This window comes from Pseudomonas rustica, assembly GCF_018336155.1.
GTDB lineage: Bacteria > Pseudomonadota > Gammaproteobacteria > Pseudomonadales > Pseudomonadaceae > Aquipseudomonas > Aquipseudomonas rustica.
The window spans coordinates 168601-224415 of sequence record NZ_JAGYHF010000007.1 but is presented as its reverse complement, the minus strand read 5'-3'; the positions used below and the strand labels follow the sequence as shown (position 1 = coordinate 224415).

General features: G+C 60.3%; 52 protein-coding genes, 1 tRNA gene, 3 pseudogenes and 1 riboswitch (2 of these 57 cut by a window edge). Of the genes and pseudogenes, 27 read left to right on the top strand and 29 right to left on the bottom strand.

Annotation, left to right across the window (positions count from 1 at the left end; genetic code table 11):
* The 5 genes from KFS80_RS15595 to KFS80_RS15575 all read left to right on the top strand — a co-directional run.
* Positions 1-1284, top strand: partial view of a citrate-proton symporter gene (locus KFS80_RS15595; RefSeq protein WP_053117911.1) — the 3' portion only. It extends 27 nt beyond the left edge of the window; 1284 of the gene's 1311 nt are visible here — the last part of the coding sequence; the start codon falls outside the window, past its left edge; its stop codon occupies positions 1282-1284.
* Positions 1281-2738 carry an amidase gene (locus KFS80_RS15590; protein WP_212545253.1) on the top strand — a complete coding sequence of 486 codons (1458 nt, stop codon included), beginning with the start codon at positions 1281-1283 and terminating at the stop codon, positions 2736-2738. The genes KFS80_RS15595 and KFS80_RS15590 overlap by 4 nt, the downstream gene beginning before the upstream one ends.
* Positions 2739-2797: 59 nt before the next feature.
* Complete coding sequence (locus tag KFS80_RS15585) at positions 2798-3568, top strand: IclR family transcriptional regulator (RefSeq protein ID WP_159815364.1); 771 nt, start codon at positions 2798-2800, stop codon at positions 3566-3568.
* A 156-nt stretch (positions 3569-3724) separates the two neighbouring features.
* On the top strand, positions 3725-4315 hold the full coding sequence (locus tag KFS80_RS15580) for a YceI family protein (RefSeq protein ID WP_212545252.1): 591 nt from the start codon (positions 3725-3727) through the stop codon (positions 4313-4315).
* 1 nt (position 4316) lies between these two features.
* On the top strand, positions 4317-5474 hold the full coding sequence (locus KFS80_RS15575; RefSeq protein ID WP_212545251.1) for a phospholipase D-like domain-containing protein: 1158 nt from the start codon (positions 4317-4319) through the stop codon (positions 5472-5474).
* Positions 5475-5653: 179 nt separating this feature from the next.
* Here the strand turns inward: KFS80_RS15575 and bglX are convergent, their stop codons facing one another.
* Positions 5654-7945 (bottom strand): beta-glucosidase BglX, encoded by a 2292-nt coding sequence (gene bglX / locus KFS80_RS15570; protein WP_159815361.1) that lies wholly within the window; start codon positions 7943-7945, stop codon positions 5654-5656.
* A 262-nt stretch (positions 7946-8207) separates the two neighbouring features.
* Here bglX and KFS80_RS15565 point away from each other — a divergent pair, with 262 nt between their 5' ends.
* The 4 genes from KFS80_RS15565 (at position 8208) to KFS80_RS15550 (ending at position 11725) form a co-directional block, all read left to right on the top strand.
* Entirely contained in the window at positions 8208-8816 is a 609-nt protein-coding gene (locus tag KFS80_RS15565) for a LemA family protein (protein WP_212545250.1), read from the top strand.
* A 116-nt stretch (positions 8817-8932) separates the two neighbouring features.
* Positions 8933-9688: a TPM domain-containing protein gene (locus KFS80_RS27100; protein ID WP_212545249.1), complete on the top strand. Its 756-nt coding sequence runs from the start codon at positions 8933-8935 to the stop codon at positions 9686-9688.
* Positions 9689-9721: 33 nt separating this feature from the next.
* Entirely contained in the window at positions 9722-10339 is a 618-nt protein-coding gene (locus KFS80_RS15555) for a TPM domain-containing protein (protein WP_212545248.1), read from the top strand.
* A 168-nt stretch (positions 10340-10507) separates the two neighbouring features.
* Positions 10508-11725, top strand: coding sequence for a class I SAM-dependent methyltransferase (locus tag KFS80_RS15550; RefSeq protein ID WP_212545247.1), 1218 nt, complete (start codon positions 10508-10510; stop codon positions 11723-11725).
* Positions 11726-11952: 227 nt separating this feature from the next.
* On the opposite strand, the gene KFS80_RS15545 is transcribed toward KFS80_RS15550, so the two are convergent.
* Positions 11953-12843 (bottom strand): DMT family transporter, encoded by an 891-nt coding sequence (locus KFS80_RS15545; RefSeq protein ID WP_212545246.1) that lies wholly within the window; start codon positions 12841-12843, stop codon positions 11953-11955.
* A gap of 269 nt (positions 12844-13112) precedes the next feature.
* On the opposite strand from KFS80_RS15545, the gene KFS80_RS15540 reads away from it, so the two are divergent.
* Both KFS80_RS15540 and KFS80_RS15535 read left to right on the top strand, forming a co-directional pair.
* Positions 13113-13694, top strand: a complete 582-nt coding sequence (locus KFS80_RS15540; protein ID WP_159815792.1) for a DJ-1/PfpI family protein — start codon at positions 13113-13115, stop codon at positions 13692-13694.
* 13 nt (positions 13695-13707) lie between these two features.
* Complete coding sequence (locus KFS80_RS15535) at positions 13708-14013, top strand: ribbon-helix-helix domain-containing protein (protein ID WP_212545245.1); 306 nt, start codon at positions 13708-13710, stop codon at positions 14011-14013.
* A gap of 115 nt (positions 14014-14128) precedes the next feature.
* Here KFS80_RS15535 and KFS80_RS15530 read toward each other — a convergent pair whose 3' ends face one another.
* From KFS80_RS15530 to KFS80_RS15520, 3 genes are all read right to left on the bottom strand, one after another.
* On the bottom strand, positions 14129-16687 hold the full coding sequence (locus KFS80_RS15530) for a TonB-dependent receptor (protein WP_212545244.1): 2559 nt from the start codon (positions 16685-16687) through the stop codon (positions 14129-14131).
* A 123-nt stretch (positions 16688-16810) separates the two neighbouring features.
* Complete coding sequence (locus tag KFS80_RS15525) at positions 16811-17770, bottom strand: FecR family protein (RefSeq protein WP_212545243.1); 960 nt, start codon at positions 17768-17770, stop codon at positions 16811-16813.
* A complete protein-coding gene (locus KFS80_RS15520; protein WP_159815796.1) occupies positions 17767-18303 on the bottom strand; it encodes an RNA polymerase sigma factor in 537 nt (178 codons plus the stop codon). The genes KFS80_RS15525 and KFS80_RS15520 overlap by 4 nt, the downstream gene beginning before the upstream one ends.
* A gap of 157 nt (positions 18304-18460) precedes the next feature.
* On the opposite strand from KFS80_RS15520, the gene KFS80_RS15515 reads away from it, so the two are divergent.
* Entirely contained in the window at positions 18461-18805 is a 345-nt protein-coding gene (locus KFS80_RS15515; protein WP_159815797.1) for a YegP family protein, read from the top strand.
* A 305-nt stretch (positions 18806-19110) separates the two neighbouring features.
* Here the strand turns inward: KFS80_RS15515 and KFS80_RS15510 are convergent, their stop codons facing one another.
* Positions 19111-19992 carry a dihydrodipicolinate synthase family protein gene (locus KFS80_RS15510; RefSeq protein ID WP_212545242.1) on the bottom strand — a complete coding sequence of 294 codons (882 nt, stop codon included), beginning with the start codon at positions 19990-19992 and terminating at the stop codon, positions 19111-19113.
* 23 nt (positions 19993-20015) lie between these two features.
* On the bottom strand, positions 20016-20798 hold the full coding sequence (locus KFS80_RS15505; RefSeq protein WP_116254492.1) for an aldolase: 783 nt from the start codon (positions 20796-20798) through the stop codon (positions 20016-20018).
* Positions 20799-20904: 106 nt separating this feature from the next.
* On the opposite strand from KFS80_RS15505, the gene KFS80_RS15500 reads away from it, so the two are divergent.
* Positions 20905-21447 carry a helix-turn-helix domain-containing protein gene (locus KFS80_RS15500; protein ID WP_008076856.1) on the top strand — a complete coding sequence of 181 codons (543 nt, stop codon included), beginning with the start codon at positions 20905-20907 and terminating at the stop codon, positions 21445-21447.
* 111 nt (positions 21448-21558) lie between these two features.
* On the opposite strand, the gene KFS80_RS15495 is transcribed toward KFS80_RS15500, so the two are convergent.
* Positions 21559-22578, bottom strand: coding sequence for a DUF4917 family protein (locus KFS80_RS15495; protein ID WP_212545241.1), 1020 nt, complete (start codon positions 22576-22578; stop codon positions 21559-21561).
* A gap of 156 nt (positions 22579-22734) precedes the next feature.
* Between KFS80_RS15495 and yiaY the strand changes: the two genes are divergently transcribed.
* Entirely contained in the window at positions 22735-23883 is a 1149-nt protein-coding gene (gene yiaY / locus KFS80_RS15490; protein ID WP_212545240.1) for an L-threonine dehydrogenase, read from the top strand.
* On the opposite strand, the gene KFS80_RS15485 is transcribed toward yiaY, so the two are convergent.
* Positions 23880-25046, bottom strand: coding sequence for an MFS transporter (locus tag KFS80_RS15485; RefSeq protein ID WP_212545239.1), 1167 nt, complete (start codon positions 25044-25046; stop codon positions 23880-23882). The genes yiaY and KFS80_RS15485 overlap by 4 nt on opposite strands.
* 15 nt (positions 25047-25061) lie before the next feature.
* Positions 25062-26306, bottom strand: coding sequence for an aminotransferase class I/II-fold pyridoxal phosphate-dependent enzyme (locus KFS80_RS15480; protein ID WP_212545347.1), 1245 nt, complete (start codon positions 26304-26306; stop codon positions 25062-25064).
* A gap of 223 nt (positions 26307-26529) precedes the next feature.
* Between KFS80_RS15480 and KFS80_RS15475 the strand changes: the two genes are divergently transcribed.
* The 4 genes from KFS80_RS15475 to KFS80_RS15460 all read left to right on the top strand — a co-directional run bounded on the left by KFS80_RS15475 (position 26530) and on the right by KFS80_RS15460 (position 31265).
* Positions 26530-27432, top strand: a complete 903-nt coding sequence (locus KFS80_RS15475) for a LysR family transcriptional regulator (protein WP_053117982.1) — start codon at positions 26530-26532, stop codon at positions 27430-27432.
* A gap of 228 nt (positions 27433-27660) precedes the next feature.
* Entirely contained in the window at positions 27661-28854 is a 1194-nt protein-coding gene (locus KFS80_RS15470) for a CaiB/BaiF CoA transferase family protein (RefSeq protein ID WP_212545238.1), read from the top strand.
* Complete coding sequence (locus KFS80_RS15465; RefSeq protein ID WP_212545237.1) at positions 28851-29777, top strand: hydroxymethylglutaryl-CoA lyase; 927 nt, start codon at positions 28851-28853, stop codon at positions 29775-29777. The genes KFS80_RS15470 and KFS80_RS15465 overlap by 4 nt, the downstream gene beginning before the upstream one ends.
* Before the next feature lie 156 nt (positions 29778-29933).
* Positions 29934-31265: an MFS transporter gene (locus KFS80_RS15460; RefSeq protein ID WP_212545236.1), complete on the top strand. Its 1332-nt coding sequence runs from the start codon at positions 29934-29936 to the stop codon at positions 31263-31265.
* Between the two features lie 88 nt (positions 31266-31353).
* Here the strand turns inward: KFS80_RS15460 and KFS80_RS15455 are convergent, their stop codons facing one another.
* Positions 31354-31839: a DMT family transporter gene (locus tag KFS80_RS15455; protein ID WP_212545235.1), complete on the bottom strand. Its 486-nt coding sequence runs from the start codon at positions 31837-31839 to the stop codon at positions 31354-31356.
* Positions 31840-31916: 77 nt separating this feature from the next.
* Here KFS80_RS15455 and KFS80_RS15450 point away from each other — a divergent pair, with 77 nt between their 5' ends.
* From KFS80_RS15450 to KFS80_RS15430, 5 genes are all read left to right on the top strand, one after another.
* The gene (locus KFS80_RS15450) at positions 31917-32828 is read left to right on the top strand and encodes a LysR substrate-binding domain-containing protein (RefSeq protein WP_212545234.1); all 912 of its coding nucleotides are present in this window, start codon (positions 31917-31919) and stop codon (positions 32826-32828) included.
* A 74-nt stretch (positions 32829-32902) separates the two neighbouring features.
* Positions 32903-33319, top strand: coding sequence for a fosfomycin resistance glutathione transferase (gene fos / locus KFS80_RS15445; protein ID WP_053117993.1), 417 nt, complete (start codon positions 32903-32905; stop codon positions 33317-33319).
* A 60-nt stretch (positions 33320-33379) separates the two neighbouring features.
* Positions 33380-34018: a LysE family translocator gene (locus tag KFS80_RS15440; protein ID WP_212545233.1), complete on the top strand. Its 639-nt coding sequence runs from the start codon at positions 33380-33382 to the stop codon at positions 34016-34018.
* Positions 34019-34186: 168 nt separating this feature from the next.
* Positions 34187-34345 (top strand): KGG domain-containing protein, encoded by a 159-nt coding sequence (locus KFS80_RS15435; RefSeq protein WP_082341401.1) that lies wholly within the window; start codon positions 34187-34189, stop codon positions 34343-34345.
* 74 nt (positions 34346-34419) lie between these two features.
* A complete protein-coding gene (locus KFS80_RS15430) occupies positions 34420-34923 on the top strand; it encodes a DUF4142 domain-containing protein (protein ID WP_053117998.1) in 504 nt (167 codons plus the stop codon).
* A 180-nt stretch (positions 34924-35103) separates the two neighbouring features.
* On the opposite strand, the gene KFS80_RS15425 is transcribed toward KFS80_RS15430, so the two are convergent.
* Positions 35104-35514: a low affinity iron permease family protein gene (locus KFS80_RS15425; protein WP_212545232.1), complete on the bottom strand. Its 411-nt coding sequence runs from the start codon at positions 35512-35514 to the stop codon at positions 35104-35106.
* 183 nt (positions 35515-35697) lie between these two features.
* On the opposite strand from KFS80_RS15425, the gene tam reads away from it, so the two are divergent.
* On the top strand, positions 35698-36468 hold the full coding sequence (tam, locus tag KFS80_RS15420; RefSeq protein ID WP_212545231.1) for a trans-aconitate 2-methyltransferase: 771 nt from the start codon (positions 35698-35700) through the stop codon (positions 36466-36468).
* A 222-nt stretch (positions 36469-36690) separates the two neighbouring features.
* Here the strand turns inward: tam and KFS80_RS15415 are convergent, their stop codons facing one another.
* The 16 genes and pseudogenes from KFS80_RS15415 to KFS80_RS15340 form a co-directional block, all read right to left on the bottom strand.
* The gene (locus KFS80_RS15415; RefSeq protein WP_212545230.1) at positions 36691-37419 is read right to left on the bottom strand and encodes a class I SAM-dependent methyltransferase; all 729 of its coding nucleotides are present in this window, start codon (positions 37417-37419) and stop codon (positions 36691-36693) included.
* Between the two features lie 174 nt (positions 37420-37593).
* Positions 37594-37716 (bottom strand): annotated as a pseudogene (locus KFS80_RS15410) (type II toxin-antitoxin system HicB family antitoxin); the annotation flags it as partial.
* Positions 37717-37811: 95 nt separating this feature from the next.
* A complete protein-coding gene (locus tag KFS80_RS15405; protein ID WP_212545229.1) occupies positions 37812-38168 on the bottom strand; it encodes a helix-turn-helix domain-containing protein in 357 nt (118 codons plus the stop codon).
* Positions 38168-38470, bottom strand: a pseudogene (locus KFS80_RS15400) (type II toxin-antitoxin system HigB family toxin). The gene KFS80_RS15405 and the pseudogene KFS80_RS15400 overlap by 1 nt, the downstream one beginning before the upstream one ends.
* A 287-nt stretch (positions 38471-38757) precedes the next feature.
* A tRNA-Gly gene (locus tag KFS80_RS15395) sits at positions 38758-38831 on the bottom strand.
* A gap of 156 nt (positions 38832-38987) precedes the next feature.
* Positions 38988-39872: an alpha/beta fold hydrolase gene (locus tag KFS80_RS15390; RefSeq protein WP_053118011.1), complete on the bottom strand. Its 885-nt coding sequence runs from the start codon at positions 39870-39872 to the stop codon at positions 38988-38990.
* A 318-nt stretch (positions 39873-40190) separates the two neighbouring features.
* Entirely contained in the window at positions 40191-40883 is a 693-nt protein-coding gene (locus KFS80_RS15385; RefSeq protein WP_212545227.1) for a pseudouridine synthase, read from the bottom strand.
* A 33-nt stretch (positions 40884-40916) separates the two neighbouring features.
* Positions 40917-41147, bottom strand: a complete 231-nt coding sequence (locus KFS80_RS15380; RefSeq protein ID WP_212545226.1) for a cysteine-rich CWC family protein — start codon at positions 41145-41147, stop codon at positions 40917-40919.
* Complete coding sequence (locus KFS80_RS15375) at positions 41140-42627, bottom strand: sensor domain-containing diguanylate cyclase (protein ID WP_212545225.1); 1488 nt, start codon at positions 42625-42627, stop codon at positions 41140-41142. Before KFS80_RS15375 ends, KFS80_RS15380 begins: the two co-directional genes overlap by 8 nt.
* A 223-nt stretch (positions 42628-42850) precedes the next feature.
* Positions 42851-44617: pseudogene (gene atzF / locus KFS80_RS15370) on the bottom strand (allophanate hydrolase); the annotation flags it as partial.
* Between the two features lie 24 nt (positions 44618-44641).
* Positions 44642-48289: an urea carboxylase gene (gene uca, locus KFS80_RS15365; RefSeq protein WP_212545224.1), complete on the bottom strand. Its 3648-nt coding sequence runs from the start codon at positions 48287-48289 to the stop codon at positions 44642-44644.
* 253 nt (positions 48290-48542) lie between these two features.
* Complete coding sequence (locus KFS80_RS15360; RefSeq protein WP_053118023.1) at positions 48543-49184, bottom strand: urea amidolyase associated protein UAAP2; 642 nt, start codon at positions 49182-49184, stop codon at positions 48543-48545.
* A gap of 11 nt (positions 49185-49195) precedes the next feature.
* Positions 49196-49921, bottom strand: coding sequence for an urea amidolyase associated protein UAAP1 (locus KFS80_RS15355; protein WP_212545346.1), 726 nt, complete (start codon positions 49919-49921; stop codon positions 49196-49198).
* 25 nt (positions 49922-49946) lie between these two features.
* The gene (locus tag KFS80_RS15350; RefSeq protein WP_212545223.1) at positions 49947-50735 is read right to left on the bottom strand and encodes an ABC transporter ATP-binding protein; all 789 of its coding nucleotides are present in this window, start codon (positions 50733-50735) and stop codon (positions 49947-49949) included.
* On the bottom strand, positions 50732-51547 hold the full coding sequence (locus tag KFS80_RS15345) for an ABC transporter permease (protein WP_077571513.1): 816 nt from the start codon (positions 51545-51547) through the stop codon (positions 50732-50734). The genes KFS80_RS15350 and KFS80_RS15345 overlap by 4 nt, the downstream gene beginning before the upstream one ends.
* An 18-nt stretch (positions 51548-51565) precedes the next feature.
* A complete protein-coding gene (locus tag KFS80_RS15340) occupies positions 51566-52633 on the bottom strand; it encodes a putative urea ABC transporter substrate-binding protein (protein ID WP_212545222.1) in 1068 nt (355 codons plus the stop codon).
* A gap of 63 nt (positions 52634-52696) precedes the next feature.
* Positions 52697-52797: riboswitch (guanidine-I (ykkC/yxkD leader) on the bottom strand.
* A gap of 285 nt (positions 52798-53082) precedes the next feature.
* Between KFS80_RS15340 and KFS80_RS15335 the strand changes: the two genes are divergently transcribed.
* Positions 53083-53355 (top strand): hypothetical protein, encoded by a 273-nt coding sequence (locus tag KFS80_RS15335; RefSeq protein WP_212545221.1) that lies wholly within the window; start codon positions 53083-53085, stop codon positions 53353-53355.
* Between the two features lie 180 nt (positions 53356-53535).
* The gene (locus tag KFS80_RS15330; RefSeq protein WP_212545220.1) at positions 53536-53943 is read left to right on the top strand and encodes a hypothetical protein; all 408 of its coding nucleotides are present in this window, start codon (positions 53536-53538) and stop codon (positions 53941-53943) included.
* 53 nt (positions 53944-53996) lie between these two features.
* Here the strand turns inward: KFS80_RS15330 and KFS80_RS15325 are convergent, their stop codons facing one another.
* Complete coding sequence (locus KFS80_RS15325; RefSeq protein ID WP_212545219.1) at positions 53997-55109, bottom strand: enoyl-CoA hydratase/isomerase family protein; 1113 nt, start codon at positions 55107-55109, stop codon at positions 53997-53999.
* A gap of 132 nt (positions 55110-55241) precedes the next feature.
* Between KFS80_RS15325 and ung the strand changes: the two genes are divergently transcribed.
* A protein-coding gene (gene ung, locus KFS80_RS15320; RefSeq protein WP_053118204.1) for a uracil-DNA glycosylase crosses the window boundary here: on the top strand, positions 55242-55815 show its 5' portion. The gene runs 122 nt beyond the window's last position; only the first 574 of its 696 coding nucleotides appear in the window; the start codon lies at positions 55242-55244; the stop codon falls past the right edge of the window.

The window sequence follows — 55815 nt, the reverse complement described above, 5'->3', positions numbered from 1 at the left end:
CGTACCCGGCAAGTGGTCGCCGCCGTGATCGGCAACGCGCTGGAATGGTATGACTTCATTGTTTACGGCTTTCTGGCGAGCATCATCGCCCGGCAATTCTTCCCCTCCGAAGACAGCTACGCCTCGCTGCTGATGGCGCTGGCGACCTTCGGCGTCGGCTTCTTCATGCGCCCGGTGGGCGGCATCCTGCTCGGCATGTATTCCGACCGCAAAGGTCGTAAAGCGGCGATGCAGATGATCATTCGTCTGATGACCGTGTCCATTGCAATGATCGCTTTCGCGCCAAGTTACGCCGCCATCGGCATGGGCGCGCCGTTGCTGATTGTGGTCGCGCGGATGCTCCAGGGCTTCGCCACTGGCGGCGAATACGCTAGCGCCACGGCGTTTCTGGTGGAAAGCGCGCCGGCTCATCGCAAAGGTTTGTACGGTTCGTGGCAACTGGTCGGGCAATGCCTGGCGGTGTTTGCCGGCGCGGCGATGGTGGCGTTGGTCACCCACCTGTTTACCCCTGAGACGCTGGACAGTTGGGGCTGGCGGATTCCGTTCGTGCTCGGCCTGTTGATCGGCCCGGTCGGCTTGTGGATTCGCAAGCACATGGAAGAGCCGGAAGAGTTTCTCGAAGCGCGCAAAAAAGCCAAAGGCGCAGCGCCGGGCCTCTGGCAAGTAGTTCGCGAACATCGCCGCAGCCTGCTGGTGTCGATGGGTCTGGCCAGCGGTGCGACGGTGGCGTTTTACGTGGTGCTGGTGAACATGCCGACCTTCGCCCACACCAACCTCGGCTTGCCGCTAGATCAGGTGTTGCTGGTGCAGATGCTCGCGGTGGCGCTAATGACCGTGGTGATTCCGTTCTCCGGCGCACTGTCGGATCGCGTCGGCCGGCGACCGGTATTGATGGCCTTTACCCTGGCGTTTTTCGTGATGATTTATCCGCTGTACGTGTGGGTCGCGGCAGCGCCTTCAATCGAACGTTTGCTGGTAATGCAACTGCTGCTGTGCGGCGCGATTGGCGGCTTCTTCGGCCCGGCACCGACGGCGCTGGCCGAGCAATTTCCCATCGAAGTGCGCTCCACCGGCGTGTCGATTGCCTACAACATTTCGGTGATGGTGTTCGGCGGTTTCGCGCCGCTGATCGTCACCTGGCTCAGCAAGGTGCTGGAAACCCCGGTGGCGCCTTCGTTTTATGTGTTGTTCGCTTGCCTGCTGACCTTGCTCGGGATTTATTGCATGCAAGAGGCGCCCCGCGCCAAAGCCCCCAGCGCGCTCAACCTTGGAGTGAAATCTTGAGTCCGTTAGCCATCGATCCGATTGTCGCGCTGGACGCCGATGCGTTGTCCCGCGCGATCCATGCCCGCAAAGTCTCGTGCCGTGAAGTGATGCAGGCGTATCTGCAACACATCGAGCGTTTCAATCCGCAGGTCAACGCGCTGGTGTCGTTGCGTCCAGCGGAGGAGGTTTTGCGCGAGGCCGATGAATGTGACCGACAACTTGATCGCGGCGAATCCCGTGGCTGGATGCACGGCATGCCGCAGGCGATCAAGGATCTGGCCGCCACCGCTGGACTGCGCACGACCATGGGTTCGCCGTTGTTTGCCGAGCAGGTGCCGCAGCACGATGCGATCAGCGTGGCGCGGGTGCGCGAGTGCGGCGCGATCATCATCGGCAAGAGCAACGTGCCGGAATTCGGCCTCGGTTCGCAGACCTACAACAGCGTGTTCGGCACCACCACCAATGCCTACGATGCCAGCCGGATTGCCGGCGGCAGCAGCGGCGGGGCGGCGGTGGCGTTGGCTCTGCGTTTGCTGCCGGTGGCCGATGGCAGCGACATGATGGGCTCGCTGCGCAACCCGGCGGCGTTCAATAACGTCTTCGGCTTTCGCCCGTCCCAGGGCCGCGTGCCGTATGGGCCGACGCCGGAAGTGTTCGTCCAGCAACTGGCCACCGAAGGGCCGATGGGCCGCAGCGTCACCGACGTCGCACGATTGCTGTCGACGCAGGCGGGTTACGATCCTCGCGTGCCGCTGTCGCTGAAAGATCAGCCGCGCAACTTTGCCGAAGGCCTGCAACGGGATTTCAGCGACGTGCGCATCGGCTGGCTTGGCGACTACAACGGCTATCTGCCGATGGACGACGGTGTGCTGAGTCTGTGCGAGTCGGCGCTGGCAGACTTCACTGCGCTGGGCTGTCAGGTCGAAGCCTGTCAGGCGGATTTTTCCATGGAGCGTTTGTGGCAAACCTGGCTGACCCATCGGCACTTTCTGGTGCAGGGCAGTCTGGGTGCCGCATACGCCGATCCGCACAAACGCGAGTTGCTCAAACCGGAAGCACAGTGGGAAGTCGAGGGCGGTCTGCGTCTGAGCGCTGCCGATGTCTACAAGGCCTCGGTCGACCGCAGTGATTGGTATCGCGCGCTGAGTGAATTGTTCGAACGTTACGATTTCCTGCTGTTGCCTACCGCACAAGTGTTCCCTTTTGATGCACAACAGCCATGGCCGCGCATGGTCGGCGGGCAGACCATGGACACCTATCACCGCTGGATGGAGGTGGTTATCGGCCCGACATTGGCCGGGTTGCCGAGCATCAGCGTGCCGGTCGGGTTCAACCCGGCGGGGCTGCCGATGGGCCTGCAAATCATCGGCCCGGCGCAGGCGGATCGCGCGGTTCTGCAACTGGCGTATGCCCATGAACAGCTGACCCGCTGGGTCGAGCGGTGCCCGCCGACATGCCTGCAATCGGCTTGAGCGGCCCGCATTTTGCTGCAAAAAGTGTTCATCCATCTGTGCGCAGGGAGATCGAACACATGGGCAGCAAAACAGATACCGGCAGCGTGCGTTCGGTCGAACGCGCGCTGGCGATCGTCGAATTGCTCGGCGAGCATCAGGCGCTGGGGCTGGAGGAATTGCACTACCTCACGAGCCTGCCGAAGGCCACGGTGTCACGGATGCTTGCGACGTTGCAGGAGCAGGGCTGGATCTATCGCGGCCTCAGCGACCGGCGTTATCGCCTGTGCGCCAAGCGTCTGTTTGGTGATCGTCAGCAACGTTTCAAACGGCATCTGGTGGAGAGCGCGGCGCCGATGCTGGTGGAGTTGTGCGAGCGCACCGGGCTGGTCGCGGATCTGTCGTGCTTCGATGGCGAGCGGGTTGAGGTGATGGAAAGCGCGATTCCGCAGGTGTTGCGCAAGCGTTATCCGAACAACTGCCAGATCGTCGGGCATCACGCGAGTTTGTTTCACTCGGCGATGGGCCGGGCGTGCCTTGGCGAGTTGGGCAGTGATGAGGTCGAACGGCTGGCCCAACGTGAGCAGTTGAGCGCGGAAAGTTTGTTCAGTGCGACAGAGCAGGCGTTGCAGCAGGGCTTTGGCCAGCGCACGGAGGGTTATTGGGAATACCCGGTGCGTTTGCCGTTTCTGATTCGCGCGGTGGCGTTGCCGATTCGTGCTGAAGGCAAATTGGTGGGCAGCATGGCGCTGCACTGGCCGATGGATCAGGCGCCGGTGGAGCGGGTGTTGAGCCTGCATTTGAACAGTCTGGCGGCGACGATTGGCGATGTGCAGCAGGTATTGGCCTGACAGCCAAAAGATCGCAGCCTGCGGCAGCTCCTACAATATTTGAAATGCATTCCCCTGTAGGAGCTGCCGCAGGCTGCGATCTTTTGATCTTGATGTTTGCAATAACCCCATGGCCAGTTAAGGTTCGTGCAGGTTTATCGGCCCCACGAGTCCTCAATGTTCAACCGCTCCCTCATTGCATCCCTGTCCAGCCTGCTGCTCGCCGCTGTCGCGTTGCCGGCGCAGGCCAATTGGTATCTGGACGGCGAGTCGTCGCGGCTATCGTTCGTCAGCACGAAAAACGCCAACATTTCCGAAGTGCAGCGCTTTCTGGTGCTGCATGGCAAGGTCGACCCCAACGGTCGCGCCGAAGTCGAAGTCGAACTGGATTCGATCAACAGCGGCATTCCGCTGCGCGATGAGCGTATGCGCAAGGAGCTGTTCCAGATCGAGCAATTCCCCGAAGCGACCATCACCACGCAGATTGACCTGCGCCCGATCAACGATCTGGCGCCCGGCGCGCAGCTGGAATTGCGTCTGCCGCTGACCGTCAACCTGCATGGCAAACAACACGAATACCCCGCCGAATTGCTGGCGACGCGGCTCGATGATCGACGCTTTCAGGTGGTCACCCTCGAGCCGCTGGTGATCAACGCCGAAGATTTTGATCTGGCGCCGGGCCTGGAAAGCCTGCGCAAACTCGCCGACCTGTCGGCCATCAGTCTGTCGGTACCGGTGGGTGCGGTGCTGATTTTCACGGCGCGCTGACATGCGCGGCGCGGTGTTCCCATGGCGTGACGGCAACCGTTTCGAGCTGTTGATCGACGGCCCGCAATTCTTCCCGCGCATGCTCGAGCAGATCGCTGACGCGCAGGAGCAGATCGAACTTGAGCTGTACCTGGTCGAGGCCGGTGCCTGTGCCCAAACCATCGTCCAGGCGCTGGTGCTGGCGGCCGAGCGTGGGGTGCGCGTGCGTTGCCTGTTCGATGATTACGGCAGCCTCGCCTTCACCCTCAATCTGCGTCAGCGCCTGACCCATGCCGGGGTTGAACTGCGCTTTTACAATCGGCTGAACTGGCGGCGCTGGGTCGGTAATTTCTATCGCGATCACCGCAAGTTGCTGCTGGTCGATCAGCGTCTGGCGGTGGTTGGCGGCACCGGTGTCACCGATGAATTCTGGACACCGGGGCACGACACCAGCGAATGGCACGAAGTGATGGTCGAGATCAGCGGGCCGTTGGTGATCGACTGGCAGTTGCTGTTTGATCGTCAATGGATCGCCAACCGCTATCGCCGCGCCTGGCGCCCGGCTGCGCATTTCGGTCTGCCACGGTTGCCGCGCGTGCCGGACAAGGGCGAGGGCATGGGCCGCGTGGCGTATGCCGATGCCCGTCAGCATCGCGACATTCTGCAGTCGCTATTCCGTGCCCTGAACAGTGGGCAAAAACGCGTGTGGATGGCCACGCCGTACTTCCTGCCAACGTGGAAAATCCGCCGCTCCCTGCGCAAGGCTGCCGCGCGTGGTGTCGACGTGCGTTTGCTGCTGACCGGGCCGCGCACCGATCACCCGTCAGTGCGTTACGCCGGGCATCGTTACTACCCGCGCCTGCTCAAGGCCGGGGTGCAGATCTTCGAATATCAGCCGTGCTTCCTGCATTTGAAAATGGTGCTGGTGGACGATTGGGTGAGCATTGGTTCGTGCAACTTCGACCACTGGAACCTGCGCTTCAATCTGGAGGCGAATCTGGAGGCGCTGGATCCGTCGTTGACGGCAGCGGTGGAGGCGAGTTTTGTGAGGGACTTCGGGCTGAGTCAGCTGGTGAGTCTGGAAGAGTGGCAGCGTCGGCCGTTGTGGCGGCGGGTGAAGCAGCGGGTCTGGGGGTGGGTGGATCGGGTGGTGGTGAATATCCTCGATCGCCGCGGGTAGAGCGAGATCAAAAGATCGCAGCCTTCGGCAGCTCCTACAGGGGAATGGGTTCCTCTGTTTGATCGTTCCCACGCTCTGCGTGGGAATGCAGCCCGTGACGCTCCGCGTCACTGGACGCGGAGCGTCCCTTGAGGCATTCCCACGCGGAGCGTGGGAACGATCATCGGGGCAAAAACCGGTTACAGCAGTTCAAAGCTCTGCTGCGTCACGTCCTGCGAATCCAGGCCGATCTGTACGTTGAACTTGCCAGGCTCGGCCGCGTATTTGAGCTGGGCGTTGTAGAACTTCAGGTCATCCTCGGTGATGGTGAAGTGCACGACTTTCTGTTCGCCGGCCTTGAGCATGATTTTCTGGAAGTTCTTCAGTTCTTTGACCGGACGGATCATCGAGCCGGTGACGTCCTGAATGTACAACTGCACCACGGTTTCGCCGTCACGCTTGCCGGTGTTTTTCAGCATGACGCTGGCGTCGAGCTTGCCGGTGGCGTTCAGCGTGGTCGACGACAGCGCCATGTCGCTCAGGGCGAAATGGGTGTAGCTCAGGCCATAACCGAACGGGAACAGGGGACCTGTGGTGTCATCGAAATACTGCGAGGTGTAGTTGCCCGGTTTGCCCGGCGTGAACGGCCGGCCAATGCTCAGATGGTTGTAGTACGTCGGGATCTGGCCCACGGAACGCGGGAAGGTCACCGGCAGTTTGCCCGATGGGTTGTAGTCGCCGAACAGCACGTCGGCGATGGCGTTGCCGCCCTCGGTGCCGCTGAACCAGGTTTCCAGAATCGCGTCAGCCGACTGGTTCTCTTCGAGAATGGTCAACGGACGGCCGTTCATCAACACCAGCACCAATGGTTTGCCGGTGGCTTTCAACGCGCGGATCAGCTCGCGCTGGTTTTCCGGGATGTTCAGGTCGGTGCGGCTGGACGATTCGTGGGACATGCCACGCGACTCGCCGACAGCGGCAACGATCACATCAGCATCCTTCGCCGCTTTGACCGCTTCGTCGATCAACACGTTGGCCGGGCGCGGGTCATCGACCACTTCCGGGGCATCGAAGTTGAGGAAGTTCAGGTAATCCAGCACCTTCTTGTCGCTGGTTATGTTGGCGCCACGGGCGTAGATCAGGTTCGCCTTGTTGCCGATCAGCGAGCTCATGCCGTCGAACAGGGTGACCGATTGCGTCGGTTTACCCGCCGCTGCCCAACTGCCCATCATGTCGATCGGCGCCTTGGCCAACGGGCCGACCAGCGCGACTTTCGCGTCTTTCTTCAGTGGCAGGGTTTCGTTCTGGTTTTTCAGCAACACCAGGCTGCGACGCGCGACGTCGCGGGCCTCGGCGCGGTGCAGACGGCTTTCGGCGTAGGTGTCGGCCGGATCGTCTTCAGCCTTGCCGATGCGCAGGTACGGGTCCTTGAACAGGCCCATGTCGTACTTGGCCGCGAGGACTTCGCGCACGGCGTTGTCGATGTCTTTCTGTTCGATCTCGCCGGACTTGAGCAGCCCCGGCAGCTCTTTGCCGTACAGGGTATCGTTCATGCTCATGTCGATGCCGGCCTTGATCGCCAGCTTCGCCGCTTCACGACCGTCGCGGGCGACGCCATGTTTGATCAGTTCGAAGATCGCGCCATGGTCGCTGACCGCCAGGCCTTTGAAGCCCCAGTCACGACGCAGCAGATCGTTCATCAGCCAGGTGTTGGCGGTGGCCGGAATGCCGTTGATCGAGTTCAGCGCAACCATCACGCCACCGGCGCCGGCATCAATCGCGGCGCGGTACGGTGGCAGGTAATCCTGGTACATCTTCACCGGACTCATGTCGACGGTGTTGTAGTCGCGACCGCCTTCAACCGCGCCATACAGGGCGAAGTGTTTGACGCTGGCCATGATGCTGTCGGCCGCGCTCGGGGTGGCGCCCTGATAGGCACGAACCATGACGCCGGCAATGCGCGAGGTCAGGTAGGTGTCTTCACCGAAACCTTCGGAGCTGCGGCCCCAGCGCGGGTCGCGGGAGATGTCGACCATCGGCGCGAAAGTGATATCGAGGCTGTCGGCGGCGGCTTCTTTGGCAGCCACGCGGCCGGATTTGCCGATCGCGTCCATGTCCCAGCTCGAGGCGAGGGCCAGCGGAATCGGGAAAATCGTCCGGTGACCGTGGATCACGTCGTAAGCGAAAAACATCGGGATCTTCAGACGGCTGCGCATGGCGGCGTCCTGCATCGGACGGTTTTCCGGGCGGGTGATCGAGTTGAACGTGCCGCCGATGTTGCCGGCGGCGATCTCTTTGCGGATCAACTCACGAGGCATTTCCGGGCCGATGCTGATCAGGCGCAACTGGCCGATCTTCTCGTCGAGGGTCATTTGCTTCATCAGGTTGCTGATGAACGCGTCCTTGTTTTCCAGGGGTACCGGGGTCGTGGCGGCCAATACTTGATGACTGGCCAGGCTGACGAACAGACCCAGCAAACACAGCTTCTTCATGAATGTTTTTCTCAAGGGCCCAAGCGGCGATGCAACGCCGGCCAGCCAAAATTTAGGGAGCGACTATTGTTGTTCGGGTGCAGGCTCAAAAAACCAGAGCCAAAAACGACAGCCGACACTGCGGCAGCGTGATCGCGCAGGGCACTTTTTAGCCCATTGGCGCGTCGTAATCCAGCGGCGCGGCCGATTATGCCCCAAGAGCCGGCGCAGAGTGTTTCGCGCTCGGTTTTTATAATGAAATGTGCCAAGGAGCATCACTGCGATGAATGTAAGCCCAACCAATCGCTCGCGTTTGCAGGTCGTCACCCTGCTGATGCTGGCCACGCTGTTGACCGCGTGCGGCATCAACAATATCCCGACCCTCGACGAACAGGCCAAAGCCGCGTGGGAGCAAGTGCAGAACCAGTACCAGCGGCGTGCCGACCTGATCCCCAATCTGGTGGAAACGGTGAAGGGTTACGCCAAGCATGAAGAGGAAACCCTCACCGCCGTGATCGAGGCGCGGGCGAAAGCTACGTCGATTCAGGTCGACGCCAGCACCCTCGACAATCCCGAGAAGCTCAAGCAGTTCCAGCAGGCGCAGGATCAACTGACCGGTGCGTTGAGCCGGTTGATGGTGGTCTCCGAGCGCTACCCGGATCTGAAGGCCAACCAGAACTTCCTCGCCCTGCAATCGCAACTTGAGGGTACGGAAAACCGCATCGCCGTGGCGCGCCGCGATTTCATTCTGGCGGTGCAGAAGTACAACACCGAAATCCGCACCTTCCCCGGTCGCCTCTGGCACAGCGTGATGTACAGCGACTTGCCTATCCGCGAAACCTTCGAAGCCACCACGCCCGGTGCGGAAAAGGCCCCGGAAGTGAAATTCTGAGAAAGCCTGTGTAGGAGCTGCCGCAGGCTGCGATCTTTTGACGTTGGTTTTTAAAAAACAAGATCAAAAGATCGCAGCCTTCGGCAGCTCCTACAGGGGATCGGTGGGGGGTATGCATGCGTGTGTTGAAGATAGGGCTGGTGTTGCTGTTGTGGGTATTCGCCCTCAGCGCCCGGGCCGAGTTGACGTTCCCGGCGCTGAGCGGGCGGGTGGTGGACGAAGCGCAGATGATCGAGCCGTCGGTGCGCGCGCAACTGGGCCAGCAGTTGCAGGCCCACGAGCAGGCGACCGGCGAGCAATTGGTCGTCGTCACCGTGCCGGATCTGCAGGGCACCACCATCGAGGATTTCGGCGTTCAGCTCGGCCGGCACTGGGGCATCGGCCAGAAGGACAAAAACAACGGCGCGCTGCTGATCGTCGCCCGTGACGAGCGCAAACTGCGCATCGAAGTCGGTTATGGTCTGGAGGATCGGCTGACCGATGCGCAGTCGTCAGTGATCATCCATCAAGTCATCACGCCCGCGTTCAAGACCGGTAACTTCAGCAAAGGCATCAGCGACGGCGTCGCGGCGATGCTGGTGGTGCTCGGCGGCAATCCGCTGGACGAGCCGTCGACGGTGTATGAATCGAGCGGTGATCCGTCCGATGATTTCATCTCGCGGCATCCCGGTTTGTTCGTATTTTTGGTGATGTTGTTCATCCTGACCGTGTTTGTCTTCCAGATGCTCGGTATCCTGCCCGCCGGCCGGGGCGGTGGTGGCGGAGGCGGCGGCTTTGGCGGTGGAGGTTTTGGTGGCGGCGGCGGTGGAGGCGGGGGCTTCAGCGGCGGCGGGGGCAGTTTCGGCGGCGGTGGATCGTCCGGCGGCTGGTGACATTAAAAGAATAATGAGCAGGCACTTTTCAACATGGCATTACTGACCGAACACGAACAACGCAAAGTCGCCGAAGCGATCGCCCGGGTCGAGCGCGACACCGACGCCGAACTGGTGACAGTGCTGGCCGCCCGCGCCGACGACTACGCGTACATCCCGCTGCTGTGGGCGAGTTTGCTGGCGCTGGTGGTGCCGGGCGTCGTGCACTACCTGACCGGCTGGCTGACCATGCACAGCCTGCTGCTGGTGCAGTGGGGCGCGTTTATCGTGCTGTGCCTGCTGTTTCGTTTGCCGAAAATCACCACGCATTTGATCCCGCGTCGCGTGCGCCACTGGCGGGCATCGAACCTGGCACGACGGCAGTTTCTCGAACAGAACCTGCATCACACGGTGGGCAGCACCGGGATGCTGATTTTTGTCTGCGAGGCGGAGCGCTATGTGGAAATTCTGGTGGATGAGGGGATTTCCAAGCGGCTGGATAACAGGAGCTGGGATGTGATTGTCGCGGCGTTTACCGAGCAGGTGCGGCAGGGGCGCACGCTGGAAGGGTTTGTGACGTGCATTGAGGCGTGTGGGGAATTGCTCAAAGTGCATGTGCCGGTGACGCAAGTGCGCAATGAATTGCCGAATCGGTTGGTGGTGTTGGCCTAGATCAAAAGATCGCAGCCTTCGGCAGCTCCTACATTGGCCTCTGTAGGAGCTGCCGAAGGCTGCGATCTCTTGATTTGTGCCGTTCGGTAAATAAGAGCGTGTCCCCAACCCCCATCCCCCCTAAAATACCCGCCATTCCCGATTTCGCCCGTCCGAGGCCGCTTTTTCATGTCCGTTACCGCCCCGTCCACTAAGCCTGCGCCCGATCACCACGCCCAGTTCATCGAGCTGCTGCAAACCAGCCTCGAGCAGAACGGCTTCATCAAACTGGTGCTGGCCAAGTACGTCGGTGAAGAGGCGGAGCTGCAGCGGGTCATCATCAAAGCGGTCACCGTCAAAGCGCAGCCGAACCTGTCCTTCGTCTATCGCTACAAAACCCGCGACATCACCAAAAATCTGCCGCTGAGCGAAGGCGTGGCGACGATTGCCGCGCTGTTGCCGGCCTCGTTCAAAAATGCGCATTTGCTCGCCGTGACTGACGAAGCTCAGCTCGAATACAGCAAAAAGGGCAAGAGTTCGCTGTTCAAGAGCAAACCTCAGCAATTGCGTGAAGCACCGTCCGCCGAGCACAACCGAGAGAAAAACCGCTTTCTTGAGTTGAGCCGACCGTTCCTCAAGGATCTGGGCGTGACCAACGCGCAGCAAGAGCTGATCCCGGCGATGTCGCGCAAGTGGAAGCAGATCAACAAATTCATCGAAGTGTTCAGCCATGCGCTGACCACCTCGCCGCTGGCGCTGGACAAACCGGTGCGCGTCGCGGATTTCGGCTCGGGCAAGGGCTATCTGACCTTCGCGATTCACGATTACCTGCGCAACACCTTGAAGGCCGAGGGCGAAGTCACCGGCGTCGAGTTGCGCGAAGAAATGGTCAACCTGTGCAACGCCGCCGCGGCGAAGCTTGATCATCCGGGGCTGGTGTTCAAGTGCGGTGACGTGCGCAGCGTGGCGCCGAGCGAACTGGACGTGATGATCGCTTTGCATGCCTGCGACATCGCCACTGACTACGCGATCCACACCGGCATTCGTTCGGGGGCGTCGATCATCATGTGCTCGCCGTGCTGCCACAAACAGATCCGCCTGCAAATCCAGAGCCCGGCGCTGCTCAAGCCGATGCTGCAATACGGTTTGCACCTTGGTCAGCAGGCGGAAATGGTTACCGACAGTTTGCGTGCGCTGTTCCTGGAAGCCTGTGGTTACGAGACCAAGGTGTTCGAGTTCATCTCGCTCGATCACACCAACAAGAACAAGATGATTCTCGCGGTGAAACGCGCCGAGCCGGTCGATCCGGCTCAGCTGTTGGTGAAGATCGAAGAGTTGAAAGCGTTCTATCACATCAGCGAACACTGCCTGGAAACCCTGCTGCGCGCCGACGGTTACCTTTCCTGACGATTATTGCCCTGGAATACACATCCTGTAGGAGCTGCCGAAGGCTGCGATCTTTTGATCTTAAAAACAAAATCAAAAGATCGCAGCCTTCGGCAGCTCCTACATAATCAACCGTTCAACCGTTCAACCGTTCAACCGTTCAACCGTTCAACCGTTCAACCGTTCAACCGTTCAACCGTTCAACCGTTCAACCGTTCAACCGTTCAACCGTTCAACCGTTCAACCGTTCATACGGTGGCAATGCGGGCCGGTTGCACCGTGGTTTTGCGGCCGAGCATGACCGTTGCGATGACACCACACGCAAACACCCAGGTAATCGGCTCGACATGCTCGCCAAAGAACAGCGCCGAAAACGCGATGGTGAAGAAGATCTGCAACAACTGGATCTGACTGACCCGAGCGATCCCGCCCATCGCCAGCCCGGCGTACCAGGCAAAGAATCCAAGAAACTGCGAAAACAGCGCAACATAGCCAAACGCCCACCAAGCCTTGGCCGACACCGCGCCGTGATGTTGCAGCGCCAAGTAAACCACCGGCCCGATCAACAACGGTGTCGACAGCACCAGCGCCCAGCAGATCACCTGCCAGCCGCCCATCTCCTTGGCCAATCGGCCGCCCTCGGCATAACCCAGACCACCCACGGCAATCGCGCCGAGCATCAGCAAATCCCCCGCCTGAATACTCCCAGCCCCGGTGTACAACGCATAACCGAGCACCAACGCACTGCCCAATGCGGCGCAGGCCCAGAAGGCTTTTGACGGACGTTCGTGGGACAACCACGCGGCATACAGCGCCACGCACAGCGGCTGCAAACCGTTGACCAATGCCCCGTGCGACGCCGGCAGCGTTTGCATAGCCCACGCCGACAACACCGGAAAACCGAGAATTACTCCGGCGATCACCAGGCTCAGGCCTTTGACTTGCTGCCACGTTGGCCACTTTTCGCGGCGCCACAACAACAGCATCGCCGCCGGAATCGCCGCGAACAACGCGCGACCCAAGCCGTTGAGCAGCGGATGCAGTTCCTGCACCACGATGCGGGTGAAGGGCAGGGTGAGGCTGAAAATCACCACGCCGAGCAGGCCGAGGGCCATGCCGGTGTTTTCGCGCGAGGACATTGGGGGAGACCAGAATCGTAGGAGGTTGGGAATGACCTTCATCAAGCCATAAACCGGGGGCTTGTGGCTGTTACAGCTAGGCACTTACTTATCCGTACAGTTTGCCGGCGCCATCGCGAGCAGGCTCACTCCTACATTTGAAATGCGTTCCCCTGTAGGAGTGAGCCTGCTCGCGATGGCGTCAACCCGGTAGTAGCCCGTTGTTACCCGTCACTGTCGAATAGGTCTACCTTGAACACTCCCAAGCATTTCCCAGAGGAGTCCTCCCCATGGCCGCGAAAAAGATTCTGATGCTGGTTGGCGATTACGTCGAAGACTACGAAGTGATGGTGCCGTTTCAGGCCCTGCAGATGGTCGGGCACACCGTCCACGCCGTGTGCCCGGACAAGCCATCCGGCGGCACCGTACGCACTGCGATCCATGACTTCGAAGGCGACCAGACTTACAGCGAAAAACCCGGTCACCTGTTTGCCCTCAACTTCGACTTCGCCAAGGTCAGCGAAGGCGATTACGACGCGCTGCTGATCCCCGGCGGTCGGGCCCCGGAATACCTGCGTCTCAACGAAAAAGTCCTCGACCTGGTGCGCGCCTTCGACAAGGCCGGCAAACCGATCGCCGCCGTCTGCCACGGTGCTCAGTTGCTGGCAGCGGCCGGCGTGCTCGAAGGTCGCGAGTGCAGCGCCTATCCGGCCTGCGCCCCGGAAGTGCGACTGGCGGGCGGTACGTACATCGACATCGCCGTGACGGATGGCCACGTTCAAGGCAATCTGGCCACAGCCCCGGCATGGCCGGCGCACCCGAACTGGCTGGCCGGTTTCCTCGGCTTGCTCGGCACTAAAATCACCCTGTAACGAGGATTCGCCGATGTGCGAGCTCTACGTCAAGGCCGACCCGATTCTCTACGAATCACGCTCGCGCTCGCTGCGCATCTGCGGCGTGGTGACGACGTTGCGTCTGGAGAATCAGTTCTGGGACATCCTCAGCGAGATCGCCGAGGTCGACGGCATGACTACCAACCAATTGATCGCCAAGCTGTATGAAGAGGTGATGGATTATCGCGGGGAGGTGGTGAATCTTGCGTCGTTCTTGCGGGTGAGTTGTACGCGGTATTTGAGTCAGCGGCGGGGGGCGGTTCCGGAATTATCGGTGGTGCGGGCTGGGGTGAAGTAGGTAACAACCGGGTGACGCCATCGCGAGCAGGCTCACTCCTACAGGAGAAACTCATTCCAACTGTAGGAGTGAGCCTGCTCGCGATGGGGCCAATAGAGGCGCTATAAATTCAGGATCAGAAAAACCGCCTCAAACTCACCTTGGCATTACGCCCCTGGCTGTATGCCATGTCCCCGCTCAACGCCGGCCGGTAGCTTTCGTTGAACAGGTTATCGACGGTCAAATTGACCTCGGTGCCTTTCAGATACGGCTGCTGCGGTTTCCAGTTGGCAAATAGGCCCTGAACGTTGTAACGGTCGTTGTCGTAGTGATCGTAGTAAACATCACCCAGCGAGTTTTTGCTCTGGCCATACAGGTCGCTCGGCAGGCGATCGGTCTTGCGCACGAACTCGCCCTGCCAGCCAACCTGCGCGTCCCAGCTCGGAATCTTCACGCCAACGACGGCGATCCATTTCGGCGGCGGAATGTCCCGCGCCCAGACGTCCGGGCCCCACGGATTGGTGTAAGCGCCTTCGTGTTTGCCGGTCATCCACGAGTACGACAGCGAGCCGAACAGGTAGGTCGAGTCGTAGAAACTCTCGACCTCGAAACCCTTGATGGTCAGCCCGCCGATGTTGCGGTAGTTGCTCATCGGCCCCGAGCCTTTGCAGTCGGTGGCGATGCTGCCGCCCGTGTTCCACTGATTCTGGCAACCGATGCCGGTGGCTTTGAAAATCTCGTCGTCGATCTTGTTGCGGAACAGCGTGGTGCGGATCTGCACGTTGTCGTGGTCGGCGAACACGTTGGAAAAGTGGCTGATGTTGCCCGCGCGCCAACCGGTGATGCGTTCCGGATCGAGGTCGACGCTGGTCGCGGTGCGGCTGCCCAAACCCTGCACTTCATATTGTTCATCGAGCACCGGCGCGCGCCAGGTTTTGCTGTAGTCGACGAAGAATGCGACGTCCGGGGTCATTTTCCAGAACGCCGACAGGCGCGGTGACCAACCGGTGTAGGTGCGGTCGCTGTAGTCGTGGCCGATCGCTGGATCCTGACTGCTGTAGTACGGCGCGTCGTTGGCCTCGCCGCGATTGCGCACGTGGTCGTAACGCACGGAAGGCGTCAGGGTGAAGTCGCCATAGGTGATCGCGTCCTGCAGGTAGACGCTGTTGGTGTCGACCTTGCCCTTGGGCATGAAGTACGGCTGGAAGTGGCCGAAGTTGTACTTGGGCACATCGTAAGTCGCGCCGGGCATCCACATGTCGGTGTTGCGCGCATGCTTGCGGATTTCCACGCCGCTGGTCACGGCATGTTCCAGCGAACCGGTTTCGAAGCGGCTGATGTTGCGCAGTTCGACGATGCGATCCTTGTAATCGGTGTCCATCTTGCGTCCGCCAGACGCGGCCTGGAAAAACGCCGTGGCGTCGCGCTCGTCGGTCTGATCGGTGTCGGATTCCGAGTAGCTCAACTTCATGTCGATCAGACGGTTATCCAGCGGCTGATACTGGTAGTACGTCGACCACGTAGTGTCGATGGTTTCGCGATTGGCGAGGAAGCGTTTCAGCGCACCGTCATAGCCGTATTTTTTGATGTTGTCCGGTGTCGGCGGGTTCGGGTAGGTCGCCGAAGAGAACGGCGTCCAGCGCTGGCTTTCCGAGTGCGAGTACATCATCCCGGCGCTGTGCTCGTCGTTCAGGTGCAGGTTGACCTTGACCAGTTGGCCGTCGAGATCCAGCGCACTGTTGGGCAAACGCTTGGGGTTGATCGGGTAGTAGTTGTCCGGATTCGGCAGGTTGTCGGCGAGTTTCATGTCGCCGCCGTCGCGTTTGGTCAGGTACACCAGCGCGTCGGCGCGGCCATCGTCGGTGCGGCCGAACACTGCGCCGCTGTAGGTTTGTTGATGGTCGTTGCTGGCGTAACCGTATTTGACCATCGCGCCGCTGTTGCGGCCTTCCTGGAGCATGTCCGGCGCGTCTTTGGTTTCCATGTGCACGGTGCCGCCGAAACCACCGTTGCCGGTGAACAGCGAGTGCGGGCCTTTCTCCACTTCGATGCTGCGGATCAGCTCCGGTTCGATGAAAATCGTCCCCTGCTGATAACGCTCGAAGCCGCTTTTTGTTGCGCCATCGAGGGTCAGCGGAACGTCTTCGGCTTCGCCCAGGCCCCAGATATTGATCTTCTGGCCGCCCGGTTTCATCGAGCCGCTCATGCTTACGCCAGGCAATGTCGCCAACAGCGCAGGCATGTTGTTCGGTTGATGGCGATCAATGTCAGCCTGGGTCAGGGTCGAGCGGCCGACGGTGCTGGAGTCGACTTCAGTACCGGTGCCGATCACGCTCAACGCGTCGAGCTGAATGCTGTCGCTGCTGCTGGTGACCGATTCCACCGGGCGCACCACGTAGGTTTGATTGACCTTGATCAGGCCGAACTGGCTGTTGTCGAGCAACTGGCGGATCGCCGCTTCCGCGCTGAATTCACCGTTGATGGCCGGCGCCTTGAGGTTGCGCAATTGCGCTTCGTCGAACAGCAACTGGATCTTCGCCTGCTGAGCGATCTGGCTCAGCGAGGTCGCCATCGACTGCGCCGGCAATTGCAGACGGATGGCCTCGGCCTGGGCTTGCACGCTGAACGCCAGGCAGGCGGCGAGCAGGGTTGGTCGAAGGCAGGTGAGCGGGTACGGCGAAAGCACGCGAAACATGGAATCCCCCAGGGCGGCGAAAAGGCCAAAAAGGCCTGCGTCAGCAACGCAGACCCGGAGGAAGACGCGGCAGGCAAAAAAAACCTCACATGCGAATGCAAAATATTCTCATGTGAAGTTGTTTCAGCGATTTTCGATGCGGATCCGGCCGTCGGCCAAGGCCACGGTTTTCACCGGGATCAGCGCGGGAAGGGCGCTGATCAATGCGTCGGGATCTTCGACGTCGAGGTTGCCGGAGACTTTGATCTGCCCCAGTTTTGCATTCGCCAGCAGCACCGGTTTCGCCCGGTACTGATTCAACTCATCGACCAGACTCGACAGTTCGCGATTGCGAAACGACAAATGCCCGGTGCGCCAATCGGCGACCTGACTGACTGCCAGCGTTTGCTGTTGCATGTCGCCACTGGCGAGATCGACCGCCACTTGCTGTTGCGCACCAAGCAGCAGCGGTGCGCGTTTGTCCGGGGCGAACGCAACCTGACCGTGGGCGACGCTGACGACCAATTGCTGATCGGTGCGCCGCACATCGAAACCGGTGCCGACCACGCGCACCGTGGCGTCGCCCGTCTGCACCCACATCGGCCGTTCCTTGTCCGGCGCGACTTCCACATAGAATTGGCCGCGCTCGAGAAAAATCCGCCGTTGATGGCTGTCGAAGTCGATGCGCAACTGCGTGTTGGCGTTCACCGACAACGTGCTGCCGTCCGGCAATTCGACGGTGTGCATGCCTTTCGATTGAGCAGTGATCTGTTGCTGATAAACCTCGTGGGGCGTGCCCAGATGCGTGGCCAGTACGGCACAGATCAGCGCGGCGGCGACCGCGAATGCCGGGCGCCAGACGCTCTTCGGTTTGCGCGCGCGGATCGGCGTCGGTTGATTGAGTTGCTGCAAGGCGCCGAGGTCGGCCCACAATTCTTCGAAGGAGCGATAGGCCTTGGCGTGCTCCGGTTCGCGCAGCCAGCGCTCGAACGCCTGACGCACGGTGCGACCCTGTGGCTGGCGGTTGCGGGTGAACCACGCGGCGGCCTGGGCGTCGATGCTGTTATCGGCCTGGTCGCTGTCGAAATCGTAAGGGTGGTTCATGCTGGCTGCTCCGTGCCGTTGTCGTGATCCAGGCGTTGCTTGCAATGCATCAGGGCGAAGGCGATGTGTTTCTCCACCATGCTCAGGGAAATCCCCATGCGCTCGGCGATCTGCGCCTGACTCAAGCCTTCGAAGCGGTGCAGCATAAGGGCCTCGCGCCGACGTGGCGAGAGTTCGGCGAGGACTTCTTTCAGCTGCTCAAGGCGTTGCTGGCGTTGCGCGGCGGCCATCGGCTCGTGATGTTCATCGCTGACCGGCTCGGCATCGTTGTCGTGATGGGGCTGGACGATGTGCCGCACCTTTTGTTTGCGCCAGTGATCGCGCAGCAGATTGCGCGCCATCTGAAACAGAAACGCACGCGGCTGCTCAACCTTGGCGCGGTCGCGATAATCGAGCCATTGGGTGAACACGTCTTGAGTCATGTCCGCCGCGTCACTGGGATTTTCCGTGCGCTTGCGCAGGTAATGCAGGATGTCCCCGTAAAACCGGCGAAAAGCATCGGCCGACAGCGGATCGGGCGTGAGGCGAGGCATGGATATCCTTCTTGACGAAGCAGGGCGCAGAAAGCGCCGGATGATATCGAGAATTATTGTCATTTGTCATGTTGGCGATCACGTCTGTCATCGAAGAGTGGCTAAACCGGCGAAACGGGCTTTACTTTCGGGGGTTCAAATCGACAGGAGCAGCGACATGTCCGGATGGTACGAGTTGAGTAAAAGCAGCAACGGCCAGTTCAGGTTCGTCCTGAAAGCGGCGAACGCCGAAACGATCCTGACCAGCGAGTTGTACACCACTCGCGCGGCAGCCGAAGGCGGCATCGCCTCGGTGCAAACCAACAGCGCGCTGGATGACCGTTACGAAAAAAAATCGACGAAGGACGGCCATCCGTACTTCAACCTCAAGGCGGCCAACCATCAGATTATTGGCAGCAGCGAGGCGTATTCATCGGATGCGGCGTGCGACAAAGGCATCGCCAGCGTCAAGGCGAACGGGCCGACAAAAGCCATCAAGGACAAAACCCTGCCAGTCCTATAACCCCATTTCAAATCCACCAAAAATCCCCTGTGGGAGCGGGCTTGCTCGCGAATGCGGTCGATCAGTCAGCATCTTGGTTGACTGACACACCGCCTTCGCGAGCAATCCCGCTCCCACATTGGGTTTTGCGTTTTTCGGGAGATCAGCGCAGGCGTTCAGGATTGTGCATTTGGCTCTTGCCCGTCGCACACATCCCCTGTAGGAGCTGCGGCACGCTGCGATCTTTTGATTTTGAACTTGTAAAAATCAAGATCAAAAGATCGCAGCGTGCCGCAGCTCCTACAGGAGGTTTGATTGCCGGGGGATCAGCGCAGGGTTTTCAGGATTGTTTGTAGTTGGGTCTGGCCTGCCGCGCTCAATGCAAATACCGGCAGGCGTGGATCACCCACTTCCAGCCCGGTCTGGCGTAACCCGGCCTTGATCGTCGCCGGCAAGCCGCCCCTCAGAATGAAGTCCAGCAGCGGCAACTGGCGATAAAACAGATCCCGCGCGCGATCCAGATCGCCCGCCATCGCTGCTTCATACAGATCCAGATTCAACTGCGGAATCAGGTTCGGCGCTGCCGTGCACCAGCCCTTCGCCCCGGCCGCGAACGCTTCCAGTGCCAGCGGATTGCAGCCGTTGTAAAACGGTACCTGACCTTCGCCGAGCAATTGCAGTTTGTGCATGCGCTGGATGTCGCCGGTGCTCTCCTTGACCATGGTCACGTTTTCCACGGCATTGACGATGCGCAGAATCAGATCGACCGACATGTCGGTGCCGCTGGTGGCCGGGTTGTTGTAGAGCATGATCGGCACGCCGATGCTCTCGCCGATCGCGCGGTAGTGGGAGAGGATTTCCGCTTCGGTGAGTTTCCAGTACGAGGCCGGCAGCACCATCACCACGTCGGCGCCATGGGCTTCGGCGAAGCGTGCGCGGCGCACGGCTTTGGCGGTGGTCAGGTCGGACACGCTGACGATGGTCGGTACACGTTTGGCCACGTGCTTGATACTGAATTCAGCCACTTGATCCCACTCCGAATCGCTCAGGTAAGCGCCTTCGCCAGTGCTGCCCAATGGCGCGATGGCGTGGACGCCGCTGGCGATCAAGCGATCAATCGATTGGCCGAGTGCTGGCAGATCCAGCCCTTCGCCATTGGCGCTGAACGGGGTGATGGTGTAGCCGATGATGCCGTGAATGTTGGACATGGGAGCGTCTCCGTAATGAGGTTTCAGTTCAGGCAATCGGCGTGTTGGCGCAGGTTCTGCCGAGCGTAATAGTTGAAGGCGGCGGCGTGGCGTTTTGGCTTGGCGATCCAGTCATGGGCTTCGCGGCCCAGCGCGGGGATGATCGGTTTGATCGTGCCTGCCGCCATCGCCAGCAGCTGCAATTTCGCCGCGCGTTCGATCAATTGGGCGATGACACACGCCTCTTCAATCGTCGTGCCGGTCGACAGCTGACCGTGGTGCGAAAGCACAATCGCGCGTTTGTCGCCCAGCGCACCGGCGATCAACTCGCCTTCTTCATTGCCCACCGGCACGCCCGGCCAGCCTTCGAGAAACGCGCAGTCGTCGTACAGTGGGCACAGATCCATGTGCGAAATCTGCAGCGGCACTTCCAGCATCGACAGCGCGGCAACGTGCGTCGGGTGGGTGTGGATGATGCAGTTCACGTCTGGACGAGCGCGGTACACCCAGCTGTGGAAACGGTTGGCCGGGTTAGCCATGCCGTGACCTTCGAGAACCTCAAGATCCTCGTTGACCAGCAGCAGGTTGCTCGCGGTGATTTCGTCGAAACCCAGGCCCAGTTGCTGAGTGTAATAGGTGCCGGGCTGCGGGCCACGGGCAGTGATTTGTCCGGCCAGGCCGGAGTCGTGACCATTTTCGAAAAGAATCCGGCAAGTCAAAGCCAGCTTTTGCCGGTCTGTCCACGTATTATCCGCGAGGCTTTTTTGCATCTGGGTCAGCGCTTGCTTGACCAGTTGGTCTTTGGGTAGTGCTAATGTCTTGGCCATGTCTGTGTCCTTTGGGTGATTGCAAATGACACGAAAGAGGCTATATGACACAAAGTGTCATTGGCAAGCACAAATCGTCGCTTCCTTGATGGAATAACCGCTGCGCATGTCTATCCGTTTGAAATTATTGAGAAAAAAACTTGGCGTAACCCTTGAGGCATTGGCCGAAAAATCCGGCATGACCAAGAGTTATCTGTCGAAAGTCGAGCGCGGGTTGAACACCCCGTCGATTGCCGCCGCGTTGAAACTGGCGAAAGCGCTGAACGTGAAGGTCGAGGAATTGTTCTCGGAAGACAACGTCAGCCTCGACAGCTACAGCCTGGTGCGCAGCCACGAGCGGCAGTCACTGGCGGCGAATGATCAGAGCCCGGGTTATGCGGTGCTGGCGCATCAGGTCAGCGAGCGCAATTTGCTGCCGTTCATCATCTATCCGCCGAGCGAATTCAGCGACAAGACCTTCAAGGAGCATCTGGGCGAGGAGTTTTTGTTCGTTCACGAAGGGCAAGTTGAAGTGGATTTCATGAACGAGAAAGTGCTGCTGCAACGCGGCGATGCGCTGCACTTCAATGCACAGAAACCGCACCGGATCCGGTCGGTAGGGGAGGTGCAGGCGCAGTTGCTGGTGGTGGTGCACAGCGCTGAGGAATGAACCCTGAAATCAAAAGATCGTCCGAACGCGGCCCGAGCCTTCGGCAGCTCCTACAGGGGAACGCATTGCAACTGTAGGAGCTGCCGAAGGCTGCGATCTTTTGATCTTGCTTCAAACCTCGACCGGTACCGACAATTTCGGACTGCCCAACGCATGCGTCTTCGCATCAAAAAACCGCAACTCAACCCCCGTCCCCTCAAACACCTGCGCGTAGTGCCGCTTCTGGTGCTGCACAAACGCCGCACTGCGCGGATAGATCGAGATCGCCACATTCTTCGGTTTCGCCAAACGCAGCGCCCGCACAATGTGCGCATCCTGCTCGGCCAACGCGTGGCCAAAGATACACAAACCGCCGCCATGCTCGAGCAATTGCTCATAACAGAACGACAGATAATCCGAACTGCGAATGGTTTTGAGCTTGTCCGCACTCGGCCCTTCGGTGATGAACAGCGGCACGTCATCCAGCGTCTTGATCGTATTGTTGATCGCGAAGCTGCCGAGCAGCGTGCCCTCGGTCGAGGTCAGTTTGCGCGCGGTGCCGTCCTGATTGCGCACCAGGTGCAGGCCACCGTGCAGGTACAGCAGACGCGGTTTGTCAGTGGCGCTTTCGGCCAGATCGAAACTCGCGTTGGCGCCGTTGAACAGGTCGTCGATGGCATCGCTTTGGTGTTGCAGCGCCCAGTAGTTGAGCAAGTCGTAATTGGTGGTGAACACCGTGCGATAGCGCGCCAGTTCTTCATTCAGCGTCGCCAGCGTCGAGGCTTTCACCAGGCGCCACGGAATGTGCACGGCGTGCACCGTGTTGATCAGCGCTTCTTTGATGGCGTAGTAGCGATTGCGCGGGGCGGCGGAGCTGACGGCCAGCGCCTTGTTGACCCGGCTGGTGGTTTTCAGCGCGCCGAGCACCTGCTCGAAACTGCGCGTCTGCATAGCGTCGAACACCGCCAGTTCCGACGCACTCAGCGGTTTCTCCTCCACGGTGCGGGCGTTTTCGAACAGCGAGTCGTAGCCGAAATCGTCCCACACCGCGCGGCTGGCGCCATTGCCCACCAGCAGGCCGTTGAACTCGGTCGCGGCGCGCAGGGTGTTCCAGTCTTCAAGGCTGGCGTCAACATCCAGAAAATCGGTCATTGCGTAGGCGGTCTCAAAACATAGGGGCTGATGGGCGGCGACTTTATCACGAGCGGGCATTGAGCCAGATCAACATCGGCGCTGACCGATCGGTCGATGCTGTGCTTATCCGCTGAATCGGAGCAGTCGATTCGGCCCCTGTCAGGAGACGCGCGCATGACCAGCACCTTTTTCATTCCGGCGGTAAACATCATGGGCAACGGCTGCCTCGACGAAGCCATGGTCGCGATCCGCAACTACGGTTTTCGCAAAGCGCTGATCGTCACCGACACGGGGCTGGCCAAGGCCGGCGTGGCGACGATGGTCGCCGAGAAGCTGGCCATGCAGGACATCGATTCGGTGATTTTCGACGGCGCCAAACCGAACCCGAGCATCGCCAACGTCGAATCCGGGCTGGGTTTGCTCAAGGAAACCCGCTGCGATTTCGTCGTGTCGCTGGGCGGTGGTTCGCCCCACGACTGCGCCAAAGGCATTGCCCTGTGTGCGACCAACGGCGGGGAAATCGGTGATTACGAAGGTGTTGATCAATCGAGCAAGCCACAACTGCCGCTGATCGCGATCAACACCACCGCCGGCACTGCCAGCGAGATGACCCGTTTCTGCATCATCACCGACGAATCGCGTCACGTGAAAATGGCCATCGTCGACCGCAATGTCACGCCGCTGCTGTCGGTCAACGACCCGGAACTGATGGTCGCCATGCCCAAAAGCCTGACCGCCGCCACCGGCATGGACGCATTGACCCACGCCATCGAGGCTTACGTTTCGACCGCCGCCAACCCGATCACCGACGCCTGCGCGTTGAAGGCGATGACCCTGATCAGCAACAATTTGCGCTTGGCCGTGCGCGACGGCAGCGACCTCGCCGCGCGGGAGAACATGGCTTACGCGCAGTTCCTCGCCGGCATGGCGTTCAACAATGCCTCGCTCGGTTACGTGCATGCGATGGCGCATCAGTTGGGCGGTTTCTACGACTTGCCCCACGGGGTGTGCAACGCCGTGCTGCTGCCGCATGTGCAGACATTCAACGCGCTGGTCTGCGCCGATCGCCTGACCGATGTCGCCCACGCCATGGGTGCTGACATTCGTGGTTTCAGCGCCGAGGAGGGCGCGCAAGCGGCGATCACCGCGATCCGCACCTTGGCCAAAGACGTCGACATCCCGAGCGGTCTGCGCGAACTCGGCGCCAAACTCAGCAACATCCCGATCCTCGCCACCAATGCACTGAAAGACGCCTGCGGCATTACCAACCCGCGCGCGGCGGATCAACGGCAAATCGAGGAAATCTTCCGCAACGCCTTCTAACGCTTGCCATCCCCCGGCGCGAACTTCACGCAGAGCATCGCGCCGACGGCCAGCAACGTGCACAGCAGCGATAACGGCCAAGCCTGTGGACTGGCGATCAGACTGGCCATCGCGCCAATGATCGCCGCCATCAATTGATGAATGAATCCACTCAGCGCCATCGCATAAGCACCGGCAATCGGCGCGCCATCGTTGGCGCGTGACAGGCTGATCGGGTAGTTCAACGACTGCCCGAACACCGCCACGCAATACGGCAGCCAAAACAGTAGCGCGATGGAACTGGCCGCCAGACTGCCCAGCAACATCACGCCGCTACCGGCCAGCACCAGACCGACGCCAACGGTCATCAGCCACGCCTGACCGGTGCGCAACACGAAGTGATTGACCGCCAGCGCACCCAGAAAATACGCCGCGCTGATTGGCCAGCCGAGCAAGCCGTAATCCACCGTCGACCAGGCGAACGGCCCCTGCAAAACCAGCGGCGCTGCGGTGTTGAAGGCGATGATCACGCCGTAGCCCAAACCACCGGCCAGCGCCGGCAAAAGAAATGCCCGATGCAGCAGAATCAGCCGATAAGCCGACCATGACGAAGCGCTGGCCGGTTCGTCAGCGACAGCAGGGAACGCCACCCGCGAGACGATCAGCGCCATCACCAGGCAGACCACGCCGAGCAGGTAGAAAATCGCCTGCCAGCCCAGCGTCACCTCGATGATCGAGCCCAGGTATTGGCCGATGCCCAGCGCCACTACGAACGAGATCGAAATCCACGACAACGCCTTGGCCAGCAGATCGCCGCGAAAGCTGTCGCGGATCAGCACCCGCGCCATCACCGAAATACCGCTGGCACCGATGCCTTGCAGCAGTCGCAGCAGCAAAAACCACTCAAGCGTCGAACCCAGCGGCAAGGCCAGATTGGCCAGGCCGTAAATCGCCAGCGCCGCCAGCAACACCGGTTTGCGGCCGATGCGCTGGGCCAGACTGCCCCAGAACAACATCGGCAGCGCCAGGCCGATCAGGTACAGCGACAAGCCCCACGACACCTGCGCAGGATCCGCCGCCAGATAGCGGGCGATTTCCGGCAGCGCCGGCAAATAAATACTCATGCCCAACTGGGCGAGAAAAACCGTGCTACAGGTGATCAGGAGAGTGACGCTGGCGTTCATGATTCGTCCCTGTTTTCAGTCGTCGAGATCACAACGGTGGGTGCGCAACAGCTCGGTGATCAGTTCACAGAAGCGGCGGATCAGCGCTGGCGGCATGTCGGCGCGTAGCGTAATGCGGATGGCTGCCTTGCCTTGTGCAACCACCGGAAAAAACACCGCACTGGTGAAATATCCCTGTTCGGCCAGTTCGCTGGCCACTCGATTGGCCACCGCCGCCTGCCCGCATTTGATCAAGCGGATGGCCATGTTGCTGTGGCATTGATCGGTGCTGATCAGGCTGTCGAAGAGGCGGATATTAGCCTGAAGGTTGCTTTGCAGCGCGGCGAATTCGGCGCTGCGATGCAGGCGGATCGACGCTCTGCCGGCACCGATCGCCGCGCAGTTGAGACTCTGCGACCAGTTGCTCGGCCCGCCGTAACGCTGGATCAGGGTTTTCTGCCGCTCATTGCCCAGCATCACCAAACCACCGCTGGCGCCAAACGACTTGGCCAGCGACGCGACGATCAGGCAATCCTCTTCAAGCGCCGCCACCCGTGGCCGCACCAGGCCGGCGCCGTGCTGACCGACCGCCGACAACGCATGGGAATCATCCAGATACAGAAACAGCCCGTAGCGATCCTTCAGATACAACAGACCTTCCATGTTGGCGACGCCGCCCATGCTGTATGCGCCGTCGGCGACATACGCCACGCGGCCATGTTGCTGGCAGGCGCGTTCGAGAAAATCCATGTCGTTGTGCGGCGCGGTGACCACGCGGGTTTCATCGGCGCACGCAGCTTTCAAATGATTCATCGAGTAGTGCGCGTGGCGGTCGAAGACCATCACCGGCGGCTGACCTTCGGTGAAGATGCCGCTGGCCAGCAACGGCAGGATCCCCGCGCTGGCGGCGCTGCAAGACAAAGTGCTCAGACAGACCGTATCAAAGAGTTGCGACAACTCGTTTTCGTACTGCTCGAGAATCGCCAATTTGCAGCGGTTCTTCGAATTTGCGACGCGCAAACTGCCGGTTTCACGGAGGGCAGCGATGGCGCCTTCGAGCAGGGCCGGGTGATGATCGAGCCCCAGATAAGAGGTCGTGCAGAAGTGATGGAATTCACGCCCGTACTGATCGAGCAAGTGATTCGGACTTTTTACTTCGACATTGAGGCCGGCGACTTTGCCCTGTTCGGCGATGTCCCAATCGTAGTCGGCGAGGGCAATGATCTTGCGAAAATTGGAATACAGATTCGGGGTGTGCAACGGAAGATTCACAGGCGACATTCCTTGAGCGTAGCGATCCATGGGGTGTTGCAATTTGTGTGTGTTGCCAGACTTTACAGAGCGAAAAGTCGGACAAAAATAGGCCGATTCCGCGAATCCTGAGAGGCGATAGAGTTTTTTTTGTAGGGCGAAGCCACGAACGTCGGCGGATTAATCACATGTCTGACTTCAACGAAAACCGGGCTATCCTGCCGACTCGAATGTCCCCGCCAGCGAGACTTCCATGCTGCAAAAAAGCCTGATTCGCCGCCTCGACCTGATCACCTTGCAACTGTTTGTCGCCGTGCATGAAGAGGGCACGCTGACCCGCGCCGCCGCGCGCGAAGCCATTGCGGTGTCGGCGGCGAGCAAGCGCTTGATGGAACTGGAAGAAGCGCTGGGCATCAGCCTGTTCGTGCGCCAGGCCAAGGGCATGACGCTGACGCCGGCGGGGGAAACGCTGCTGCACCATGCGCGGCAGATGTTGTTTAACGTCGAGAAGATGGGCCTGGAGCTGGGCGAGCACAGCCACGGTGTGCGCGGCTATGTGCGCATGCTGGCGAACCTCTCGGCGATCATTCAGTTTCTGCCGGAAGACTTGCGCGACTTTTCCGCGCGGCATGCGCAGGTCAAGACTGACCTTGAAGAACGGCCCAGTGCCGGGGTGATTCAGGGCGTGCTCGATGGCGTCGCGGATCTCGGTATTTGTTCCAACGACAGCGACATCAAGGGCCTGCACAGCGTGCTGTACCGCGAGGACAAACTGGTGGTGGTGATGTTGCCGGAGCATCCGTTGGCCGCGCGTGAATCGGTGGCGTTTGCCGAAACGCTGGACAGTGATTACGTCGGTTTGCACGCGGCCAGTTCGATCAACATGCGCACCCACGCGGCGGCGCGGCAGGCGGGCAAGGTGCTGCGCATTCGCATTCATGTGCCGGGGTTTGATGCGGTGTGCCGAATGGTGCAGGCCAACATGGGCATCGGAATTTTGCCGCAGCGGGCGTATGAGTTGTTTGGTCAGGCGCTGGGGCTGCACGCGGTGCCGTTGACCGATGACTGGTCGGATCGCGCGTTGATTGTGGTGGTGCGCGATGAGGCGGGGTTGTCGCCGGTGAGCCGGTTGTTGTTTGAACATTTGCGAGGCTGATATTCCGATCATCTGCGTGGCCGCCCCCCCCTGTAGGAGCTGCCGAAGGCTGCGATCTTTTGATCTGTTGTTTTAAGAGCAAGATCAAAAGATCGCAGCCTTCGGCAGCTCCTACAGGGGCGGGGCGTTCGCATTTCGCGAACGCCCTTTGCCGAACGAAGGTTGGATTCCTTCACCATCACGCCTCTAGTCTTGCCGGCATATTCCAAGAACAAGAGGTACCCCGCGATGACTGCCCCCCTGAGTGCGATCAAAGTGATCGAAATCGGCACCCTGATCGCTGCGCCGTTTGCCGCGCGCATGCTCGCCGAGTTCGGCGCTGAGGTGATCAAGATCGAAGCCATGGGTCAGGGCGACCCGCTGCGCAAATGGCGCAAGCTGCACGAAGGCACGTCGCTGTGGTGGTACCTGCAATCGCGCAACAAGCAGTCGCTGGCGCTCAATCTGAAATCCCCGGAAGGCATCGAACTGGTCAAGCAACTGGCGACCGACGCCGACGTGATCATCGAAAACCTGCGCCCCGGCGCGCTGGAAAAACTCGGCCTCGGCTGGGATGTGCTCCACGCGCTCAATCCCAACCTCACCCTCGTGCGCATCTCCGGTTATGGCCAGACCGGCCCCTACCGCGATCGCCCCGGTTTCGGTGCGATCGGCGAGGCGATGGGCGGCATCCGCTACACCACCGGCACCCCCGGTTCGCCGCCGGCGCGAGTGGGCGTCAGCCTCGGCGATTCGCTGGCATCCTTGCACGCGGTGATCGGCGCGTTGATGTCGCTGCTGCGGGTCAAAACCGGGCAGGGCGGCGGGCAGATCGTCGATGTGTCGCTGGCCGAAAGCGTGTTCAACGTCATGGAAAGTCTGGTGCCGGAATACGACATGCTCGGCCACGTTCGCGAACGCAGCGGCGGTGCGTTGCCGGGCATTGCACCGTCCAACACGTACCTTACGGCTGACGGCGCTTACGTGGTGATCGCCGGCAACAGCGATCCGATCTACAAGCGGTTGATGCAAACCATCGGTCGCGATGATCTGGCTGACGCCGAAGAACTCGCCCACAACGACGGCCGTGCGGCCAAGAGTGGCATGCTCGACGCCGCGATCACTCACTGGACGAGCAGCCTGCCGATCAACGACGTGCTCGCCGCCCTCGAAGCTGCCGAAGTCCCGGCCGGGCGCATCTATTCGGTGGCCGACATCGTCGCCGATCCGCATTATCAGGCGCGCGGCATGCTGCTCGACGCCGAACTGCCCGGCGGCGCAACTGTGAAGATGCCCGGCATCGTGCCGAAACTCTCGGAAACCCCCGGCGGCGTGAATTGGTCGGGGCCGACACTCGGCCAGCACACCGACGGTATTCTCGCCGGTCTCGGCCTGACTGAACTCGACATCGAACGCCTGAAAAGCCAAGGGGTGGTGCAATGATCACGGACTATTCGCAAACCTTGATCGTCCAGGAAGTCTCGCCTCGCGACGGCTTGCAGATCGAGCCGACGTGGGTGGAAACCGTCGACAAAATCGCGCTCATCGATCAACTGTCGCTGGCGGGGTTCAGCCGCATCGAAGCCGGCTCGTTTGTGTCGCCGAAAGCCATTCCGGCGCTGCGTGACGGCGAGCCGGTGTTCAAAGGCATTCAGCGTCAACCGGGAGTGATTTACGTCGCGCTGATCCCCAATCTCAAAGGCGCGCAGCGCGCACTGGAGGCCGGTGCCGATGAGCTGAATCTGGTGATGTCCGCCAGCCAGAGCCACAACCTCGCCAACATGCGCATGCGTTGCGAGGATTCGCTGGCGGCGTTTGCCGACATTGTTGCTTTTGCCGATGGCTCGGGTGTGCGGCTCAACGGCAGTATCGCGACGACGTTCGGTTGCCCGTTCGAAGGCAAGATTGACGAGGATCGTGTGTTGCAGATTGTCGACGCTTATCAGGAGCTCGGCATTCGAGGCATCACCCTCGCCGACACCACCGGCATGGCCAATCCGCGTCAGGTGGATCGCTTGGTACGGCGGGTTTTGCAGCGGCTTTCGGCCGCGGATCTGACCCTGCATTTCCATAACACCCGGGGTTTGGGGTTGTGCAATGTGCTGGCGGCTTACGAGGCAGGAGCGAGACGTTTCGATGCAGCGCTGGGCGGTCTCGGTGGTTGTCCGTTTGCACCGGGGGCGTCGGGCAATATTTGCACTGAAGACTTGGTGAATTTGTGCGATGAAATCGGCATTCACACCGGCATCGACTTGCCGCTGCTGTTGAAGCTCTCGCGCGGATTGCCGGATCTCCTCGGCCACGAAGTTCCCGGCCAACTGGCCAAAGCCGGGCGCAATTGCGACCTGCACCCGATCCCCACCTGAATCCCCCTCTGTAGGAGCAAAGCTTGCTCGCGAATGCGGTGTGTCATTCACCCTGAATATCGACTGATCTGACGCCTTCGCGAGCAAGCCCGCTCCCACCCAACCAGACAACAAAAACAATCGGACGCCCACCGGCAGTCCGCCTGGAGAAAAGCTATGAGCCTTAATGTAATGGAGGCGGGCGCGAGCTCGTCTGTCGATAACGACGCCGAAAAAGCCCTGGTCAGCAAAGTCGCCTGGCGCCTGATGCCGCTGATCATGGTCTGCTACCTGTTCGCCTTTTTCGACCGCATCAACATCAGCTTCGCCAAGTTCCAGCTGCAAGCCGACCTGAGCCTGAGCGACACCGCTTACGGCCTCGGTGCCGGGCTGTTCGTGGTCGGTTACGTGCTGTTCGAAGTGCCGAGCAACATGATGCTCTACAAGGTCGGCGCGCGCCGCTGGATCGCGCGGATCATGATGTCGTGGGGCGTGGCGACGGCGCTGATGGTCTTCGTCACCAGTGAATGGCAGTTCTATGCGCTGCGCTTTTTGATCGGCGCGATGGAAGCCGGTTTTGCGCCGGGCGTGTTGTATTACCTGACGCTGTGGTTCCCGCAGCACTTCCGTGGACGAATCACCTCGATGCTGTTTCTGGCCTCGGCGTTTGCCGGTCTGGTCGGCGCACCGTTCTCCGGGCTGGTGCTGGAACACCTCGACGGCGTCCTGCAAATGCGCGGCTGGCATTGGTTGTTTTTGCTTGGTGGCGTGCCGTGTGTCGGCCTGGGTTTCCTGGTGTTGATGCTGCTCAAGGATCGCATCGAGGACGCGCACTGGCTGACCGCTGACGAGAAAAAACTGCTGTCCAGCCGCATTGCCCATCACGAACCGCACAAGAGCGGCGGCTCATTGCTGGCGGCGCTACGGATTCCGGGTTTTCTGACCTTGGGGCTGATCTACTTTCTGATTCAGGTCGCGTCTTACGGACTGAATTTCTGGGCGCCACAATTGATCCGCAGCGCCGGTACCGAGAGCCCGGTGATGATCGGTCTGCTGACCGCCATCCCTTACATCTGCGGGGCGATCACCATGATCGTGATCGGGCGGTTGTCGGACGCAACCGGTGAGCGACGCAAGTTTGTCGCGGGGCTGGTGGTGGTCGGTGCGATCGGGTTCTTCAGTGCGGGGATTTTCGCCGATCACACCACGTTCCTGATCGTCGCCCTCGGCTTGCTCGGCGCCGGCATCATCGCCGCTATTCCGAGCTTCTGGACGCTGCCACCGAAGTTGCTGGCCGGTGCCGGCGCAGGTGCGGCGGGCGGGATCGCGGTGATCAATACGCTGGGGCAGTTCGGCGGCATCGTCAGCCCGGTGATGGTCGGGCGGATCAAGGATCTTACCGGCAGCACCACGCCAGCACTGTATGTCATCGGCGTGGCGGCGTTGATCGCAGCGGCGTTGTTGCTGTGGGGGTTGCCGCAGAAACTGCGCACGCTCGATAAATACTGAACCGCTGAAAAGATCGCAGCCTTCGGCAGCTCCTACAGAGTGCGAATCCAATCCTGTAGGAGCTGCCGAAGGCTGCGATCTTTTGATGTTATTGCGGTGCCAAAACTCTTCCTGGCGAATTGCCAAACTGAATCAACACCACCCCCGCAACCAACAACACCGCGCCAAACAGCCTAGGCAATGTCAGCTGTTTCTCCACCAACCCAAACAAGCCAAAGTGATCCAGCAGCATCGACGCCAGCACCTGCCCCGCCAGCGCCAACGCCACAAACCCCGAAGCCCCGAGCTTAGGCAGCAACACCACCGCCAGCGCGACAAAACAAACCCCAAACGCACCGCCGGCCCACATCCACATGGGCGCCTTGCTGATAAACGCCAGCGACGGCAGCGGCAGCCGCAACGCCAAAATCACTGGCAACAACACCAGCACACTGACCAACAACGACGCCAACGTCGCCCACAGCGGATGCCCCAATCCGCGCGCCAGGTTGCTGTTGATCGCGCTCTGAAACGGCACTACCGCCCCGGCAAATGCGGCCAACCCCAACAGACCCGCCCACTGCAACGTACTCATGATCATTCTCCAACAGGTTTTGCTGGACTCTAGAGTATTCGTCGCGCAGATTTAAATTCCGTTTCGTCATCCAGAACATGCATCAGATGAATGATCTGCGCCGCATCGACCTCAACCTGCTGGTGATCCTCGACGCCTTGCTCAGCGAGCAGCACGTCACCCGCGCCGCCGAGCGCCTGCACCTCAGCCAACCGGCGGTCAGCCATGCGCTGGCGCGTCTGCGCGATTTGCTCGGCGACCCGCTGCTGGTGCGCGCCGGCGCAACCCTGGCGCCCACAGCGCGAGCGCTGGAACTGGTCGCGCCGCTCGCCGAAGCGCTGGCCCAAGTGCAATCGCTGCTGGCACCAAACACCTTCGATCCGGCCAGCGCCCGACGCACCTTTCGCGTGGCGATGTCGGACTACGGCGCGGCGATCATCCTCCCTGATCTGATCCGGACCCTGCGCCGCGAAGCGCCGGGCATCGACCTGCAAATCAGCCACGCCAGCCGCGAAGGCATGCTCGAAGGCGTGCTCAATGGCGATATCGACGTCGCCGCCGGCGTCTTCCCGGAAATGCCCCACGAATTGCGCAGCACGCTGCTGTTCGAAGAACGCTACGTCTGCCTGCTCGACCGCCAGACCCTGCCGGCCAACGGCGTGCTCGATCTGCCCACCTACCTGTCGCGCCCGCATGTCTTGCTGGAAATGCGCGGCAGCGGCACACCGGAAATCGAGCGAGCCCTGACCTCCCTGCGCGAACGCCGTCGCGTCGCGATCAGCCTGCCGCACTGGAACGTCGCGCCGCAGTTGATCAGTGGCACGGATTTGATTCTCACCGTGTCATCGCGCAGCGTGCGCGATTTGGGGCATGGGGATTTGATTGTTGTGCCGCCACCGTTTCATATTCCGCCGTTTACGTTTGTGCTGGCCTGGCACAAGCGGCGGGGTGGGGATCAGGCGTTGAATTGGTTGAATCGGAAGATTGAGGAGGGGATAGTGCGCGGCTGAACAGTCATCAAGGAACGGGACGTGGCAGGGAAGTCTGAACCTTACTTCCGAATACCTCAGAGGTTACTGAACCGATGCTCACCGGCCTCAACCACCTGACCCTCGCCGTCAGCGATCTGAACCGCAGTCTGGCGTTTTATCGTGACGTATTGCAGTTGCGCGTCGAGGCGACGTGGGACGCCGGTGCCTATCTTTCGCTTCCGGGACTGTGGCTCTGCCTGTCGCTCGATCCGCTACGCACAAGCGAGCCGGGCGCCGACTACACCCATTACGCCTTCAGCCTCAACGCTGCGGATTTTGCGTTATTCGTACAAACGCTAAAAGCAGCAAACGTGCGGGAATGGCGCGATAACCGCAGCGAAGGTGCGTCGTTCTACTTCCTCGATCCTGATGGCCACAAGCTCGAAGCTCACGTCGGCGATCTGGCCTCGCGACTCGCAGCGTGTCGGCAGAAACCGTACACCGGCATGCGTTTTTACGACGGGCAGTGATCAGGCGCAATCGGCTGATATAGACTGGCCGCCACGTGTTCTGGCGCTTGCAGGTTTTCCATGACTCTATCGTTGCTAATGGCCGTTCTGGCCTCGGGTTTCATTTACGGCATCACACCGGGGCCGGGTGTGCTGGCGGTGTTCGGTATTGGCGCGGCCCATGGGCGACGGGCCGGGGCGGGGTTTCTCTGCGGGCATCTGCTCGGTGATGTGGTCTGGTGCAGCACGGCGCTGATCGCGATTGTTGGCGCGCGTGAAATCGGCAGTACGGCGTTTGACGTGCTCGGTGTGCTCAGCGGTCTGTACTTGTTCTGGCTCGGCTGGCGCGCGGTGCGGGCACAGCGGCGCAATGCCGATGAACCGCAGGGCGCGGCGCGCAATCCGTTCTGGCACGGCATTTTGTTCGGGCTGACCAATCCCAAGGCGTACCCGGTGGCGGTGGCGACGTTTACTGCGCTGCTGTCGAGCCGTGCCGAGTTGCTCAACTGGTCGATGCTGCCGACGCTGATCGCCCTGAGCTTCCTTGGCGGGCTGCTCGCCTACGCTATTCTCATCGGTGTTGTCGGCGCGCAGCGGGTGCGCACGCTGTATCAGCGCCGCGAGTTGCTGATCACCCGGTTGTGCGGGGTGATGTTCATCGGTTTCGCCATCAACGCGTTGGTGCATGCGTTGCCGGGGCTGATGCCGAACAAGGCTTGAGGGTGACTGTAAATCGCGCAGCGCGGCAATCATCGGGCGCTGCATTAGCTGATTGCGCTTCACCGTTCGTCAGTGCGTCGACAACTTTTCTAAACCTTTGCCGGCCAGAAAATTCTCAATCTAGGCGGGCACCTGCTCGCCACGATCATTACCAAGAGGTAGAGAATCATGCCTAATTCAAGAAACTCGAACTCGGGAAACTTCGCTAACGATCGAACGAAGGCGTCTGAAGCCGGTCGCAAAGGTGGGAAAACCACTACAACGACTGTCGACAAAGACCCTGCGAAAACAGAAATGGGCCGCAAGCCCGGTCAGAAATCGAAGTAGTCAGTGAAGTCGTTTTGATTGAGAGGCGGGGGCGTAAGCTCCCGCTTGAATTTTGAGAAAAGGAGGGCGCGACCATGAGCCGGATGGCCACCCGTTTACGCAATTTGAGTGTTGTTTCGCTGTTGAGCCTGTGCGCCACCAGTGCTTTTGCCCAGTCGCCTGCCGATTTCATCAACGATGCGTCGGCCAAAGGCATGGCTGATATCGAAGCCAGCCGCTTGGCCCACGGGAAAACCGAATCCAAAGAGGTCAAGGATTACACCATCGTCGTTATCAATGACCGAACCACCGCCAATCAGCATCTGGCGAAAATTGCCAAGAAGCTCGACCTGCCGATCGCGCCGCGCGAAGAAATCGCCGACAAGGCTAAAGAGCTGATTCCAGAGGTGAAGGACGGCGCGACGTTTGACCAGGCCTATGCCGCGAGTCAGGTCAAAGCCACCGAAGAGGCCATTCAGCAGATCGAGCAGGAAGCGCAGACCACTGACGTGCCTGAGATCAAAGCCTTCGCCGACGAGACCCTGCCGAAACTGCAGAATCACCTGGAAATGGCCCGAGCCTTACAGGCCAGCCGCTAATCTCACAGACAACACAGATCCCCTGTGGCGAGGGGATTTATCCCCGCTCGGCTGCGCAGCAGTCGTTAAACCATTCAATGCAGTGTGTCAGGTTGAATTCGGCAGCAAGAAATGGGGCTGCTTCGCAGCCCAACGGGGATAAATCCCCTCGCCACAAGTGTTTTTATTCGCCCGATAAACCTAGCACTCATTCAAATCCTGCTTCGACTTGCTCTTCTCACCCAGCCCTTCAAGGTTAAACACCTCGCCCTCGCCCAACGAGCGGTAATGCCTGCGCAACGCCTCCAGCTGTTTCAAATCCAGCGCTTCCAGCCCGAGCATCGCGTTCTGCGCTTCCTTGGTCACCAGCAGCAACTCATCAATCTTCAAATGCAGAATGTCAGTGTCACGGTTCTGCGTGTTCTGGATCAGAAATACCATCAGAAAGGTGATGATCGTGGTCGAGGTGTTGATGATCAGTTGCCACGTATCGTTGTAATTAAAGATCGGCCCGCTCAACCCCCACAGCCCGATCAGGATCAACGCCCCCATAAACGTCTTTGGGCTACCGGCCCACAGAGCAAGCTTCTGGGAAATCTTCGCGAATTTCATAGCCGTATTCCTTATTGGGGGGAGTGCATGAAATTCAGACAATGACGGCGTTGTGAAAATTCTAATTACAAATCAGCGAATGGAACCGGACGTTGGTAGGGCAGCGCCGGCCAGTTGGATCACGGTATGGTAGCGGCATCTGTTTTTCCAGGTTTTGAAGCAAACGCCTCACAGGAGAACGCAATGAGTTGGTCCGCCAAGCAATACGTCGCTTTCGAAGATGAACGCACCCGCCCGGCCCGCGATCTGCTGGCGGCGATTCCCACGGCAGAAGCGCGAGCGGTGGTTGATATCGGTTGTGGCCCGGGCAATTCGACGGAGCTTCTGCTGCAGCGTTTTCCTGAGGCGAAAATCTGCGGGCTGGACAGCTCGCCGGACATGATCGACGCGGCACGCAAGCGTTTACCGCAGTTGCAGTTCGAAGTGGCTGAGATTGATCAATGGGCGGACGCCGGGCCGTTTGATGTGATCTTCGCCAATGCCGTGCTGCAATGGGTGCCGGATCACGCAGCGTTGTTGCCCGCGTTGGCCAACAAGTTGTCGGCGGGCGGCAGTCTGGCGATTCAGATGCCGGATAACCTCAACGAACCGTCCCACCGCTTGATGCGTGAAGTCGCCGCGAATGGCCCATGGGCCGCGAAGCTCGCCGGCGCGGCGGGGCAGAGGACGGACATGGCGAGTGCCAGCGATTATTTCTCGATGCTGCGGCCGCATTGTGCGCGGGTCGATGTCTGGCGCACGACGTATCACCATCAATTGTCGGGTGGCGCGGCAGGGGTGGTTGAGTGGTTCAAGGGTAGCGGGTTGATTCCGTTTTTGAGTCCGCTGACTGAAGCGGAGCGGGCGGAGTATCTGGAGCAATACCTGAGGGAAGTCGCGAAGGCTTATCCGGCGTTGGCGGATGGGTCGGTGCTGTTGCCGTTTCCTCGGTTGTTTATCGTCGCGACTCGCTGAAACGAACGAATGCGTTGTTCGACTGGAGAGCGGCGGCGTTACATCCGGCGAGCCCCTCACCCCAGCCCTCTCCCAAGGGAGAGGGAGCTGATTTGGGGGCTTTTCAAATCCTGAGTTCGGCTCGATATCGCAGGTCGGCGTAGCTCGAACAGGCACCTCGGTCAGTTCCTTCTCCCTCTGGGAGAGGGCTAGGGTGAGGGGCTATTCCAAGGTTGAATCCATTCAACGCTGCACCGCGACCAGCATCATCATCGGCCGCTCCCGCTCTTCCGCCAGCGCCGGTTGTGCCGCCACCTCGGCATCACTCGGCCCCCATTCATTGACATGACGAATGGTGAACCCCGCCTCAATCAACGAATTGAGCAGCGTCCCGATCGTACGATGCTGCTTGATCACGCCCTCGGCCAACCAATGGGTCACCCGCTCACCTTCCATCTGATAACTGTCCAGCGGCCAACGCTTGTTGCCCTCGCTATCAACCAGCCACCCCGGATTACGCGGGGCCATAAAGATCGGATGCTCGATGGAAAACACAAAGTGCGCACCCGGTTTCAACGCCGCATACAGGTGAGCAAACAGCCCCGACAAGTTCTTGATGTAGTGCAGCGCCAGTGAACTGTACGCCAGATCAACACTGCAAACCGGCAGGTCGAGCTGCTCAAGATCGGCACGTTCATAACGGATATTCGTCGCCACCGTTGTCTGCCGCGCGCGCTCCAGCATCTTCTCCGAAACATCCAGACCCAGCACATTGGCGGCACCGTTCTCACTCGCCCAACGGCTGAACCAGCCATAACCACAACCCAGATCGACCACATTCAAACCATGCATGGCCGGCAACAATGCCTTGAGCGCCGGCCATTCCGGCGCGGCATCGAGCCCGCCGATGGAGCGGTTCATCTGGCTGTAGCCCTGGAAAAACTCGGGATCGTCGTAGATGTTTTGCGTCATGGTGCGGGAGCTCTTTGAAGTTCTGACGAGTTGAGTGTGTCGAGACAATGTTTGATAAACAACCTGTGGCGAGGGAGCTTGCTCCCGTTGGGCTGTGCAGCAGCCCCAAGATTGTTGGGGGCGCTTCGCACCCCAGCGGGAGCAAGCTCCCTCGCCACAGGTTCACTGTGTTTTTTAACTTTGCTGCAATACTTTCAAAGCCGCCGACGCAAGAAAACCCGAGCGGCTCTTTTCTTCCGGATGGTGCAATAGATCTTCAACAATGCAATTAAGCAACTGGCCCGGCGCCGTTAAGGAGGGTGTGTTTCAAGGATTTGCGCTCGAGTTTTTACCAAACCCCAACACAAAAAAACCGGCCTTTAAAACCGGTTTTATCTTGCAGCCAGAAGCATTCAAGCCCCTGCAAGCAAGCTCTCGTAGGGGATTCGCAAGCCTTCATGCAAGCGCTTGATCATCGACAGGCTCAGTTTGCGCTTGCGATTCAATACCTCGGATACGCGTCCACTGGTGCCAATGAACGGTTCCAGATCACGTGGAGTCAACCCCTGCTGTTCCATGCGAAATTTAATCGCTTCAATCGGGTCGGAAGGTGGCATTGGAAAATGCTGGTCTTCGTACTTCTCGATCAGCAATGCGAGAATTTCCAGCTCGTCGCCCTCAGGCGAATTGAGTTCGGCGCCCCACAGCTGCTCCATGCGTACAAACGCGGCGGCGAGGTCTTCCGGACTCCGAATGGGTTTGATGTTCATTACACGGTCTCCGCGTTGATCTGGTCATATTGGGCATGGCTGCCAACGAAGCGGATGAAGCCGAGCTGCCGTTGATAGTCGATCGCCAAAATCACTCGATACTTGTTACCGCCGATATTGAACACCACTCTCGCGCCTTTAAGGACGCTTGCGGTTCTCAGTTCGGCTTTTACTGCCTGTGGCGTACGGTATTCGGCCTTTTCCATGTGGCGATACTATTCAACAAGCGGTGTCTCCGAGTCAGCGAAAGCAGGATGGCTTTCCCAGAATTGCCGCAAGGTTGATCTTGCCATTATCCGCATCCATGCCTCCTCCCGTTTTGGGAGATGTTAGTCGTCAGTGTCCAGTGATGCAATCACTGATGTCAAAAGAACAGGGCGAGGTAGCAGCCCCAGCTTCAGGTTAGAAGGCATCTGAACTAGAAAATCGAGGTTTGTTTTGCAAGGAGTGACAAGACGAGGCGAGGAGAGAAAACCTACGGAATATCGAACTCTACAAACCCCAGACACAAAAAAACCGGCTTTATAGGCCGGTTTTCTGTATTCCTGCATCCCCCGTCAAAAAATCACGACGTGAGACAAAATTTGATTGGAGCGGGTAGAGGGAATCGAACCCTCGTCGGAAGCTTGGGAAGCTACTGTTCTACCATTAAACTATACCCGCTCAGAGCGGCTGACTTTGTACCAGACTCGGCCACGGATTTGAAGTTTCTTTTGCAAAATAAGCCTTTGAATCGTTGAAAACGGTCAATCGCGGACGAGCACTGCGGGTCGCAAATCAAAAGCTCAACCCCGCAGGCTCGCGCGCGACGACACTTTTTCAAATAGCCAATGCATGTTGATCCTGAACAAACGAGTAACGCGTTCGGCTGGTCTGCTGCGCCGGTTTCAGAAAGCCGAGCAAGGCGTTCTGGCTATCGCGGCACGCCGCTTTGTGCTCCATATCGAGAAAATGCCCGGTGGCTTGCAGGGTGGTGAAGGTGCTCTGCGCGACGTGGTTGCCGAACAGGCGCGCATCGTCGGCGGCGGTGTATTCGTCCCATTCGCCGTTTAAAAACAGCACTGGCACGTTGATCTTTTTCGCCGCGTTCAAGTAACACTGCCGGTCGCTGTGCAGCACGTCGCTGATGTGGAAATGCATCTGCCCGTATTCGTGCTCGGCCAGGCTGCTGACGTGGCGGTAGTTGAAGCGCTTGAACAGCGAAGGCAAATGTTTGCCGATGGTGTCGTTGACCAGATGGCCGACGCGGTCGCCGTCGCGCTGGCCGAGGTAGTCGACGCCACGTTCAAGGTAGTCGAGCATGTGCGCGTTGATCACCGGCGAGAACGAGCTGATCACCGCCCGTTCGATGCGCCGAGGCTGGTGGGCGAGGGCGACCAGGGTCGCAGCACCGCCCCAGGAAAACGACAGCACGTGCTCTGCGCCAAAGTGGTCAATCAGCTCCAGCAGGATTTGCCCTTCGACTTCCTTTGTCAGATGTTTCTCGTGGCGGTTGTGGGCTTTTGACCGACCCGCGTAGGGCTGGTCGTAGCAGACCACGTTGAATTGCGGGTGCAGGTTCTTCACGGTTTGTGCAAACGACGCAGTCGTGGCCATCGAGCCGTTGACCAGAATGATGGTCTTTTCTGCGGCGTCTGCGCGATAGAACTCCGTGTAAACCCGATACTGACCCTGTATATCCAGCACAGCGATTTCTGGCCTCATGTCATAAGACTCCTGGCAAGCAAGCGGGTATGCGCGCAATGGTGAGATTGCACGAGCTTTGTGACAGGTAGGCATACGCCTGGAATTTGCTTGGCCCATGTCGATCCGATAAGGCAGGTCGACGGGTATTGTTATTGGCGGGCAGTTTGTCGGCTGAGACGCAGCCCTTGGGGCTGACGACCGACAAAAAGTTTCTTAGAGGTATGTTGTGACTCGTCGGTCACATTTCGGCCGACGTCCTGATTCAAGCAGGGGAGGCAGGATCGCGCAAGTGCCGTTGGTAAATTGTTCGACAACTTCTGCTCAGCGGTCGCGGGCTTAGAACAAATGAATCTCTTCGGTGCGCAAAGCGCGGTACTCGCCCGGTTTTAGCGCGTCATCGAGCTGTAACAGCCCCATGGATTCACGGTGCAAGCGCAGGACTTTGTTGTTGAAGAAACCAAACATGCGCTTCACCTGATGGTAACGCCCCTCGACGATGCTCAGCCGCGCCGAGCGTGGGCCGAGCAGCTCCAGTTGCGCCGGCTGCGTGGTCAGATCCTCGAACGCGAAGTAAATCCCCTCGGCAAAGGTGATCGCATATTCCGCGCCAATTTCCTGCTCGGTCTCGACGTAATAGACCTTCGGCAGTTTGGTCTGCGGCTGGGTCAAGCGCCGCGACCACGCGCCGTCGTTGGTGATCAGCATCAGCCCGGTGGTGTTGAAGTCCAGACGCCCGGCGATATGCAGGTCGTCCTTGTCCGGTTCATCGATCAGGTCAAGCACGGTCGGATGCTGCGGATCGCGGGTGGCGCTGACGCAGCCGGGCGGTTTGTGCAGCATGAAGTAGCGCGCCGGTTTGCCGAATTGCAACACCTCGTCATCGACCTCGACACGACTGAATTCCAGCACCTCGCTGTGCGGATCGCTGACGACTTTTCCGTCAATCCGCACGCGCTTTTCCACCAGCAACAGGCGCACCTGCTGACGGTTGAAGCGCGGTAGATTGCTGAGGAAACGGTCGACGCGCATGTTCAGTGTTCGATCAATGAAGGGGCGCGCATCTTACGGGATCGGCCGCTTGGCCGCTTGCAGTTGCGCCTCGACCTGCGCGCAACGCGGGCACAGGCAGGATTGATTGCGCAGTGCTGGCGGCAGCGCTTCGAGCACCGCCGGGTCGATGCTTACGCCGTAGCACCAGCATTCGCGGTCGGCTGTGCGCGGGTCGGCCAGGCTGCAGTCGTTGCGGGCGCCGCAGGCCGGGCAATGGTCGGGTCTAACGTCGGAATCAGGCATAAGTCGAGTGAGGCATTTCCACGCAGGTGCGGTTGCGGCCGGTTTGTTTGGCTCGGTACATCGCATGATCGGCCCGCGACAGCAGACTGTGCAAGGTGTCATCGCGTTGCAGGGTGGTGGCGCCGATGCTCACCGTCAGATTCAGGGTGTGACCGTTGTAGGCATATTCCTGTTGTTCGACGTGCTGACGAATTTTCTCGGCGATGTTCTGACCGGTGTCGCCGTCGGTGTCCTTCAGCAACACGATAAATTCCTCACCGCCCCAACGGCAGACGATGTCGGCATGGCGCAGGCAACTTTGCAGATCGCGGGCGAAGCCAATCAACACCTGATCACCGGCCATGTGCCCGTACGTGTCGTTCAGCGCTTTGAAGTGATCGAGGTCGATCAGCAACGCTGTCAGCGGTTTGGTCTCGCGTTGCGCTTCGTGCAGGGCTTGCGCGGCGAGCAGGTCGAAGCCGCGACGGTTGGGCAGTTCGGTGAGGCTGTCGAGCGTCGCCTGCGCCTGGATTTTGCGCTGATAGCGTTTGATCACGCGGTTGAGCAACGCCAACACGCTCAGCGTCACCAGCAAGCAGATCAACAGATTGAGATAGAGCGACTGACGGATTTCGCTCAACGCACCGTCTTCGCGTTTATCGACGAACAGGTACCAGTTCAGCTCGGGAATGAAGCGCACGTTGAGGAAATGCCCCTGGCCTTCAGCGGAATACTCGTAGCTGCCGCTGTGCGGTTTCGGCAACTGACTGACCAGACTTTTCATGCTCTCGATTTCGCCAAGACTCTGGCCGATGTGCGCGCCTTCCGGGCCACCTTCGGCGCCTGTCAGCACCAGTCGGCCAAAGGTGTCGACAAAGTACACGCTGCGTTGATAGCGCTGCTGGTATTTGTCGATCAACTTGATCACTGCGTCGACGGTCAAACCGACGCCGGCCGCGCCGATGAAACGCTCGTGGTAGTCGTAGACTTTGTAGTTGATGAAGAAGGTCAGGTTGTCCTTGTTGGCCAGATCCGGGTCGACGTTGATCTCGTACGGATCCTTCATGTCGCGCACGCGGAAGTACCAGGCGTCGCGCGGTTCTTCCACTTTGATCTGCTTGAGCACGCCTTTGGCGTGGTAGTAGGTGAGGGTGCTATTGGAGACGAAAAACGCGGTGTAGGCGCCGTAATGGGTCATGACCTCGTTGAGGTAGCGGGTCATTTGCTCGGGGTTTTGTTCGCCGTTGACCACCCAGTCGCGCATGAAGGTGTCGCGGGACATCATCGAGGAAATCAGGATCGGTCGGACGAGGTCTTTCTGGATTTCCGAATAGACCGTGTCGGAGGTCAGCGGCAGCTCGGTGTTGACGATGTTGTCGCGGATCGAGGCGCGCGAGGCGTAGTAGCTCAGCAGGGACGTGGCAAGGAAACCGGCGCCGAGCAGGGCGATCAGCGTGAGTACCAGCGAGCGTTGGGAGTACAGCGCAGATCGATGCGGCATGGCAGTTCCGTTGGCAGTGGCCCGATGGCATGCATTCTAGTGGGACTGCGGGGAAATAACTGCTCCATGTGCGGCGCGAATGGTCGTTCCTGTCTTCGGCAGGGTTATACATGAACCTGTGGGAGCGAGCCTGCTCGCGAAGGCGCCGGGTCAGTCAACATTGAAGTGTCTGGCACTGCGCTTTCGCGAGCAGGCTCGCTCCCACAGGGGGGCGCGGTAAGGCCAGGGTTTTCAGGTAGGCCCGCCAGCCGCCGAGGTGGCTGATGTCTTTGGCGCCTTCAAGACCATACGGCTCACAAATAAACCCACTCTCCCAACGCCCATCTGTCAGTTGCACTTTGCCCAATCCCAGCGGCGCCGGAATCCCCATCAGAAACGAACCCAACTCGCTGCTCGGCAACTCCCACACCTCCACCGCAATCGCTACGCCACCGTCTTTCACCCGCACCATCCCCGGACGCAATGGCGGGCCGCCGGCCAAGGCGTGCAGTTGATAATCCGGCGAGCTCAGCGTGGTTTCCAGCAACCGCCCACCGCGCTGCGTCAGTTGCCAGTTCAACGCCAACCCTTGCAGATGCGCGCCACACACCACTATTCGCGCACGATCATTGCACGCTACGTTCGCGGGCGTCGGCAATGCAGTGTCCTGCTGACGCTGCAACGCATCCGCCACACTCAAGAGATATTGATCGGTAAACACCCGGCCAAACAACGTCACGCCCCACGGCATCCCGTTAGCCATAAATCCGCTCGGCACGGCGACGGCGGCGTAGTCGAGCAGGTTCATGAAGTTGGTGTAGTAACCCAGTTCGGAATTGCGCAGCACCGGTTCGGCGTGCAGTTCGGCGAGTGTCACCGGGCGGCCGATGGTCGGCGTCAGCACACAGTCGAGGCCTTCGAGTGCTTGATCGCACAGCGCTTTCAACGCTTGCAGTCGGTACTGCGCGCGGAAAGTCTGCACGCCGCTCACCGCCGGGGCTTTGGCCAGCACGGCGCGGATAACCGGCAAAACGGCTTGCGGATTCTGTTCCATCAATTCGCCGGCAACGCTGTAACGCTCGGCGACCCACGGCCCTTCGTAAAGCAAACGTGCCGCTTCAAGAAATGGCGTCAGATCCAGTTCAACCGCTTCGCCACCCAAGGCCTTGAGTCGGTCGATGGCATCGCCGAACAACAGCGGCCCTTCAACACAGCCGAAAAACTGCAGATCCTGCGCACGCGGCACGCCGAAACGAAACGGCCGTGGCGCACCAAACGCCGAGCCATCATTCCACGACGGATTGCGGCGACTGTACTCATCGCGCGGATCGATTTTCGCCGTCAGCGCCAGCAACTGGCTGGCCTCGCGCGCCGTTGCGGTAAACGTGGTCACGCAATCCAGCGTACGGCAGGCGGGCACCACCCCAGCGGTGGAAATCAGCCCTTTGCTGGCCTTCAATCCGAGCAGATTATTCAACGCCGCCGGCACCCGACCGGAGCCTGCGGTGTCGGTGCCCAAAGCAAAACTCGCCACGCCCAAGGCCACCGCCAGCGACGAACCGGCGCTGGAACCGCCCGATGGATATTCCGGCAATACGCTGTTTGGGCAGGCGCCATAAGGCGAGCGGCTGCCATTGAGCCCCGTGGCAAATTGATCGAGGTTGGTCTTGCCCAGCGGAATCGCGCCCAACGCGATCAGTTGCTCGACGATGGTCGCCGAGCGCTCCGGCACATAAACAAAATCCGGGCACGCGGCGGTGGTCGGAATGCCGGCCAGATCGATGTTGTCCTTGATCGCAAACGGCACGCCGTACAGCGGCAGACTGTCGAGATCACGACCATCGAGGGCCGCCAGATACGGCTCCAGTTCGGCGACGCTGAGCAGGTGAATGAACAGGTGATAATCCGGGTTCAGCGCGGCTGCTTTGTCGCGCAGTGTCGGCAGCAGTTGACGCGGTGTGGTGTCGCCATTGCGGTAGGCCTGGCGCAGAACATCGAGTTGCAGATTCATGGGTTGATCCTTATTCAATTGGCTTCAGTCGAGTTCCAGCACCACGACCCGTTGTCCCGCACGCACCGCCGAACCGGGTTGCACACGGATCTCGCGCACCACGCCGGCCATCGGCGCGAGCAGCGGGATTTCCATCTTCATCGACTCGAGAATCACCAGCACATCGCCGGCCGCAACACGGCTGCCAGCCTCGACCTGCACCTGCCAGAGATTGCCGGCGATGTGGCTGTCGACGCTGTGTTCACCCTCCGCCAGCAGCGCGTCCTCGCTGGATTCGACCACCGCTTCTTCACTGTCGAAATGCGCCTGACCACTGGCGATCCAGCGTTCGCGTTCGGCATTGAAGGCACCCTGTTGCTGAGCGCGAAAGGCGCTGATGCCCTCGGCTTCACGACTGAGAAACGCTTGGTAATCGGCGAGGTTGAGCTGGCTGTGTTCAATGTTGAGATCGAAGCGCCCCAGCGGAAAATCGCGGCGGATGCGCAGCAGTTCTTCAGCGCTGACCGGGTAGAAACGAATCTGGTCGAAGAAGCGCAGCAGCCACGGTTTACCGTCGAACGCGGCCACCTCGCGGTAGCGGTTCCACATCTGCAACGTGCGCCCGACAAACTGATAACCGCCGGGGCCCTCCATGCCGTACACGCACATATAAGCGCCGCCGATGCCCACCGAATTCTCGGCCGTCCAGGTGCGCGCCGGGTTGTATTTGGTGGTGACCAGACGGTGGCGCGGATCGAGCGGCGTGGCCACCGGCGCACCGAGGTAGACATCGCCGAGGCCCATCACCAGATAGCTCGCATCGAATACGGTGCGCTGCACTTCGTCGAGATTCGGCAGGTCATTGATGCGGCGGATGAACTCCAGATTGCTCGGGCACCACGGCGCGTCCTTGCGCACGGTGGTCATGTATTTCTCGATCGCCAATTGGCAGGCCGGGTCATCCCAGGACAGCGGCAGATGGACGATGCGCGACGGCACTTGCAGGTCGTTGGCGGCGCACACCGCGTCCCATTCGCCGGCGATGATGCCGAGGAGATCGGCGAGCGGCAGTTGCTCCGGCTGGTAGTGGATTTGCAGCGAGCGAATGCCGGGGGTGAGGTCGATCACGCCGTGCAGGGCTTTGTGTTCCAGCGCCTGCATGAGGGCGTGGGCGCGGAAGCGCAGGACGAGATTGAGCTCAGGCTCGCCGATTTCCAGCAATAGATGCGTATCCCCAGAGACACGCGCAACAAGCCGCACATCCCCCTGACCCAATTCCAAAACCACAGGCGATACTAAACCCTGTGGGAGCGAGCCTGCTCGCGAATGCGGTGGATCAATCAATACTGAGTTGTCTGAAATATCGCGTTCGCGAGCAGGCTCGCTCCCACAGGGGAGATCCCATTTCAGGGCGAGGTTGCGGGCGTCAGTGAGAGAGACGGGGATGAACTGGATTTTATCGCCCGCCTTGAGCTGCCCCAGTTGCCACAGATCCGCCTCGATCACCGTCACCGGGCAGACAAATCCGCCAAGGCTCGGGCCATCCGGGCCGAGGATCACCGGCATGTCCCCGGTGAAATCCACCGCGCCAATGGCGTACGGATTGTCGTGAATATTCGAAGGATGCAACCCGGCTTCACCTCCGTCCGCCCGTACCCATTCCGGCTTCGGCCCAATCAGCCGAACACCGGTGCGGCTCGAGTTGAAATGCACTTCCCATTGGGTTTCAAAGAACGTGCCGATGTAGTTCTCAGTGAAATACTCCGGCGCAGCGTGCGGGCCGTAGATCACCCGAATCTGCCGCACGGCGGGCAGCGCGGTGACGTGTTCTTCAGCCAGTTGTTGACCGCTGCTGCGATCAGTCAGAGCAGGCACATGCAACACATCACCCGCGCGCAACGCGCGACCACCGTGGCCACCAAACTGACCCAACGTGAAAGTGCTTTTGCTACCCAGATAATCCGGCACCTGCAAGCCACCGCGCAGGCACAGATAGCTGCGCGCCCCGGCACCGCTGATGCTACCCAGATGCAACGTCGCACCCGCCGGGATCAGCAGGGCGGTGTTCATCGGCACGCTGTCACCCTCAAGCGTCAGCGCGATCGGCGCACCGGTCACCGCGATCACCGCTGCACAATTGAAGCGCAGCAGCGGCCCGCTCATGGTGATTTCCAGCGCCGCCGCGCCTTCAGCATTGCCCAGCAAGCGATTGCCCAGACGCAGCGCGCGGCTGTCCATCGGCCCCGACGGCGGCACACCGACCGCCCAGTAACCGAGGCGGCCGGGATAGTCCTGCACGCTGGTTTGCGTGCCTGCGCTGAGCACTTCAAAAGTGTTGGCGCGATAGACCAGACCTTCCAGACAACGCGTCCACGGCTCACCGCTGGCGAACGGCGTGTCGAGGAGAATCTGCCGCAGGTAATCACGGTTGGTTTCCACGCCGTACAACAGACTGTCGCCCAGCGCTTGATGCAATTCGGCCCGCGCCTGTTCACGAGTGGGCGCCCAGGTAATGACCTTGGCGATCATCGGATCGAAATACGGCGGGATCTCGCAACCCGCCTCAACCCACGTGTCGATGCGCAGTTGAATACCGTTGGCCGGCGGAAACTGCACCGCCGTCAGCAGGCCCGGGCTCGGCTGAAAATCACGCCCCGGATCTTCCGCATACAGCCGCGCCTGAATCGCATGGCCTTCGGGTTTCAACTGACGAGACAACTCGCTCAGCGGCGGCAGATCACCGGCGGCCAGCTCCACCATCCAGCGCACCAGATCCACACCCCAGACCTGTTCGGTGACACCGTGCTCGACCTGCAAGCGCGTGTTCACTTCGAGGAAATAGAAGCGCTGCGCCTCGCTGTCGAAAACGAATTCCACGGTGCCGGCGCTGCGATAGTTAACGGCTTTCGCCAGTTTGATCGCCGCCGCGCACAGCTCTTCGGCCATGCCGTCCGGCAGGTTTGGTGCCGGGGTTTCTTCGAGGACTTTCTGATTGCGCCGTTGCACCGAGCAGTCGCGCACGCCGAGGGCGATGACTTCACCGCGACCATCGCCGAACACCTGCACCTCCAAATGGCGGGCGCGCTGGATGTACTTCTCGATGAACACGCCGGCGTCGCTGAAGTTGTTCTGACCGAGGCGTTTGACTGCCTCGAACGATTCGCTCAATTCGCTGGCGCTGCGGCACACGCGCATGCCGATGCCGCCACCGCCAGCGGTGCTTTTCAGCATCACCGGGTAGCCGACTTGTTCGCCAGCGATCAGCGCAGCGTCGAGGCTGTCGAGCAGTTCGGTACCTTCAAGCATCGGCACGCCGTGTTGTTTGGCCAAGGCGCGAGCGGTGTGCTTGAGGCCGAATACGCGCAGTTGCTCCGGTGTCGGGCCGATGAAGGCAATGTTCTGCGCTTCGCACGCTTCGGCGAACGCGGCGTTCTCGGACAGAAACCCGTAGCCGGGATGGATCGCCGTGGCACCGCTGTGCTTGGCGATGGCGAGGATCTTGTCGACGGCCAGATAGGTGCCGGCAGCGGCGCCTTCACCGAGGCTGTGCGTTTCATCGGCTTGCAGGATGTGCAGGCTGGCGGCGTCGGCTTCGGAGTACACGGCCACGCCTTTGACCTGCAATGACGCGAGGGTGCGCAGGATGCGGCAGGCGATGGCGCCCCGGTTGGCGATAAGGATTTTTTCGAACATGGCATAACCCCTGAAGGGGAAGCGGGCCGTCCCGCCGTTTTTCGACAGACATCCGGGCCGTCCCGGATGACTTAAATCCACGCTGCACCTGTAGGAGCTGCCGCAGGCTGCGATCTTTTGATCTTGAATTTTCAAAAAGCAAAATCAAGAGATCGCAGCCTGCGGCAGCTCCTACAGGGGAGCGGTTATTTGATGCACTGCCCGGAGCGCGCCTGGCACAGGGCGAAAAGCAAGCGGCGTAAACGGCGGATAGTCAGTTCCATACCAGTAGCTCCGCAGGTGTCGGGTTGTAGGCATTGCATGGATTATTCAACTGCGGACAATTGGAAATCAGCACGATCACGTCCATCTCCGCGCGCAAATCCACATACTTGCCCGGCGCTGAAATGCCGTCCTCGAACGTCAGTCCGCCGTCCGCCGTGACCGGCACATTCATGAAGAAATTGATGTTCGGCCCGATGTCGCTTTTGCCCAAGCGTCCGTCATGCACACACGCGCGCAGGTAGTTGTCGCGGCAGCTGTGCATGTAGCGTTTTTCCAGGGCGTAACGCACGGTGTTGCTCTCTTGCGCGCACGCACCGCCGAGGGTGTCGTGGCGGCCGCAGGTGTCGGCGACGATGGTCAGCATCGCGTGGCCGAGGTTGGAATAGAGCACGCTGCCGGTGCTCAGATAGACGCTGTTCTGCCGGCGCAAAGTGCGTTGCACGTCGTAGCGTTCCTTGGGATTGGCGACGCTGTAGAACAACGTATCGACCGCTTGATTACCTTCCAGATCAAGGATGCGCAGGGTCTGCCCGGCCTTGACCTCCATCAGCCACGGCTCACCGGCCGGGATCGTGGCGCGGTACACCGCAGCGTCGGGTTGTTTTTGCGAAGTGGCGATAGCAACTGACATGGCAGCGATCCTCAGGCGAACAAACGGTCGGTGTTGATAAAGCCGCGCTCATTTTCCGGGCGCGAAGTGCGGCAGTGTTCGGCGACGCTGGCGTCGGCGTTCATCCAGCTCAGCTTCAGCGGTTTTGGTGCATATTCCGGCGCCGGATCCATCGGGTGTTGCAGCGCGGTGAGCACCACCAGCGTGTCCATCGGCGCGTACAGTTCGATGTAGTCGCCGGCCTTGGAATTGCCCTCGACGAAGTGGAACCGCCCGGCCTCATCGACGTTGACGCGGCTGAACAAATTGAGGGTCATCAACAGGTCGGACAGGCCCAGGCCCCACTTGCCGAGTTCCACCAACAGGTTGTCGGTGCCGTTGCGGAAGAAGCCGTTGCGCAGTTCCTGATAGCGACCCTCGCCGTACTTTTCTGCGACCTCTTCGGCGCAGAGCACGCCGCCGAGGCTGTCGCTCCAGCCGCACGTGTCAGCAGTGATTGCGGCCAGCACGCGGCCCATGTCCGAGTACAGGCAGTGACCGCTGGTGAGCTTGGCGGTGTGTTGGCATTTGAGGCTGTCGGGCAGGTTCAGCCGCTCGGTTTTTTCGTTGGCGTTGAGCAGGGTCATGCTGACGTTGGCGCCGCCGCGCAGGTCGGTCAGGCGCAGCAATTGCCCGCGCTTCAACACGAAGGAACGGTGGCCGCCACCGGGGAGCATTTCTTCGGCGACCGGTGGAAACAGTTGGGTCGAATCAGTCATCGGCTTATTCATCAGAGCAGTCCTCTCAAGCGGTGCGAAGGGCGCCTGCCAGTGGCAACGGCAGGGCGTCGACGGCGGCGCGTTGGGCGCGGCGGTCGCTGTTCAAAGGGATGTCGTAGGTGATGCGCGCGCCATAGGCGCCGGGGGCGTGCGGGTCGAGGCGCACTTTGTCGAAGACCAGCAAACGCGTGCCGAGGCTGAAACCTTCGGACAGATCATGAGTGACCATGAACACGGTCAGTCTGGTCTCGCGCCACAGCTCCAGCAGCAAGGCGTGCATGTCTTTACGGATGCCCGGATCGAGCGCGCCGAACGGCTCGTCGAGCAGCAACACGCGCGGTTTCATGATCAGCGCCTGAGCAATCGCCAGCCGCTGCTGCATGCCGCCGGACAACTGCGCCGGGTACTTGTCCAGCGCATGACCGAGGCCGACTTTGTGCAGCAGCGCCGCAGCCTGTTCGCGCGCGTCACGTTTGCCGCTGCCGAACAACCGCCCCAGCAGCGGCGCACGCGGCAGTTCAAGGCCGAGGGCGACGTTGTCGAGCACGTTCAAATGCGGGAACACCGAGTAGCGCTGAAACACCACGCCTCGGCTGGCATCCGGCTCACTGGCCAGCGCTTGACCGTCGAGCAGAATTTCGCCGCGACTCGCCGTTTCCTGGCCGAGCAACAGGCGCAGGAAGGTCGATTTGCCGCAACCGGAGGCGCCGACCAAGGTGCAAAATTCGCCTTCGTTGACATTCAGGTTCAAGCCTTCGAGCACCACTTGATCGGCGTATTGCTGCCAGACGTTTTTCACGGTGATGAAGCTCATTTGGCCGCCCCCTCATACCAAGGGAACGCCCGCCGCGTCAGGTATTTCAGGCCCCAATCCATCAGCCAGGCGAGGAGGGTGATCCACACCACGTACGGCAGAATCACGTCCATCGCCAGATAACGCCGCACCAGAAAAATCCGGTAGCCGAGGCCGTCAGTGGAGGCGATTGCTTCGGCGGCAATCAGGAACAACCACGCCGAGCCGAGCATCAGCCGCAACGAGATCAGCAAACGCGGCAACAGTTGCGGCAGCACCACGCGCAGCATCAGCGTCCAGGTCGAAGCACCGAGGGTCTGCGCCTTGATCAGCAGTTCGACGGGGATTTCTCGGGCACGCTGCTCCAGATCACGAGCAAGCGCCGGGGTGATGCCGATCACGATCAGCATGACTTTCGACAACTCGCCCAAACCGAAAACGATGAACAGAATCGGCAGGATCGCCAGCGGCGGCACCATCGACAACACCGTCAGCAAGGGCGACAACGGCGCGCCGAACAGCGGCAGTGTGCCGGCAGCGATGCCCAGGCACAGCCCGGCGAGTGCGGCGATGCCGAGCCCAATGGCCAGGCGCCGCAGACTCGACGCGGTGTCCTGCCACAACAGGTAGTCACCGGTGCGGCTGTCGGCATTGAAGGCCAGACGTTTGACCGCATCGGTCATCTGCACGGCGCTGGGCAGCAGTTTGTCGTTAGGGTTGTCCGCCAGGCGCTCGGCCGAGCCCATGAAGTAGGCGAACAGCAGCAGAGCGAACGGCAGGATCACCAACAACAGGCGACTGGGGCGATCCGGGTGGCGATTGATCAGGCGCATGGCCAAATCCTCCGTGGCTTACAGCTTGGCGTCGGCAGCCATCTGCACGTAAGTCGGATCGAAACGCAGCTTGAGGTTGCCGGTGTCGCCGCTGGTCACGCCGTTGGCGAAGGCCATGCCGACCGCGCTGGTGTCTTTTGCGCCTTCACCGAGCAAGCCGTGCTGGAAGGAAAATTCGGCGACTTTGCGCATGGTTTCCGGCAGCTGTTGGCTGGTGGCGAAGTTCAGCGCTTCGCTTGGCGTGGCGAACAGTTTGGTGGTGTCGAGTTGTGCCTGGAATCCAGCGAGGTCGGTGCCCGAAGTTTTGGCCATATGCTCAAGCGCAGCCTTGCTCGCGGCGTTCTTGGCGTTCATCAACTCGACCACTTCGAACCACGCGCCGGTCAGCGCTTTACCCAGCGCCGGGTTGTCTTTGAGGGTGGCGCTGTTGACCACCATCATGTCCATGATCTCGCCGGGAATCTGGCTGGAGTTGAACACTTCGGTCACGCCCGGTTTGGCCTTGATGTCCGAGAGCATCGGGTTCCAGGTCGTCACTGCGTTGACTTGGTCGGTGTTGAAAGCGGCGGAGATGTCGGCGTCGGAGGTGTTGACCACTTTCAGCTCTTTCTCGGTGAGGTCAACCGAATCCAGCGCGCGGGCCAGCAGATAATGCGAGACCGACAACTCGACCAGATTGACATCCATGCCCTTGAGGTCGGTGACCTTTTTGCCGTCGCCCTTGAGGACGATGCCGTCGTTGCCGTTGGAGAAGTCGCTGACAATCAGCGCCGTGCTGTCGACGCCGCCGGCAGCCGGGATGGTCAGCGCATCCATGTTGGTCATGGTGCAGCCGTCGAACTGGCCAGCGGTGTATTGATTAATCGATTCGACGTAATCGTTGAGTTGCACGACGTCGATCTTGATCCCGTATTTCTTCGCCCATTTATCGACGATGCCTTGGCTGCCGGCGTATTCCCATGGCATCCAGCCGGCGTAAATCGTCCAGCAGACGCTGAAGTGATCTTTCTGAGCGGCGGGGGCTTGGCTGCTGATGAGCGCAGCGAACGCGGCGGCGAGCAGGGCGGGCAAACGTAGTCGGGTCATGGCGGATTCTCCAGTTGATCAAGGGCGGACAGGAAGGCAACGCGGCACCGCGAACGGTGGCTTGTCTCCCGGGCTTTTGTCCCGCCGTGTAACCTCAACTGGAGGTCGCCAACTCTCGGACCAGCCACTCGCGATTGCGAGCCGGAACCCTAGTCAGCCATTGCAAATTGTGGTGCCGCGAACCTGTGATATGACTCCTGCACGGGTTTGCTAAAGCGAGAGGCGTGCCAAGTCGCGGAGAGCGCTCTGGCACGGGGCTGTGGGTCGGATCGGATTTGACGCGACGACGGGGCGGCGCTTTGTGATGGTGCGCCGATGCACCGCGATGCAGCGTGAATGCCGCTGATCCGATGTCATGTTGTGGCAGGCACTTGGTTTGCGAATGCCAGTCAAAACAGATGTCAGCCGGCCTGCGCCGACTGCGCTCGCAGGTCTTTCAGGAGGCCGCCATGCTCACTCAGAAAACGTTGCGTCGGGTGCTGCTGTGCGCAGTGCTCGGTCTGGGGCTGTCCGGTTGTTATTACTACGGGCCACCCGCCGATGTGTATTACGCCCCTTCCTACTATCCCGGTTACTACTCGCCCTATTACTACGGTGGTTATTACGGCCCGCGCTACTTTTACGGCGGCCCGCGTTATTACTACGGCGGGTATGGCTACGGTTATCGTGGCGGTTACGGACGCGGTTATCACGGCGGCGGATATCACGGTGGCCACCATTAATCAGCGGCTGAATGACCGTGTCTGGAGGATGAACAAGTTTCCATAAATCACTTGTTTCAACTTGTTGCAGAGACGCACCAGATTCGGAAAACGCTGTCTGATTTTTCGACAGTCACCGATTAAATGACTGTCGCCTGCCAGCGTCGCTGGTACGGCCAACCCGCGGTCCAGGAGGCCGCCATGTATAGACGAATTCTTCTGCTTGCTGCGTTGATGTTTTCCGTTGCCGGTTGCGCCCCTTACTCCTACGCGGACTCGTATTACAGCTCCGAGGTTTACACGTCACCGGCACCGGCCTACTACAACACAGGCGGCACTTATTACAACGGCGGCAGCCGCTATTACGCCCAGCCGCGTTATTACCAACCGGCACCGCGGTACTACCAGCAACCGCGTTATTACCAATCGGCGCCGCGCTACTACCAACCGGCCCCACGCTACTACGAAAGCCGCCGCTGGCACGGCAATGACCGCGGCAACTGGGACGGCCACCGTCGCGGCGGTTGGGACAATGATCGCCGCGGTCGTGGCAACTACGACCGACACAGCGGCCGCGGCGACCACAACGGACGTGGCAACCGCTGGTAATCACCCGCAAACAGAAAGCGGCGCATGAAGCGCCGCTTTTTTGTGCGCGAATTTTAATACTGCGTCAAATCCGCCAACGGGTGCCGCCCTTCCCAAACCTTGTGAAAGTGCGCCTCGACCACCGCGTCCGGCACGTTGTTGATGTCCGGCCAGTGCCAGTGCGGTTTCTGATCCTTGTCGATCAACCGCGCGCGCACGCCTTCGCTGAATTCCGGGTGCCGACAGCAATTGAGGCTCAGGGTGTATTCCATCTGGAAAACCTCGGCCAGCGACAGGTGCCGCGCACGAATGATCTGTTCCCAGACCAGATGCGCGGTCAGCGGCGAGCCTTCGCTCATGGTCTTCGCGGCCCGGGCGATCAATGGATCGCTGCTGTCGCGTTGCAGGCTGATGGCTTTCCAGGCGCAGGCCACATCGCTGACGTCGAGCAATTCGTCGATCTGCTGACGACGCGGCAGCCACTGCGCTTCGGGCATTTGCGCCACGGCTTCCTGCTGCAAAGCCTTGAGCAGACTGTTGAGCTGCCGATCGATCTGTTCCTGCCAGTTGAGCTGGAGCAGGCCTTCGATCAGTTCCGGTTGCTGTTCGTCGAGCAGAAAGCGGTCGGCCAGATCCAGATCGATCGCATCGCGCCCATTCATGTGCGCGCCGGTCAGGCCGAGGAACAAACCGAGTTTGCCCGGCAGCCGCGCGAGAAACCAACTGGCGCCGACATCCGGATACAGACCAATGGTGATTTCCGGCATCGCCAAACGGCTGCTCGGCGTGACGATCCGCGTACTCGCGCCTTGCAACAGGCCCATACCGCCGCCCAGCACATAACCGTGGCCCCAGCAGATCAGCGGTTTCGGATAAGTATGCAGGTTGTAATCCAATCGATATTCCGCGCTGAAAAACTGCGCGGCCAAGGGCGGCACTTCTCCGGGGTGGGCACGGCAGGCTTCAACCAGGCTGCGCACTTCACCGCCGGCGCAGAAGGCTTTGGCGCCGTTGCCGCGCAGCAATACGCAGACGATTTGTGGATCCTTGGCCCAGGCGTCGAGTTTGTCGCTCAGGGCGTTGATCATCGGCAGGGACAGCGCGTTCAGCGACTTTTCAGCATCCAGGCTGGCGATACCGATGCGGGCGCCGTCGGTGCCGGTGAGTTCTTCGAAGTGCAGATTCATCGTGACCTCGATCGGGAATTTGAACGATCAGTATGATCGTTGTGGGGGAAAGTGCCGGATCTGCGTCAGATCAATTGACAAGCGTGGTCGGCTTTCCTAGGGTTCGCCCCACTGTTTTTGCCGGGTATGACCATGACTGCTGACGACCGTATCAAACTCGAACCGAGCTGGAAGGAGGCACTGCGTGCTGAGTTCGACCAGCCCTACATGACAGAGTTGCGCAATTTTCTGCAGCAGGAGCGGGCGGCCGGCAAAGAAATCTACCCGCCGGGGCCGATGATTTTCAATGCCTTGAACTCGACGCCGCTGGAAAAAGTGAAGGTGGTGATCCTTGGCCAGGATCCGTATCACGGCCCGGGTCAGGCCCATGGCCTGTGCTTCTCGGTGCAACCGGGCGTGCCGGCGCCGCCGTCGCTGGTCAACATCTATAAAGAGTTGAAACGCGACCTGAACATCGATATTCCCACTCATGGCTACCTGCAGAGCTGGGCCGATCAGGGCGTGTTGATGATCAACACCACCATGACCGTCGAACGCGCCAACGCCAATGCGCACAAGGACAAGGGCTGGCAGTTTTTCACTGACCGGATCATTGAACTGGTCAGCGAGCGCCAGCCGCATCTGGTGTTCATGCTCTGGGGCGCCCATGCGCAGAGCAAGCAGAAGCTGATCGACGCGACCAAGCACTTGGTGCTGACGTCGGTGC

What these genes read in the sequence shown, in the direction of transcription:
- KFS80_RS15550 (WP_212545247.1), top strand. Translation starts at nt 10,508, where the DNA reads ATGTCCGTTACCGCCCCGTCCACTAAGCCTGCGCCCGATCACCACGCC.
- KFS80_RS15450 (WP_212545234.1), top strand. Translation starts at nt 31,917, where the DNA reads ATGCATCAGATGAATGATCTGCGCCGCATCGACCTCAACCTGCTGGTG.
- KFS80_RS15480 (WP_212545347.1), bottom strand. Translation starts at nt 26,306, where the DNA reads ATGTCGCCTGTGAATCTTCCGTTGCACACCCCGAATCTGTATTCCAAT.
- KFS80_RS15540 (WP_159815792.1), top strand. Translation starts at nt 13,113, where the DNA reads ATGGCCGCGAAAAAGATTCTGATGCTGGTTGGCGATTACGTCGAAGAC.
- KFS80_RS15405 (WP_212545229.1), bottom strand. Translation starts at nt 38,168, where the DNA reads ATGAACATCAAACCCATTCGGAGTCCGGAAGACCTCGCCGCCGCGTTT.
- KFS80_RS15330 (WP_212545220.1), top strand. Translation starts at nt 53,536, where the DNA reads ATGTATAGACGAATTCTTCTGCTTGCTGCGTTGATGTTTTCCGTTGCC.
- KFS80_RS15565 (WP_212545250.1), top strand. Translation starts at nt 8,208, where the DNA reads ATGAATGTAAGCCCAACCAATCGCTCGCGTTTGCAGGTCGTCACCCTG.
- KFS80_RS15505 (WP_116254492.1), bottom strand. Translation starts at nt 20,798, where the DNA reads ATGGCCAAGACATTAGCACTACCCAAAGACCAACTGGTCAAGCAAGCG.
- KFS80_RS15380 (WP_212545226.1), bottom strand. Translation starts at nt 41,147, where the DNA reads ATGCCTGATTCCGACGTTAGACCCGACCATTGCCCGGCCTGCGGCGCC.
- KFS80_RS15520 (WP_159815796.1), bottom strand. Translation starts at nt 18,303, where the DNA reads ATGCCTCGCCTCACGCCCGATCCGCTGTCGGCCGATGCTTTTCGCCGG.
- KFS80_RS15575 (WP_212545251.1), top strand. Translation starts at nt 4,317, where the DNA reads ATGCGCGGCGCGGTGTTCCCATGGCGTGACGGCAACCGTTTCGAGCTG.
- KFS80_RS15515 (WP_159815797.1), top strand. Translation starts at nt 18,461, where the DNA reads ATGTCCGGATGGTACGAGTTGAGTAAAAGCAGCAACGGCCAGTTCAGG.
- KFS80_RS15465 (WP_212545237.1), top strand. Translation starts at nt 28,851, where the DNA reads ATGATCACGGACTATTCGCAAACCTTGATCGTCCAGGAAGTCTCGCCT.
- KFS80_RS15350 (WP_212545223.1), bottom strand. Translation starts at nt 50,735, where the DNA reads ATGAGCTTCATCACCGTGAAAAACGTCTGGCAGCAATACGCCGATCAA.
- KFS80_RS15485 (WP_212545239.1), bottom strand. Translation starts at nt 25,046, where the DNA reads ATGAACGCCAGCGTCACTCTCCTGATCACCTGTAGCACGGTTTTTCTC.
- KFS80_RS15545 (WP_212545246.1), bottom strand. Translation starts at nt 12,843, where the DNA reads ATGTCCTCGCGCGAAAACACCGGCATGGCCCTCGGCCTGCTCGGCGTG.
- KFS80_RS15335 (WP_212545221.1), top strand. Translation starts at nt 53,083, where the DNA reads ATGCTCACTCAGAAAACGTTGCGTCGGGTGCTGCTGTGCGCAGTGCTC.
- KFS80_RS15500 (WP_008076856.1), top strand. Translation starts at nt 20,905, where the DNA reads ATGTCTATCCGTTTGAAATTATTGAGAAAAAAACTTGGCGTAACCCTT.
- tam (WP_212545231.1), top strand. Translation starts at nt 35,698, where the DNA reads ATGAGTTGGTCCGCCAAGCAATACGTCGCTTTCGAAGATGAACGCACC.
- yiaY (WP_212545240.1), top strand. Translation starts at nt 22,735, where the DNA reads ATGACCAGCACCTTTTTCATTCCGGCGGTAAACATCATGGGCAACGGC.
- KFS80_RS15355 (WP_212545346.1), bottom strand. Translation starts at nt 49,921, where the DNA reads ATGACTGATTCGACCCAACTGTTTCCACCGGTCGCCGAAGAAATGCTC.
- KFS80_RS15390 (WP_053118011.1), bottom strand. Translation starts at nt 39,872, where the DNA reads ATGAGGCCAGAAATCGCTGTGCTGGATATACAGGGTCAGTATCGGGTT.
- KFS80_RS15495 (WP_212545241.1), bottom strand. Translation starts at nt 22,578, where the DNA reads ATGACCGATTTTCTGGATGTTGACGCCAGCCTTGAAGACTGGAACACC.
- KFS80_RS15435 (WP_082341401.1), top strand. Translation starts at nt 34,187, where the DNA reads ATGCCTAATTCAAGAAACTCGAACTCGGGAAACTTCGCTAACGATCGA.
- fos (WP_053117993.1), top strand. Translation starts at nt 32,903, where the DNA reads ATGCTCACCGGCCTCAACCACCTGACCCTCGCCGTCAGCGATCTGAAC.
- KFS80_RS15530 (WP_212545244.1), bottom strand. Translation starts at nt 16,687, where the DNA reads ATGTTTCGCGTGCTTTCGCCGTACCCGCTCACCTGCCTTCGACCAACC.
- KFS80_RS15325 (WP_212545219.1), bottom strand. Translation starts at nt 55,109, where the DNA reads ATGAATCTGCACTTCGAAGAACTCACCGGCACCGACGGCGCCCGCATC.
- KFS80_RS15555 (WP_212545248.1), top strand. Translation starts at nt 9,722, where the DNA reads ATGGCATTACTGACCGAACACGAACAACGCAAAGTCGCCGAAGCGATC.
- KFS80_RS15525 (WP_212545243.1), bottom strand. Translation starts at nt 17,770, where the DNA reads ATGAACCACCCTTACGATTTCGACAGCGACCAGGCCGATAACAGCATC.
- KFS80_RS15340 (WP_212545222.1), bottom strand. Translation starts at nt 52,633, where the DNA reads ATGACCCGACTACGTTTGCCCGCCCTGCTCGCCGCCGCGTTCGCTGCG.
- uca (WP_212545224.1), bottom strand. Translation starts at nt 48,289, where the DNA reads ATGTTCGAAAAAATCCTTATCGCCAACCGGGGCGCCATCGCCTGCCGC.
- KFS80_RS15475 (WP_053117982.1), top strand. Translation starts at nt 26,530, where the DNA reads ATGCTGCAAAAAAGCCTGATTCGCCGCCTCGACCTGATCACCTTGCAA.
- KFS80_RS27100 (WP_212545249.1), top strand. Translation starts at nt 8,933, where the DNA reads ATGCGTGTGTTGAAGATAGGGCTGGTGTTGCTGTTGTGGGTATTCGCC.
- KFS80_RS15345 (WP_077571513.1), bottom strand. Translation starts at nt 51,547, where the DNA reads ATGCGCCTGATCAATCGCCACCCGGATCGCCCCAGTCGCCTGTTGTTG.
- KFS80_RS15425 (WP_212545232.1), bottom strand. Translation starts at nt 35,514, where the DNA reads ATGAAATTCGCGAAGATTTCCCAGAAGCTTGCTCTGTGGGCCGGTAGC.
- KFS80_RS15385 (WP_212545227.1), bottom strand. Translation starts at nt 40,883, where the DNA reads ATGCGCGTCGACCGTTTCCTCAGCAATCTACCGCGCTTCAACCGTCAG.
- KFS80_RS15585 (WP_159815364.1), top strand. Translation starts at nt 2,798, where the DNA reads ATGGGCAGCAAAACAGATACCGGCAGCGTGCGTTCGGTCGAACGCGCG.
- KFS80_RS15470 (WP_212545238.1), top strand. Translation starts at nt 27,661, where the DNA reads ATGACTGCCCCCCTGAGTGCGATCAAAGTGATCGAAATCGGCACCCTG.
- KFS80_RS15415 (WP_212545230.1), bottom strand. Translation starts at nt 37,419, where the DNA reads ATGACGCAAAACATCTACGACGATCCCGAGTTTTTCCAGGGCTACAGC.
- KFS80_RS15440 (WP_212545233.1), top strand. Translation starts at nt 33,380, where the DNA reads ATGACTCTATCGTTGCTAATGGCCGTTCTGGCCTCGGGTTTCATTTAC.
- KFS80_RS15375 (WP_212545225.1), bottom strand. Translation starts at nt 42,627, where the DNA reads ATGCCGCATCGATCTGCGCTGTACTCCCAACGCTCGCTGGTACTCACG.
- bglX (WP_159815361.1), bottom strand. Translation starts at nt 7,945, where the DNA reads ATGAAGAAGCTGTGTTTGCTGGGTCTGTTCGTCAGCCTGGCCAGTCAT.
- KFS80_RS15455 (WP_212545235.1), bottom strand. Translation starts at nt 31,839, where the DNA reads ATGAGTACGTTGCAGTGGGCGGGTCTGTTGGGGTTGGCCGCATTTGCC.
- KFS80_RS15580 (WP_212545252.1), top strand. Translation starts at nt 3,725, where the DNA reads ATGTTCAACCGCTCCCTCATTGCATCCCTGTCCAGCCTGCTGCTCGCC.
- KFS80_RS15430 (WP_053117998.1), top strand. Translation starts at nt 34,420, where the DNA reads ATGAGCCGGATGGCCACCCGTTTACGCAATTTGAGTGTTGTTTCGCTG.
- KFS80_RS15360 (WP_053118023.1), bottom strand. Translation starts at nt 49,184, where the DNA reads ATGTCAGTTGCTATCGCCACTTCGCAAAAACAACCCGACGCTGCGGTG.
- KFS80_RS15510 (WP_212545242.1), bottom strand. Translation starts at nt 19,992, where the DNA reads ATGTCCAACATTCACGGCATCATCGGCTACACCATCACCCCGTTCAGC.
- KFS80_RS15460 (WP_212545236.1), top strand. Translation starts at nt 29,934, where the DNA reads ATGAGCCTTAATGTAATGGAGGCGGGCGCGAGCTCGTCTGTCGATAAC.
- KFS80_RS15535 (WP_212545245.1), top strand. Translation starts at nt 13,708, where the DNA reads ATGTGCGAGCTCTACGTCAAGGCCGACCCGATTCTCTACGAATCACGC.